The 57,671-nt window shown below is 69.1% G+C and carries 47 protein-coding genes and 1 pseudogene; 28 read left to right on the forward strand and 20 right to left on the reverse strand.

The genetic code is table 11. The annotated features are described in order from the left end of the window. Positions 1-817 precede the first annotated feature (817 nt). Positions 818-2,248, forward strand: a complete 1,431-nt coding sequence (locus tag ACF08B_RS37560; protein WP_392321518.1) for a selenium-binding protein SBP56-related protein — start codon at positions 818-820, stop codon at positions 2,246-2,248. 57 nt (positions 2,249-2,305) lie between these two features. Next, on the forward strand, positions 2,306-3,073 hold the full coding sequence (locus tag ACF08B_RS37565; RefSeq protein WP_392321519.1) for a hypothetical protein: 768 nt from the start codon (positions 2,306-2,308) through the stop codon (positions 3,071-3,073). A gap of 291 nt (positions 3,074-3,364) precedes the next feature. Here ACF08B_RS37565 and ACF08B_RS37570 read toward each other — a convergent pair whose 3' ends face one another. Continuing rightward, entirely contained in the window at positions 3,365-4,129 is a 765-nt protein-coding gene (locus ACF08B_RS37570; protein WP_392321572.1) for an SDR family oxidoreductase, read from the reverse strand. Positions 4,130-4,292: 163 nt separating this feature from the next. Next, a complete protein-coding gene (locus ACF08B_RS37575; protein ID WP_392321520.1) occupies positions 4,293-4,769 on the reverse strand; it encodes a MarR family winged helix-turn-helix transcriptional regulator in 477 nt (158 codons plus the stop codon). 478 nt (positions 4,770-5,247) lie between these two features. Here ACF08B_RS37575 and ACF08B_RS37580 point away from each other — a divergent pair, with 478 nt between their 5' ends. The 3 genes from ACF08B_RS37580 (at position 5,248) to ACF08B_RS37590 (ending at position 7,809) form a co-directional block, all read left to right on the forward strand. Beyond that, positions 5,248-6,153 carry an NmrA family NAD(P)-binding protein gene (locus ACF08B_RS37580; RefSeq protein WP_392321521.1) on the forward strand — a complete coding sequence of 302 codons (906 nt, stop codon included), beginning with the start codon at positions 5,248-5,250 and terminating at the stop codon, positions 6,151-6,153. A gap of 182 nt (positions 6,154-6,335) precedes the next feature. Then, positions 6,336-6,809: a VOC family protein gene (locus tag ACF08B_RS37585; protein WP_392321522.1), complete on the forward strand. Its 474-nt coding sequence runs from the start codon at positions 6,336-6,338 to the stop codon at positions 6,807-6,809. 529 nt (positions 6,810-7,338) lie between these two features. Continuing rightward, complete coding sequence (locus tag ACF08B_RS37590; RefSeq protein WP_392321523.1) at positions 7,339-7,809, forward strand: DIP1984 family protein; 471 nt, start codon at positions 7,339-7,341, stop codon at positions 7,807-7,809. 611 nt (positions 7,810-8,420) lie between these two features. On the opposite strand, the gene ACF08B_RS37595 is transcribed toward ACF08B_RS37590, so the two are convergent. After that, positions 8,421-9,629, reverse strand: a complete 1,209-nt coding sequence (locus ACF08B_RS37595) for an MFS transporter (RefSeq protein ID WP_392321524.1) — start codon at positions 9,627-9,629, stop codon at positions 8,421-8,423. A gap of 91 nt (positions 9,630-9,720) precedes the next feature. On the opposite strand from ACF08B_RS37595, the gene ACF08B_RS37600 reads away from it, so the two are divergent. The 3 genes and pseudogenes from ACF08B_RS37600 to ACF08B_RS37610 all read left to right on the forward strand — a co-directional run bounded on the left by ACF08B_RS37600 (position 9,721) and on the right by ACF08B_RS37610 (position 12,431). Beyond that, positions 9,721-10,482 carry a DeoR/GlpR family DNA-binding transcription regulator gene (locus tag ACF08B_RS37600; protein WP_392321525.1) on the forward strand — a complete coding sequence of 254 codons (762 nt, stop codon included), beginning with the start codon at positions 9,721-9,723 and terminating at the stop codon, positions 10,480-10,482. Positions 10,483-10,841: 359 nt separating this feature from the next. Beyond that, complete coding sequence (gene denD / locus ACF08B_RS37605) at positions 10,842-11,846, forward strand: D-erythronate dehydrogenase (protein WP_392321526.1); 1,005 nt, start codon at positions 10,842-10,844, stop codon at positions 11,844-11,846. Positions 11,847-12,027: 181 nt separating this feature from the next. Further along, positions 12,028-12,431, forward strand: a pseudogene (locus ACF08B_RS37610) (TraR/DksA family transcriptional regulator). A gap of 43 nt (positions 12,432-12,474) precedes the next feature. Here ACF08B_RS37610 and ACF08B_RS37615 read toward each other — a convergent pair. After that, positions 12,475-12,795 (reverse strand): hypothetical protein, encoded by a 321-nt coding sequence (locus tag ACF08B_RS37615; RefSeq protein ID WP_392321527.1) that lies wholly within the window; start codon positions 12,793-12,795, stop codon positions 12,475-12,477. Between the two features lie 72 nt (positions 12,796-12,867). After that, a complete protein-coding gene (locus ACF08B_RS37620; protein WP_392321528.1) occupies positions 12,868-14,523 on the reverse strand; it encodes a hypothetical protein in 1,656 nt (551 codons plus the stop codon). A 170-nt stretch (positions 14,524-14,693) separates the two neighbouring features. On the opposite strand from ACF08B_RS37620, the gene ACF08B_RS37625 reads away from it, so the two are divergent. The 3 genes from ACF08B_RS37625 to ACF08B_RS37635 all read left to right on the forward strand — a co-directional run bounded on the left by ACF08B_RS37625 (position 14,694) and on the right by ACF08B_RS37635 (position 16,972). Beyond that, the gene (locus ACF08B_RS37625; RefSeq protein WP_392321529.1) at positions 14,694-14,978 is read left to right on the forward strand and encodes a cupin domain-containing protein; all 285 of its coding nucleotides are present in this window, start codon (positions 14,694-14,696) and stop codon (positions 14,976-14,978) included. 702 nt (positions 14,979-15,680) lie between these two features. After that, the gene (locus ACF08B_RS37630) at positions 15,681-15,977 is read left to right on the forward strand and encodes a hypothetical protein (RefSeq protein WP_392321530.1); all 297 of its coding nucleotides are present in this window, start codon (positions 15,681-15,683) and stop codon (positions 15,975-15,977) included. A 350-nt stretch (positions 15,978-16,327) separates the two neighbouring features. After that, a complete protein-coding gene (locus tag ACF08B_RS37635; RefSeq protein WP_392321573.1) occupies positions 16,328-16,972 on the forward strand; it encodes a dihydrofolate reductase family protein in 645 nt (214 codons plus the stop codon). Positions 16,973-16,998: 26 nt separating this feature from the next. On the opposite strand, the gene ACF08B_RS37640 is transcribed toward ACF08B_RS37635, so the two are convergent. Further along, a complete protein-coding gene (locus tag ACF08B_RS37640; protein WP_392321531.1) occupies positions 16,999-17,850 on the reverse strand; it encodes a class I SAM-dependent methyltransferase in 852 nt (283 codons plus the stop codon). A 248-nt stretch (positions 17,851-18,098) separates the two neighbouring features. Between ACF08B_RS37640 and ACF08B_RS37645 the strand changes: the two genes are divergently transcribed. After that, positions 18,099-18,572 (forward strand): VOC family protein, encoded by a 474-nt coding sequence (locus ACF08B_RS37645; protein WP_392321532.1) that lies wholly within the window; start codon positions 18,099-18,101, stop codon positions 18,570-18,572. Positions 18,573-19,360: 788 nt separating this feature from the next. Here ACF08B_RS37645 and infA read toward each other — a convergent pair. Together infA and ACF08B_RS37655 are read right to left on the reverse strand one after the other, a co-directional pair. Beyond that, positions 19,361-19,585, reverse strand: coding sequence for a translation initiation factor IF-1 (infA, locus tag ACF08B_RS37650; RefSeq protein WP_392321533.1), 225 nt, complete (start codon positions 19,583-19,585; stop codon positions 19,361-19,363). After that, positions 19,582-20,373 carry a GNAT family N-acetyltransferase gene (locus ACF08B_RS37655; RefSeq protein ID WP_392321534.1) on the reverse strand — a complete coding sequence of 264 codons (792 nt, stop codon included), beginning with the start codon at positions 20,371-20,373 and terminating at the stop codon, positions 19,582-19,584. Before ACF08B_RS37655 ends, infA begins: the two co-directional genes overlap by 4 nt. A 231-nt stretch (positions 20,374-20,604) precedes the next feature. Here ACF08B_RS37655 and ACF08B_RS37660 point away from each other — a divergent pair, with 231 nt between their 5' ends. Then, the gene (locus ACF08B_RS37660; protein WP_392321535.1) at positions 20,605-21,045 is read left to right on the forward strand and encodes a PfkB family carbohydrate kinase; all 441 of its coding nucleotides are present in this window, start codon (positions 20,605-20,607) and stop codon (positions 21,043-21,045) included. Between the two features lie 118 nt (positions 21,046-21,163). Here the strand turns inward: ACF08B_RS37660 and ACF08B_RS37665 are convergent, their stop codons facing one another. Continuing rightward, positions 21,164-24,091 carry a SpoIIE family protein phosphatase gene (locus ACF08B_RS37665; protein ID WP_392321536.1) on the reverse strand — a complete coding sequence of 976 codons (2,928 nt, stop codon included), beginning with the start codon at positions 24,089-24,091 and terminating at the stop codon, positions 21,164-21,166. A gap of 922 nt (positions 24,092-25,013) precedes the next feature. Here ACF08B_RS37665 and ACF08B_RS37670 point away from each other — a divergent pair. The 4 genes from ACF08B_RS37670 (at position 25,014) to ACF08B_RS37685 (ending at position 37,658) form a co-directional block, all read left to right on the forward strand. Beyond that, on the forward strand, positions 25,014-26,498 hold the full coding sequence (locus ACF08B_RS37670; protein ID WP_392321537.1) for an integrin alpha: 1,485 nt from the start codon (positions 25,014-25,016) through the stop codon (positions 26,496-26,498). A 41-nt stretch (positions 26,499-26,539) separates the two neighbouring features. Next, positions 26,540-30,148 carry a LamG-like jellyroll fold domain-containing protein gene (locus ACF08B_RS37675; protein ID WP_392321538.1) on the forward strand — a complete coding sequence of 1,203 codons (3,609 nt, stop codon included), beginning with the start codon at positions 26,540-26,542 and terminating at the stop codon, positions 30,146-30,148. 95 nt (positions 30,149-30,243) lie between these two features. After that, complete coding sequence (locus tag ACF08B_RS37680; RefSeq protein ID WP_392321539.1) at positions 30,244-37,152, forward strand: RHS repeat-associated core domain-containing protein; 6,909 nt, start codon at positions 30,244-30,246, stop codon at positions 37,150-37,152. A 14-nt stretch (positions 37,153-37,166) separates the two neighbouring features. Then, positions 37,167-37,658 carry an SUKH-3 domain-containing protein gene (locus tag ACF08B_RS37685; protein ID WP_392321540.1) on the forward strand — a complete coding sequence of 164 codons (492 nt, stop codon included), beginning with the start codon at positions 37,167-37,169 and terminating at the stop codon, positions 37,656-37,658. Between the two features lie 63 nt (positions 37,659-37,721). Here ACF08B_RS37685 and katG read toward each other — a convergent pair whose 3' ends face one another. Beyond that, positions 37,722-39,920 carry a catalase/peroxidase HPI gene (katG, locus tag ACF08B_RS37690; RefSeq protein ID WP_392321541.1) on the reverse strand — a complete coding sequence of 733 codons (2,199 nt, stop codon included), beginning with the start codon at positions 39,918-39,920 and terminating at the stop codon, positions 37,722-37,724. A gap of 475 nt (positions 39,921-40,395) precedes the next feature. Between katG and ACF08B_RS37695 the strand changes: the two genes are divergently transcribed. The 4 genes from ACF08B_RS37695 (at position 40,396) to ACF08B_RS37710 (ending at position 43,722) form a co-directional block, all read left to right on the forward strand. After that, positions 40,396-41,085, forward strand: a complete 690-nt coding sequence (locus ACF08B_RS37695; RefSeq protein ID WP_392321574.1) for an HAD family hydrolase — start codon at positions 40,396-40,398, stop codon at positions 41,083-41,085. A gap of 794 nt (positions 41,086-41,879) precedes the next feature. Next, positions 41,880-42,050, forward strand: a complete 171-nt coding sequence (locus ACF08B_RS37700) for a DUF5670 family protein (protein WP_086727732.1) — start codon at positions 41,880-41,882, stop codon at positions 42,048-42,050. Positions 42,051-42,788: 738 nt separating this feature from the next. Further along, a complete protein-coding gene (locus tag ACF08B_RS37705; RefSeq protein WP_392321542.1) occupies positions 42,789-43,151 on the forward strand; it encodes a hypothetical protein in 363 nt (120 codons plus the stop codon). Further along, the gene (locus ACF08B_RS37710; protein ID WP_392321543.1) at positions 43,120-43,722 is read left to right on the forward strand and encodes a hypothetical protein; all 603 of its coding nucleotides are present in this window, start codon (positions 43,120-43,122) and stop codon (positions 43,720-43,722) included. The genes ACF08B_RS37705 and ACF08B_RS37710 overlap by 32 nt, the downstream gene beginning before the upstream one ends. A gap of 593 nt (positions 43,723-44,315) precedes the next feature. Here the strand turns inward: ACF08B_RS37710 and ACF08B_RS37715 are convergent. Further along, the gene (locus tag ACF08B_RS37715) at positions 44,316-44,894 is read right to left on the reverse strand and encodes a TetR/AcrR family transcriptional regulator (protein WP_392321544.1); all 579 of its coding nucleotides are present in this window, start codon (positions 44,892-44,894) and stop codon (positions 44,316-44,318) included. Between the two features lie 90 nt (positions 44,895-44,984). Here ACF08B_RS37715 and ACF08B_RS37720 point away from each other — a divergent pair, with 90 nt between their 5' ends. The 3 genes from ACF08B_RS37720 to ACF08B_RS37730 all read left to right on the forward strand — a co-directional run bounded on the left by ACF08B_RS37720 (position 44,985) and on the right by ACF08B_RS37730 (position 47,521). Next, positions 44,985-45,431 (forward strand): anthrone oxygenase family protein, encoded by a 447-nt coding sequence (locus ACF08B_RS37720; protein ID WP_392321545.1) that lies wholly within the window; start codon positions 44,985-44,987, stop codon positions 45,429-45,431. A gap of 267 nt (positions 45,432-45,698) precedes the next feature. Continuing rightward, complete coding sequence (locus ACF08B_RS37725; RefSeq protein WP_392321575.1) at positions 45,699-46,238, forward strand: ArsR/SmtB family transcription factor; 540 nt, start codon at positions 45,699-45,701, stop codon at positions 46,236-46,238. Beyond that, on the forward strand, positions 46,235-47,521 hold the full coding sequence (locus ACF08B_RS37730; RefSeq protein WP_392321546.1) for an MFS transporter: 1,287 nt from the start codon (positions 46,235-46,237) through the stop codon (positions 47,519-47,521). Before ACF08B_RS37725 ends, ACF08B_RS37730 begins: the two co-directional genes overlap by 4 nt. Positions 47,522-47,940: 419 nt before the next feature. Here ACF08B_RS37730 and ACF08B_RS37735 read toward each other — a convergent pair whose 3' ends face one another. The 8 genes from ACF08B_RS37735 to ACF08B_RS37770 all read right to left on the reverse strand — a co-directional run bounded on the left by ACF08B_RS37735 (position 47,941) and on the right by ACF08B_RS37770 (position 52,755). Further along, the gene (locus ACF08B_RS37735; RefSeq protein ID WP_392321547.1) at positions 47,941-48,870 is read right to left on the reverse strand and encodes an ADP-ribosylglycohydrolase family protein; all 930 of its coding nucleotides are present in this window, start codon (positions 48,868-48,870) and stop codon (positions 47,941-47,943) included. 426 nt (positions 48,871-49,296) lie between these two features. Further along, the gene (locus ACF08B_RS37740; RefSeq protein ID WP_392321548.1) at positions 49,297-49,602 is read right to left on the reverse strand and encodes a hypothetical protein; all 306 of its coding nucleotides are present in this window, start codon (positions 49,600-49,602) and stop codon (positions 49,297-49,299) included. After that, a complete protein-coding gene (locus ACF08B_RS37745; protein WP_392321549.1) occupies positions 49,599-49,811 on the reverse strand; it encodes a hypothetical protein in 213 nt (70 codons plus the stop codon). The genes ACF08B_RS37740 and ACF08B_RS37745 overlap by 4 nt, the downstream gene beginning before the upstream one ends. A 294-nt stretch (positions 49,812-50,105) precedes the next feature. Continuing rightward, positions 50,106-50,402, reverse strand: a complete 297-nt coding sequence (locus tag ACF08B_RS37750; protein WP_392321550.1) for a hypothetical protein — start codon at positions 50,400-50,402, stop codon at positions 50,106-50,108. Positions 50,403-50,670: 268 nt separating this feature from the next. Further along, positions 50,671-51,177 (reverse strand): GNAT family N-acetyltransferase, encoded by a 507-nt coding sequence (locus tag ACF08B_RS37755; RefSeq protein WP_392321551.1) that lies wholly within the window; start codon positions 51,175-51,177, stop codon positions 50,671-50,673. Further along, positions 51,174-51,593 carry an arsenate reductase ArsC gene (locus tag ACF08B_RS37760; RefSeq protein WP_392321552.1) on the reverse strand — a complete coding sequence of 140 codons (420 nt, stop codon included), beginning with the start codon at positions 51,591-51,593 and terminating at the stop codon, positions 51,174-51,176. Before ACF08B_RS37760 ends, ACF08B_RS37755 begins: the two co-directional genes overlap by 4 nt. Further along, positions 51,593-52,366: an aquaporin gene (locus ACF08B_RS37765; protein ID WP_392321553.1), complete on the reverse strand. Its 774-nt coding sequence runs from the start codon at positions 52,364-52,366 to the stop codon at positions 51,593-51,595. The genes ACF08B_RS37760 and ACF08B_RS37765 overlap by 1 nt, the downstream gene beginning before the upstream one ends. Then, positions 52,363-52,755 carry an ArsR/SmtB family transcription factor gene (locus ACF08B_RS37770; RefSeq protein ID WP_392321554.1) on the reverse strand — a complete coding sequence of 131 codons (393 nt, stop codon included), beginning with the start codon at positions 52,753-52,755 and terminating at the stop codon, positions 52,363-52,365. Before ACF08B_RS37770 ends, ACF08B_RS37765 begins: the two co-directional genes overlap by 4 nt. Positions 52,756-52,844: 89 nt before the next feature. Here ACF08B_RS37770 and ACF08B_RS37775 point away from each other — a divergent pair, with 89 nt between their 5' ends. Further along, positions 52,845-53,345, forward strand: coding sequence for an ArsI/CadI family heavy metal resistance metalloenzyme (locus ACF08B_RS37775; protein WP_392321555.1), 501 nt, complete (start codon positions 52,845-52,847; stop codon positions 53,343-53,345). A gap of 639 nt (positions 53,346-53,984) precedes the next feature. On the opposite strand, the gene ACF08B_RS37780 is transcribed toward ACF08B_RS37775, so the two are convergent. Further along, on the reverse strand, positions 53,985-55,157 hold the full coding sequence (locus tag ACF08B_RS37780) for a calcium-binding protein (RefSeq protein WP_392321556.1): 1,173 nt from the start codon (positions 55,155-55,157) through the stop codon (positions 53,985-53,987). A gap of 438 nt (positions 55,158-55,595) precedes the next feature. On the opposite strand from ACF08B_RS37780, the gene ACF08B_RS37785 reads away from it, so the two are divergent. From ACF08B_RS37785 to ACF08B_RS37795, 3 genes are all read left to right on the forward strand, one after another. After that, positions 55,596-55,826, forward strand: a complete 231-nt coding sequence (locus tag ACF08B_RS37785) for a hypothetical protein (RefSeq protein WP_392321557.1) — start codon at positions 55,596-55,598, stop codon at positions 55,824-55,826. 324 nt (positions 55,827-56,150) lie between these two features. After that, complete coding sequence (locus ACF08B_RS37790) at positions 56,151-56,390, forward strand: hypothetical protein (protein WP_392321558.1); 240 nt, start codon at positions 56,151-56,153, stop codon at positions 56,388-56,390. Continuing rightward, positions 56,390-56,767 (forward strand): fic family toxin-antitoxin system, toxin component, encoded by a 378-nt coding sequence (locus tag ACF08B_RS37795; RefSeq protein WP_392321559.1) that lies wholly within the window; start codon positions 56,390-56,392, stop codon positions 56,765-56,767. Before ACF08B_RS37790 ends, ACF08B_RS37795 begins: the two co-directional genes overlap by 1 nt. Positions 56,768-57,671 lie beyond the last annotated feature (904 nt).

The raw sequence follows: 57,671 nt of genomic DNA on the forward strand, positions 1-57,671 counted from the left end.
CCAGCAGGGCCAGTCGCCGCTTACGGGAGGTGCCGGGGGTGGTGGGGGCGGTGAGGGACATGAGGGGGACTCCTTCGTGGGGGAGCCGCTCTGTCGTGCGGCCCCGGTGCATCCAGTAGGCATGCCGCGTGCCTGCCCCGTCACGGCACTGCATCTCGGGACTGGACGGATGCAAGGATTCCGGCTATGGCGGTATGCGAAGGTCCCGCGGGCTCCGGTGCGTGCCTGCCGTCGGGCATGCCGCCCCCTTCCGACAGCCGAGGTGATGCGCCGGCCAGTATTCGACGCGGCTGACGCTGGGCACCCATGCCGGAACGGCACACCACCGGAACGACGGAAACGTATGGTCAGGGCACTGACCCGCGGTCACGTCCGGTTCGTCCGCCGGTGGTTGACGACCGAGGGGTGGTGGCCGGCGCGCGGGTGGCATGGCGTGTTGTGCGTGGGGCGACGATGCGCAGCGTCCAACCCGTCCGCGTTCCGGTTCAGCGTGCGGCTCCGCCGGTGGCGCGCGGTCCTCGCAACGCCTGCACACGTATGTACGCCCCCCGCCGTACCCAACAGCAGCGACGATGCCCTGGTGACAGCCCGAGCACGGCCGCGCCCTCCTGGGCGCCCGCACGCGGGCGAAACCGTCGGACATGGCTCATACAGGATGGCCGTCATGCTGCCGCCTTGGCAGAGTTCCCGGGGCTGTGAAACGCTCGATTCGGTGGCATATCCGGCCCTCGCCGCACGTCGATGCCGAACGAGGGAGCCGGCCTGTCTGCCGGGAGTTCACCCAATCCTGGCTTCCGTTCGGGAGTAAGGAACAGCGATGAGAACGACCGAGCACCTACATGACTCCGACGGCCACGGTGACCCGACCTTGTACCGCACCCCGGCCGATGCCGTCGCCGCGCCCCCCGAGGAGCTTGCCTATGTCGTCGGCTTCGATCCGACCGCACAGCGCGCGGACGCGTTGTTCACCGTCGACACCGCCCCCGCGTCCCCGACCTACGGCCGCGTGACGTCCCACGCCACGCTGCCCGACCTGGGCAATGAACTGCATCATTTCGGCTGGAACGCCTGCTCGAGCGCGCTGGCGCACGCCGGTCATCACCACGCCGCGCGTCGCTATCTCATCGTTCCGGGGCTGCGCTCCTCCCGGCTGCACGTCTTCGACACCGTCCCCGACGCGGCGAGCCCTCGCCTGGTCAAGGTGATCGAGGCCGAGGAACTGGCCGCCAAGGCCGGGTATTCGCGCCCACACACCCTGCACTGCGGGCCCGACGGAGTCTTTCTGTCCTGCCTGGGCGGCGCGGACGGTGCGGACGGGCCCGGCGGCGTGGCGCTCCTGGACCACGAAAGCTTCGACGTGCTGCGCAGCTGGGAGAGCGAGCGCGGGCCGCAGAAGCTCGCCTACGACGTCTGGTGGCATCTGCGCCAGAACATCGCCGTGACCAGTGAGTGGGGGAGCCCCTCCATGATCGAGGACGGCGTCGTCCCCGAACTGCTGCTGAACCGCCAGTACGGCCACTCACTGCACTTCTGGGACCTCGAAGCCGGTCGGCACCTGCAAGAGGTGGACCTGGGTGACGAACACCAGATGGTGCTGGAACTGCGCCCGGCGCACGACCCCGAGGCGACGTGGGGGTTCACCAACACCGTGATCAACGTGGAGGACCTGTCGGCCTCGGTATGGCTGTGGAACCGGGAGGGCGAGGACTTCAAGGTCCGGAAGGTGATCACCATTCCGGCCGAGCCCGCACAGCCGGAGGACCTGCCCCCGGCCCTGAAGCCGTTCGGAGCCGTCCCCCCGTTGATCACCGACATCGATCTGTCGGTGGACGACCAGTGGCTGTACATCTCCGCATGGGGAACCGGCGACCTGCTCCAGTACGACGTAAGCGACCCGTTCCATCCGAGACAAACCGCGGCCGTGCGGCTTGGCGGCATCGTCGGCGGGCAGCCGCACCCCGCCGAGCCCGACGTACCGCTCACGGGCGGAGCGCAGATGGTCGAGCTCAGCCGCGACGGGCGACGCGTCTACCTGACGAACTCCCTGTACGCCGCCTGGGACGAACAGTTCTATCCCGCGGGCATCGATCCGTGGATGATCAAGCTGGACGCCGACACCTCGAACGGGGGACTCTCGGTCGACAGCCGCTTCTTCCCGCACGGCGCGGACTTCCTCGGCCTGCGCGTGCACCAGACGCGCCTGCAAGGAGGCGATGCTTCCTCGGACTCCTACTGCTACCGCCGCTGACGAAGTCGGCGCACGCGGGCGCTGGGCGCGTAGCCCGCCGCTCCTGCAGGAGGGAACATGCTCCTCGTGGCTCAGGCAGTGGGCGCGCGCACCGCCGACGGAGCGGAATGGCAGCCGCCCTCCACCGAATCACTGGTAGCTGTGCTCCTGGTGGCCTTGGCCACTGTGGTGGGCGCCTGGTCGGCGCGGCGGGCGTCGGGCCGCTCGTCGCTCGTACTGGCGGCTGCGTCCGGGATATTGCTGGTCGTCGCGGTCCTCCATCTTCTGCCGGACGCGTGGGACGAGGCCCGTGAGGTCGGCGTGCCGCAGTGGGCGGTGCCGCTGGCCGCGCTCGCCTCGTTCTGGCTGGTGGGCGCCTTGACCCGCATCGGCTGCCCGTGCGCACTGGGGCGCGCGGGCGGCATAGGCGCGGCAGCGGGGCTCGCTCTGCACCGCTTTCTGGAAGGGGCGACCCTGGCCCTGACCGCCTCGGTCGCCGTGGTGGCGGCACTCCTCGTGCACGCGGCCGGCGAAGGCCTCGCCTTGGCCGCGCTGCTGGGAACGCAACCGAGGCGGCGTATGGCTCCATGGATCGGGCTCGCCTGCGTGAGTCCGATCGCGGGGGCCTTCGTGACGAGCGCCGCCCCCATTCCGGACGCTCTCATGCCGTGGCTCCTCGCCGTGGTCGCCGGTGTACTGGCCCAGGCGGCGTGGGTGGCGCTCGGGCTCGCCCACAAGCAGCGACCAGCGAACCGGCGAGTCCTCGGGGCGCCTGCCACGACAGCGATGACGATCGCGGTCGTCCTCACCGCGGTCGTCCTTATCGTCGGGGCAGCCCACCGCTGAACACGACAGCCGCACAACGCGATGAGCTTTCTGGGCCGACCGGACCCTCGCGCAGGCGGACGGCGGACGGCGGGCGGCCCGTGGCGCTGCACCGTCTTTCGCGATTCTGCGCCGGGGGACCGCTCAACGGACCTGATCACCGGCCAGTACAACGAAGCGGGCATCCATCCATCTCGCCCGGAGAGCGACGGCGCGGTCCCGGCACGCACCGGTTCCGGTCGCCCGCCATGCCCGCAGCAGCGCGGCCCGCGACCGCACGGCGCTGTTGACGAACCTCGACGCATGCAGCGACTAGATGGTGCCTCGGCCGCTTCGCCGATCGTTCGCGAGCCACTCCTCGAAGGTGGTCGGCGCGATACGGGCGTCCTCGCCGGGCAGGAGGACGTCGCCGGCCATCTCCGGCCCCAGAATGGATGACCAGGTCGGGACGAGTTTGACGCTGTGACCGCGGGCGTCGTTGGTACGCCGGGCCATGTCCACGAGGTCCTGCGGCTCCGGGCCGGCAACGTCGCGATACCGCCCCTGGGGCGTGCCCGCGGCGATCTCCGCGAGGACGTCGGCCACGTCCGAGGGCGCGATCGGCTGGACGAGCAGCGGGGGGATCGTGGCGACGCCTTCGTGCTCGGTCCAGGCCACCACCGTCGCGGCGAAGTCGTGGAACTGCGTGAAGGGAACGATCGACCACGGCACGGGGCCCTGGGACACCAGGCGCTCCTGCTCCCGCTTACCGGCGTAGTGCGCGTTCCCCTCGACACGGTCCACGCCGACGATCGTGAGCAGCACGTGGTGCCGGACGCCGGCCGGCGCCTCGGCGGCCAACAGGTTCCGGGTCGCGGTGCCGAAGTAGGCCACCGCCTCGTCCCGGTCGGCTGCCTCGTGGCTCGTCGCGTCCACGACGGCGTCGACGCCGGACAGGGCGGCGTCGAGACCGTCCCCGGTGATCAGGTCCATGCCGAGCGAGCGGCTGATACGCACCACCTCGTGCCCGGCCCGTTCCAGGGCGGCCGCGGTCCGTGCCCCGATGTTCCCTGTCGCTCCGGCGACGGCGACTCGCATCGCACCCACGGTGATCCCTCCTGCGCCACTCGGTGTGCCACCGGCCTTCATCGCTGTTCGGTGCCGGCAGGGGACAGTGGTTACGGCCGGCAGCCTCCCTCAGCGTCGTCCTCAGTGGTCGCGACCGCACCCCGGCAGCACGTGTCCCAGCGGCAGGTGTCCGTCACTCGGCCCAGGGGTGGAACCCGGTGTTGAGGATGTCTTCGAGAGCGGCGCGGAGCCGGGCCGCCTTGTCGGCGCCGAAGCTCTCCTCGAACTCGGACTGCACGGTGCGCCAGAACGGGAGGGCGGCTTGCATCCGGGCGAGGCCGTCGGGGGTGAGAGCGACCATGCGAGCGCGGCGGTCCGTCGGCGACGGTTCGACGGTGACGAGGCCTTCCCGAGCGAGCGGTTTGAGGTTGCTGGCCAGGGTGGTGCGGTCCATGGCGATCATCTCGGCGAGGCTCGTGATGGTGATCTGCTCCTGGGTGCTCAGCTTCTGGAGGATGCTGAACTGCGTCGCGCGCAGACCCGTCGGGGCGAGCGCCTTGTCGTAGGTGGCACCCAGGTAACGGGCTGCCTTGCGCAGAGCCAGGTTGTTGCAGGAGTCGACGGTGTCCCTCTCCATGTCGGCCATGCTCTCCTCCAGATCCGGGATCAATGTACGAGTATATGCACGTAACCTGGAGCTCCTATGCGGTAGTGCCGCACCGAGGCAGGGCCACGCCATCCCTTGCGGTTGGCCGCGACGGCCGAATTGCCGGAGCGTAGGGTCAAATGGCGGCGCATCCGGCGGGTGTGCCAGTCGGATCTGCCGGGGGTTGATCCGGCGGCCCGAATTGCGTAGCTGAGGCCTCCGCTCGTGGCGGCGCCGTGACCGGGTGGCGGCGACCGCCTTGCATCGCGAGAGAACAGAGGCCCTTGCACCCAAGCCATTAGGAGCATATGCTCCTAAATCCAGGGTGGGGCTGATCGAGTCCTTCCTTGCTCCCACCGCGAGACCCAGGGAAGCGCCGCCGGGACGGCCGCGCGAGAGTTCCGGGTGCGGCCGCGGACGCGATCTTGCCCAGTCACAGAGAACCCAGTCGCAGAGAACCCAGTCCCACAAGACTCAGTCACAACGAAAGGGGCGCCGATCTATGGCCGCCAGTAACCCCGTCCTCATCACAGGCGCGGGCGGCGTGGGCCGCACTGTCGTCGAGGGGCTGCGCGCGCGGGACGTACCGGTGCGCGTCATGGTCCGCCGGAACGACGACCGTGCCGCGCGGATGCGCGCCCTCGGCGCGGAGGTCGTCCTCGGTGACCTCACGCGCCCCGAGACCGTCTCGGCCGCGCTTGAGGGGGCCCGGAGCATGTACTTCGCCATGCCTGTGTCACCGGACCACCTTCTCGCCGCGACCGTCGTGGCGAGCGTCGCGCGGGAGTACGGCAAGCTGGACGCACTCCTCGACATGTCTCAGATGACCGTGTCGCAGATGACCGCCACCAGCACCGCGGAATCCCGTCAGCAGCGGCTCCACTGGCTGGCGGAGCAGGTGTTCGACTGGTCAGGTCTGCCGGTGGTCCATGTCCGCCCCACATCGTTCCTGGACAACCCGCTGTTCACGACGCTTCCGGCGCAGACGATCCGCGCGAAGGGCACCATCGAGCTGCCTTTCGGAGCGGGGCGCACCTCACCGGTCGCCGTGGACGACGTCGCCAGGGTGATCGCGACCGTACTGCGTGATCCTGCTCCGCATGTGGGGCGTGTCTACGAACTGACAGGCCCGCGCACGGTCGACATGACCGAGATGGCCGAGGCGTTCTCCCAGGCGCTGGGCCGGCCCGTCTCGTACGTGGACGTCCCCCTCGAACAGTGGCGCACAGAGGTGCTGTCCACGATCGGCCTGCCGCCGCACATCGAGGAGCACATCGTCACCATGTGCCGCCTTCATCAGCAGAACCGATACGACCGGGCCTCGGACGACGTCGAGCGCCTGACAGGCACCCCAGCCCAGACGATCGAGGAATTCGTCGCGGCACGCCAGGACTTCTACCTGGGCTGAAATTCCCCCACGGCTCGCCGCTCGCGGGCCGGAGGATCAGGCGCCTTCGCCCTGTTACAGGCTCCCGTGCCACCGCACCCGCTCATCGGGGGATGAGGTGTGCCGGACCTCTTCCCCCCCACACACATACACCGCGGTTCCGCACACGTGCTGGAACGCGGACAACGAAAGCGATCCGTGAAATGACCATGAAACTCGAGCTTTTCGTCCTGCCCGTCTCCGACGTCGACCGCGCCAGGGCCTTCTACGAGAAGGCCGGATTCCGGCTCGACCTCGCCAAGGACATCACCGACGACTACTCGGCCGTCCACCTCACCCCGCCCGGGTCCGAGGCCTCGATCCTCTTCGGCAAGGGCCTCACCACGGCCGCGCCCGGTTCGGCTCAGGGGCTGTATCTCGTCGTCACGGACATCGAAGAGGCCCGTGCGGACCTCGTCGGCCGCGGAATCGAGGTGAGCGAAGTGTTCCACGACGACAAGGGCGTCTTCTTCCACGGCCACGACGCCGGAGAAGTCGTGCACAACAGTCGCGGCCAGGAGCGCATCACCGGACCGCACCCCGAGCGCGCAAGCTACGGCTCCTACGCCACCTTCAGCGACCCGGACGGCAACGGCTGGGTGCTCCAGGAGATCACGCAGCGCTTCCCCGGCCGCTGACCGCGCCCTGGCCAGGCAGGCGGACCGAGGGTGCGTCCTTCCGGTCGGCCGACGCCTCGACTCGGCCGGCACCGTCGGCGGTCGCGCGCTGCCACCGTCGGCCGTACGGGCGTCCCATAGGTGGTCGTCCTCCCCGACCCGGGGCGACCCCCGCCTGCCGGGTCGCTCACCCCCTGATGTGAACGGAACCAGTGCTCCGGGACACGGAACTCGTCAGCATCGATGTCGAGAGCGTCCTGTTCACCTGAGCACCGCGGCCGAGTCCGCGACTTCCCATAGGGCATGCGACGACCACACACTCACGAATACCTCCAGGAGGCGAACCATGCGCAAGATCCACCTACGCGCTCCCACAGGCTCTGCTCCACTTGCCCGCACCTACCGCGGTCGATGTCGCACGAGGCTGGCCGTGCTGACCATCGAGTCCTGCCACGTAGAAGCAGGGCCCCGGCGAAGCAAAATCCAGGTGCGGGGGAGCCGCTTAGCACTCGTATACTCGTGCGATCTCATGGAGGGGAGGCGGGAGACAGTGAAGCTTGCTGAGGCACTGGCGGAACGTGCGGAAGCGACGCGCCGCGTAGAACAACTGCGAGCGCGTGTGGTCAGCAGTGCGCGGTACCAGGAAGGTGAGACCCCCGCCGAGGATGCGGCACAGCTGTTGGCCGAGACCGGCGAGGTGCTGGACGCTCTGGAAACGTTGATCCGGCGGATCAACCGCACCAATGCCACCGTGGAGATGGGTCCGGACGGCACGCTCACCGATGCCCTCGCCCGCCGGGATGTCCTGCGGCTGCGTCACTCGGTGGTCACCGCGGCAGCGGACGCGGCGGCGGGCAAGGGCGAGCGGGGATACGGCCGGCAGCTTCGGTCCGAGTTGATGATGCTTTCCGCGCTTCCGGTCGCAGAACTCCGCGGTCACGCGGATGCGCTCGCCCAAGAGATCCGCGAAGTCGATGTACGGATCCAGCGTACGAACTGGGAGGTCGATCTGCTGGACTGAGTAGTCCAACAGACTGGGACGATGTGGAGCAGGTAGCTGCTTCGGAGGCGTGCACACACCGAGGGCCGGCGGTTTTCCAGCCCACTCCTGGCGCGTGAAGAGCAACGCGGGGGTTCGACTCCCCACAACACAGTGCAGCTCAGCACCGCGTACAGGTAACAGTGCACATCGCACAGCACATCACCACGTGCAGATCCGAGGCGGCGAGGGCGGGTTCGGGGATCTCCACATCGCACCACCATGGGGAAAGGCGGGGCAGTTTGAGAACGCTGGTCACCGCTTCATCCATTGCCCGTGGAGTCGGCAGCCGGCTTGGTCGGAGCGGTGTCGGCGAGGTCGGCCGAGACGGCAACCCGGTGCCGGTCAGAGAAACCGCCACGACGGCTGCCACGGTGAGAGGGGCTGAGCGACGTCGTCGGCGGCCCCGGCGCGCAAGGCGGGCTGGCCGAGGCACAAATCCCCCTCACAGCCGATGCCAGCTGCCCACGCCGCCGTAGGTCCCCACCGTTGGACGGGCCAGCGACCCACCAGCCTTCCGCACGGGCATGTCGTACGGGTACTGGAGTGGGGGCTTGTGCGGCACGGCGGTCAGGACCGTGCCGCACAAGCGGTCAGTGGCCGATGCGTACCGTCTCGCTCCGGCGCGTGCGTTCGCGTCCGGTGCGCAGGACCCCGGCAGCCACAGCGGTGGTCACGCACAGCAGGGTCAGCAGGACGAAGGCCTGGTTCAGGGCGACGAGGTGGGTCAACCAGCCGATGACGGCAGGACCGGCGAGCATGCCGACGTAGCCGAGACCGGCGACGCGGGAGACGTTGGCGCCGGCGGCTGCGGGGTCGGCGTGCCCGGCCGCGCTGAACAACTGCGGGACGCACCCGGACAGGCCCAGTCCGAACAGCGCCCAGCCCGCGAACGCGGCCCACATCCAGGGACCGAGAGCCACGAGCGTGATGCCGACAGCGGCCATGGCCGAGCCGTGGCGCAGGATCGCCGTGGAACCGAACCGGGCGACGAGGCGGTCGGTGACCAGCCGGCCGATGGTCATGGCCGCAGCGAAGGTGCCGTACGCGAAGGCGGCAGTGCCGGCGGGCGCACCGAGGACGTCCTTCAGGTGCAGAGCGCTCCAGTCGTTGGCCGCGCCCTCGCACAGCATGACCATCAGCGCCAGGCCAGCGAGGAGCCAGACCCGCCCCCCGGTGCTGTGGCGCGCGCCGACCGGTGATGCCTCGGCCTCGTCCGCGGAGTGGGCGCCGGTGCCGGCGGGGTCGGCCGGCAACAGGGCGCTTGCCGACGCCAGGGCGATCACGATGCCAACGGCTCCCGTGGCGGCCATGCTTGCGACGAGGTCGAGGCCGGCGCTCGCCGCGCCCGCCGCCACGAGGGAGGCGAGGACACCGCCGACGGAGAACGTGGCGTGGAAGCCCGACATGACGGGCCGGCCGTACGCCTTCTCCACGTGCACGGCGTGGGCGTTCATGCTGACGTCCAGGCAGCCGTTGCAGAACCCGAAGACGAACAGCGCTCCTGCCAGCGTCCACGGATCATGGGCGAGTCCGGGCAGCACCAGGGTCGCGCCGCACAGCGTGCCGCCGGCCGGCACCACGACGCGTGAGCCGAGGCGGTCCGTCAAAGGGCCGGCCATCTGCATTCCTGCGAAGGCTCCGAGCCCGAGGAGTACCAGCAAGCCGCCGAGCGTGGCGTGGCTGATGCCCACCCGCTCCTCGACGGCCGGGATGTGCACGACCCATGCGCCCATGAGGGTGCCGCACAGGACGAAGTAGACATAGGTCGCCACACGCGCGGCTCGAAGCGAACGTTCCATGCCGACCACCGTAAACGAACACTACTCGTGTTCGGAAGGCACTCTTATGAACGCCTTGCATGTTTGTTTTCGGGTGGTGTTCAATCCCGGTATGAGCAACGCAGACCGGCACGGGCTGATCGCGAAGACCGTCAGGGACTCCGGCGGCGCCACGGTCCAGGAACTCGCCGAGCTGACCGGCGCCTCGGAGATGACCATCCGGCGCGACCTCGACACCCTGGCCGCGCAGGGCGTCCTCGAACGCGTCCGAGGAGGGGCACGCACGCTGCTGCTCAGGGGCGCGGAGCCCCCTTTCGCGCTACGCGCCCACGAGGCGGTGGACGCCAAGCGCCGGATCGCAGCCGAGGTCTGTGCCCTCATCGCCGACGGTGAGAGCGTCCTGCTGGACAGCGGGACCACCTGCCTCGAGGTCGCCCGTCTCCTGCGCGAGCGGCCCGTCACCGTCATGGCACTGTCCCTGCAGGCCATCCACCTGCTCGGCGAGACACCTGGCCCGGCCACGCTGGTGGTGCCCGGCGGGCAGCCCCGTGCCGCCGAGGGAGCCCTCACCGGCCCCCTCACCCTCGCCTCCCTGGCAGCCCTGCGCTTCGACACCGCCGTCCTCGGCTGCTGCGGACTGAGCGCGGCCGACGGCCTGACCGCCTACGACCTGGACGAAGCCGCGGTGAAGAAGGCGAGCATCGCCTCCGCCCGACGCACCATCGTCGCCACGGACGGCGGCAAGCTCGGCCGCACCGCCTACGCCTACGTCGGCCCCTCCGCGCTCCTGCACACCCTCGTCACCGACGCCACCGCGCCCCCCGACGAGGTGACCGCACTGGAAGGCGCCGGCACCGTCGTCAAGACCGTCTGACCACGGCTGGTCAGGTCCAGCCCACTCGCCGGTGTAGCCGCCCGGTCATCGGACCTCTCGGCCCGCCCGGTGAATGGCGTGAAGTGGGCTTGTCCGGTGCGGCGGCGCTGGGACGGAGAGGACTGCGCTGTTTGACGGATGGGTGGGGCTGGGTAGTGCGACCGCCGCCGCCGGATGGGCGGTGTCCTCGGGGGAGAGGCGGGACGACGCATGAGCGTGGTCCGCGGGCCGGCGCGCGGGGATAGCGGCATGGCGTCGATCAGCCTGGTCTTGCCCACCCTCGCTGCGGCAAGCAGCCTGGCCGTACCTCCCTCGGGCGCAGCCCGCGCAGGCGATCACCCCGCCCGGAAGGAGCTCGCATGAGGATCGTCATCACCGGTGCCTCCGGCTTCCTGGGGGAGCGACTCGCCACGGCCCTCCTTCGCGAACGCGCCTTCAACGGTGTGCGGTTCACCGGGCTGGTCCTCGCCGACCGCGTCAGGGCACCTCACTCCACGATCGCAGCCGATCCGCTCGTGAACCTGGTCCACGGCGATCTGAACGACCGGCTCGACGAGATCTTCGCCGAACCGGTCGACGTCCTGTTCCACCTCGCCGCCGCCGTGTCCGCGGAATGCGAGGCCGACTTCGACCTCGGTATGCGCGCCAACATCGACACCACCCGTGCGCTGCTGGATGCCGCACGCGCCCAGGCCGCCGCACAGGGACAGGTGGCACGGGTGGTGTTCACCAGCAGCCTCGCCGTCTACGGCCACGACGCCGCCCTGCCGCTCCCGCCCGTGGTCGGCGAGGCGACCCCGGCGATGCCCCGCTCGAGCTACGGAACGCAGAAGCTGATCTGCGAGCACCTGATCGCCGACTACACCCGCCGCGGATTCCTGGACGGGCGCGTAGCCCGGCTGATGACCGTCAGCGTGCGGCCGGGCCGCCCGAACGCGGCCGCCTCCGGTTTCCTGTCCTCGATCATCCGCGAACCCCTCGCCGGACTCCCGGCCACCTGTCCTGTGCGGCCCGACCTGAGAGTGGCGCTGGCGTCACCCCGGACGACCCTCCAAGGCCTCCTGCGCATCGCGCAGGTCGACCGCGGCGCCGGGCCCGGGCGGCTCCAAGGCCAAGCACCGGTCAACCTCCCCGCCCTCACGGTGACGGTCGCCGAGATGCTCGCCGTGCTGCGGCAGTTGGCCGGCGACGCCGTGGCCGACCTGGTCACCGTCGCACCAGACCCGGCCGTCGAAGCCATCGTGGCCTCCTGGCCCGCCGTCTTCGACAACCGCCGCGCCGCCGCCCTCGGCCTGCGGCCCGACCCCGGCTTCCCGTCCCTCGTCCGGAGCTACCTCGCCGAACGGACCGGGCGGCAGTCCTGACTCGGCCGCCGTCCAGTCTGCGCCCGTGGCAGGTCCTCGCATGCCGGCGCTGCTTCCTGCGGCCACCTACGTGGCCGGCAATCCAGCTCCCTGCCGGCGCAGGTACCGCACCTTGGCCGCCCGGCGGCGGCACACGGACGGCGAGGGGGAATCGAGGACCACGGATCAGCGTTGTCGGAGCATGGGTGATGAAGTCCGCTACGGCCATGACGAGCCCGGCCCGTCCACCGTCTCGACCGTGCGCGCACGCCTCGCCGCCGACCGTGCGGACACCCTCGCCCGGGCGGCCGCGCTGAGCCGTGACTTCGACGGGATCGTCGCGGCGAACGCCCTGGTCGCGGTGGACGACGAGCACGATCCCGAAGGGGGCACCACCGCCTTCGAGCGGGCGCACGTTGCCGCGCTGATGGCGCAGACGCGTGAGCACCTTCAAGAGAACTGGACCGGGCACTGGAACGACTCGAACAGGGCCAGTACGGGCAGTGTGAGGGCTGCGGCGGGACGATCCCGCCCGAACGCCTGGAGATCCGTCCAGCGGCGACGACCTGTGTCCGTTGCGCCGGGTCCGGCCCACCGCGCGGTTGACGCCGGCGAGTGTCGGGCGATCGACGGCGATCCCGATGCCCCATCAATCCGTTGCAGGGAGGGCGAGCACCGCCTCCATGGCGGATCGGAGTTCCTGGTCGTCGAGGATGGCCCGGTAGTCCCTGTAGTGGGACAGGCGGCGATCGCGGGCTCTGATGATGTCGAGCGCTGTCCGTGCGGCCGGCGTGGTGGCGCCGATGCGGAGGAAGCCGCGGAGTGCCTCGAGGAGGTACCCGTATCGGTCGTCGTCCTCGGTGAAGCTCAGGACGGTGTTCTCCAGTACCGACAGGGTCGGCTGCGGATTGCCGGTGATCGCCCACAGTGCGACCGCCGCCTCTACCTGCCCGTGCTTGGCGTCCTCCACGATCTGACGTACTCGCCCGGCGTGCTCGGCGGCGGCGGAGCCGAAGTCGGACAGGAGGGCGACCGGCCCGTATCACGGGCCCTGATCGTGTTCCACCGCCTCGCCCAAGAGGCGCAGCGCGGTGCCGTCGTCGCCTGCGATGCGCCACGCGGCCCAGGCGATCTTGTGGTGATTGGCCGGGTGGTCGAGGACCACCGCGTCGCGCACGGCGGGCGCCGTGAACGAGGCGGCCGGACCCATCGCGACCAGCACGTCGACCACGCTGAGCGAGTACTGCGCATCGTCCAGGAGCGGCAGGATGTCCGGTAGCGCGGGCAGCGCGTCCGGCCCCCACTCTTCGGCGATCTTCAAAAGGTCGCCGGTGAGCGGGCCGTGTTCGTCGCGGTGTGCGTACTGCTGCCGTACCTCCTCAAGGAGTGCGGGCAGCACGACATCCGCGTGCTCCCGCAGAGGGGCGAGGATCTCGTGGATCTCCGGAAGGCGCGGGTCGCCCCTCACATGGCTGCGTCCGTAGTGCTCCCGATAGGGCGCGCAGAGGTACTCGACGAGGCCGGGGAGGGCACGGGGGTCGCCCAGACGGACGAGGGCCCAGCGTGCGTACGCGCCGACTGTCCCTTCGATCCAGGAGATGTCGTCGGTTCCCGGGTCGTCGAGCAGTGTCGTCAGACGGTCGGCGTACGGTGCGGAGTGAGGGGCGAGCATCGCGAGGAGATGAGTGGCCTTCAGCCGCGCACAGCTGTCGGTGCAATCCAGCAGACGTGCCGCGAGCGGCAGGACCGACGGGGCCGCGGAGGGCAGCAGCACCAAGAGCCGCCATGCCTCGTCGAGGACGACCCGACGGAGCCCGGTGTCCGCGGTGCGTTCCGCCGCTTCGGCCAACCGGATCACGAACGACAGGGCGATCCGGGGAACGTGGTCGAAGAGACCGGTCACCCACGGGACGACGTCGTCACGGGTCAGGGAGCCTTCGACGTCCGGCAGCAACCAGATCTGCTCGAAGCGGGGCCGTACGGCGGGATCGGTGAGGACGTCCAGCAGCAGGTCGATGTGGCGGAGGGGAACGTCACGGTCGAGGGACGCCCAGGCGAACACGGCCGCGACCTTCATCACCGGCTCGTCGTCCCGCAATACCTGGTGCAGCACCGCTCCTACGGCGGAGGCGAGTTGATCCCGGCCGTCAGGAGCCCGAGTGTCCGGCTCGCTGGTGGTAGCGGCGGCGGAGGTGGACAACGCCAGCAGCAGAGCCACGCGCACGGCCGGGTCGGGCTCGGTGCGCCACCGTTCCAGCAACGTGCTGCCGTCCGCGAGGGGGATGGCAGCACGGCGGATCTCCTGGTCCGGGTCCGCGAGCAGGGCCAGGATGGCGTTGCCCTGACGTCGCCACTCCTGTTGCCACTGCTCACGCGGGCCCTGTTCACCGCCCCCACGCGCCGCGCCGTTCAGAGCGTCGAGGAGCTCGACAAGGGCGAGCCGCGCCCCGTTGGCGGGGTCGGAGGCGAGTGCCGCGAGGAACGGCAGGGCCGCGATCGCGGCTGACGGCAGCGCACCCTTCGGCCCGAACAAGCAGTCGTGCAGCGGGTAGCAGTCCTCCTCCGTCGCCTCAGGACCTTTTCTGACCAGGCGTCGCAGTGCTCGTGGCACCTCCTCGATCGGATGGTGGTCCGGGTTACCTGTGTGGAACCGGCTCCAGTCCACCGCGTCCACCGCCTCGACCGATGTTCTCGCCACTGCCACCCCGTGTGTCCGCCGTCCGTCGACCGATCGTCATCCTCACATTCGCCGACGCGTTCGCCCGGCGAGGAGCGGACACCTCCCCGCCGTCGCGGCACGCGGCGGATAGCCTGCCACCTGGGACATCAGCCGTACCGGTACGGCAACCGACGATGAGGAGATCGCCCGTGACGACCACCGCCCGCGCCACCGTGCAGCACGAAGACGAGCGGGTCCGGGTCACCCGCTGGGACTTCGAACCCCAGGAGAGCACCGGCCGTCACGTGCACGAGTACGACTACGTCGTCGTACCCGTCACCGACGGGCAAACCGGTGTGGTCACTCCCGACGGCACGGTCACCTCCTCGCAACTGCGGGCCGGCCAGTCCTACGCGCGCCCTGCCGGCGCCGAACACGAAGTCGTCAACACCGGTGCCGCCCCGCTGACCTTCATCGAGATCGAACTGAAGTGACGGCACCTGAAGTCGACGAAACACGTTGAACCAACGGCGGTCCCGCGCACTCGCCGTACAGCAATGTCCAGTACGTGCCGCCCTGCCCACGGCCGCAGCCGGGACCGGGGAGTGCTCAACACCGGCCGGGCCACCGCAGCGTCGCTTCGGCCCCGACGGGTTCGCTGCGCTTGAACCGCGGATAGGGTCGAGGGCGTGAGTCGACCACGGAAGCGCGTACAGCCGGTGCCGGATCCTGAACGGGCAGCGGCCGCCGCCGCGTTCCTTGCCGGCCAGGAGATCACCCGGACGCAGTGCGGCAGGTGCGGTTCCGAGGTCGCCGGGGTCAATGGCCGGTACGCATGCGGCGTTTGTGGGTGGATCAATCACTGGTCGGAGGGCCATAAGGCGTTGCCGACCGCGGCGGACGACGAGAGCGCGATGGAGATGCCGGAAACCCTTTAGGCTGACGACCCGGGGGACCACCCCGCTCTTCCCGCTGCTGGTGCACGGGTCCTGAGGGTGCTTTGCTGAGAAGCCCGGGACATGACCACAGCATCACCCGAGGCCGCGCCCACGATCCCCTGGGCTCCACGCCTTGGCCTACTCGCCGGAGGGCGATTGGGCGCAGGGTTGCCGGCGGCCTCGCTGATCCGGCCGTCCCGCACGGCGAACGACCCAACGCCTGCCCGGGTTGTCGGTGGTGGCTGGGAGGCTGGTCGTATGAACGGCGATGAGCAGTTGCTGCGTGGCCGGGTCTACGGCTGCGACCACGACGACCCCAATCCCGGCCCCCTGCCCCAACGGACGTACGCCACGCTCGTCGGCGGCCCCTTGGACGGTCTGTTGCTTGACATCACCGGGTGGACGGCGGAAGAAGTCGACGGTGGCGTCGCGCTGTCCACCGAGCTGTCGCGGTGGCCCGGCGGCCGCGCACTGTACGACCCGAGCGCCGACGAACCGCGCATACCGGGCCCGGGAGTGGCCTGCCGCTTCCACTATTCCGGCGACACACCCTGACCGCATGGTCGTCGCTGCGGTAGCGCTGGAGGTCCAGCGGTCGGCTCGCGGCAGCCGATTGCCGGCGGCGGCGGCCTGCCTGGCGCAGGCCCGAAACGAGGCCCGACGAGACCTACCGGACGCTCTGCACGCGCCAAGCTCCTGACCGCCGGTCCCGCATCGCTCTTCCCTTCGTTTCACCGCACCCGGCTACCAGGACCGCAACGGGGCAACGCTCCTACGCACGGGTCGGCTCCTGCCACGCCGCGAAGAAGTTTATGCGCAGCTGTCGATCCGGCCACGTCCCGTTCGACGTCAAGATGTGCGGCGCTTTCCCGCACACCGGCGCGACAGAACTGACGAGGACGCACGTGGAGCAACTGCTGAAAGTCATGAATTTCAACGTCTCGAGTGACGGAATCGGTGCCGGTGAGCACCAGAGTCTCGAGCGGCCGTTCGGCTTCGATGATCCCGAGAGGTTGTTCTCCTGGGCCGGAGCCACGGCGAGCTGGCCCATGCGCGGGGATTCCGGGGGCAGCCGGGGCCTCGACGACTACTTCACGCGGGACTTCGCGCGCAACATCGGCGCCGAGATCATGGGGCGCAACAAGTTCGGGCCCCAGCGCGGGCCCTGGCATGACCATGACTGGCGCGGCTGGTGGGGCCAGGAGCCTCCGTTCCGCACCCCGGTGTTCGTCATGACGCACCACACGCGTCCGTCGTTCGTGCTGTCCGACACCACGTTCCACTTCGTCGACGGCAGCCCGGCCGCGGTCCTCGCACAGGCACGGGAAGCGGCGCAGGGCAAGGACGTCCGGCTCGGCGGCGGGGTCACCACCGTCCGGCAGTTCCTTGATGCCGACCTCGTCGACACCATGCACGTGGCGGTCTCGCCGGTGAAGCTCGGGTCCGGCCTACGGCTCTGGGAGTCCCCCGATGAGCTGCTCGACCGGTTCCACCTGGAGAACGTGCCCAGTCCGAGCGGCGTGACGCACCACCTCTTCTGGCGAAGGTGACGCCAGGCCCCACTCGAGGAAGCCCTCTACCGGCGGACTGCCGAGATCAGTCCGCCGGGTCCCTCCTCGCGCTGCGGCGGGGTGCTGAGCGGGCGGCCGTAGGCGGCAGCGCGTTCGTGCAGGGTGTGGCTCTCGGCCTCCCAGCCGTGCCCGGCCAGCCAACCCACCGGGTCGTCGGGCATCTCCGAGACCCACATGGACGCCGCTGATCCCGGCACGGCATCGGCGCCGAAGCGCTCCAGTACGCCACGCGAGCCCAACGTCAGCCCCATCCGACTGCCCGCCGCCGACCGCGCGCTGATCCGGGCCAGCAGCACCTCCACCGCGTCCTCGGGCAGATAGATCAGCAGTCCTTCGGCGATCCACACAGTCGGCAACGTCGGGTCGTGCCCCGCGGTGGCCAGCGCGCCGGGCCAGTCCTCACGCAGATCCACCGCGACGGTGATCCGCTCGCAGCGTGCGACGGCCCGCTCCTGGCGCAGCACGGAAGCCTTGAAGTCCAGTGGCGCGGCGGTGTCGACTTCGAACAGCCGGGTGCCCTCGGGCCAGTCCATCCGGAACGCCCGGCTGTCCATGCCGGCGCCGAGCAGCACGACTTGCCGGACCCCGGAGGCGGAGGCCTGCTGCAACAGCTCGTCCAGGAACTTCGTCCTGATCACGATGGAGAACGACACGGCCAGCCGGCGCCGTCGCGCGGCCTCGTCATCGGGTAGCGGCGGCGAGGAGGGCCACAGGCCGCCTGCGGTGGCGAAGGCCTGTGCGAGTGGGTCGCGGAACAGCGCGTTCTCCCGCTCGGTCTCCAGCGCCCGTACCCTGGCCACTCCCACCGCTGTGGCCCACACTCCCGACGGCTGCACCCGCTCCTGCTCATCAGTCACCGCGCCAGCCTAGACGGTCGTATCCAGGTGGCCTGATGAGTGGAGTCATCTTCATGCGCGGCCTGCCAGTCGTGCGCGCACCGACTGCCCACGACTACAAAAAGGGCACTATCAGGTGAAGATCAACAGTCACCCTGAGTAGCGCATCGTCGAGGTCCTTGTTTCTGCACCAACCTGAGGCACTTCCCAGGTGAAGAGGCGCGCCGGCTGCGAATGCCGCACTGCCATGCGCGCCATACGCTCGACATATGTCCGACTTCACGTCTGCCGGCGCTACAGCCGACGACCTTCCCGCACCGGCTGAAGGCCTGGTGCTCACGCACTTCATCACGGTCAGCGACGTCCCTCGCTCGCGGGCGTTCTACGCCGACGTACTCGGTGGAACGGTGGTGCTGGACGAGAACCCCTGCATCGTCAAGGTCGCCAACAGCTGGATCATCATGAACCCGGGCGGCGGGCCCACCGACGACAAGCCCGATGTCGTCCTGCGCACGCCTGATGACCTCAACACCGTCTCCAGCTTCCTGAACGTACGGGTGGCGGACATCGACCACTTCTACGCCACGGCGAGCGCCAAAGGGGCGGAGTTCCTCACCCCGCCCATCGACCGCCGTGCCGAGCTGCGCTGCTACATGCGTGATCCGGACGGTTACCTCATCGAGGTGGGTCAGGCCACGGGGCTGCTCAAAGGCATCTTGGCGCGTGTCGACAACGAAACCTGACGAAGGCGCCCCGTCAGGGGTACGTCTCTCATGCCGCGGGACCAGACAACACGCCTCGAACCGAGCGCCGTACCCGGCGGAGCCGGCTGCCGCTCAAGCAGCCGAGACGGGGAAATCGCACGACCGCGCTCTCGCGCGGCCTCCAGAGTCTTCTCGCGCGGCCCCTCGCCGCTCCTGCTGCGCCGGTCCGGGCGGGCGTAAGGGGTCTCACCGACTGCACGCCCGGGCGCCCACACCGGCGCCGGCATGTGGCACACCTGCGCCCTCCCGCACGAAGGCGCAGGCAGTCCCGGCTGCGGCGGCGACCTCACCCTGGCTGCCGTACGGGTCACCCGCCCGTCCCACTCCGCCCGATCCGGTGTGGACCTCCACGTCGCCTTCTGGGGCCACCACCCGCTACAGCACCGACCACCGCCGCTGATCCTCGCGCGGCCACCGATAGAGGACGCGCTGTCTTGCCCGGTGGCGGCCGTGCCACCGGCGCGACTGTCCCGCCCCGCCACCACCGCCGGACCCCTCTGCCCCAGGGCCGCGTATGCCGCCGTAGCGGAGCCGGCCGGAATGCGGTGGTGTCCGGGCCTGGCTTCGAAGCCGTGGATCGGGCAGTTGCCGCACACTGTCGCGTGTACGCGTCGAGGGCGCCCCACCGAGCCGATGCAACGCGTGTGCGCCTTCGGTGGGATGGGCCGGTGACATCGCCGCCCTGTAGGCCATTCGGAGCCCCGGTCACGCAAGAGTCGTGACCGGGGCGCCTCAGGAACGGCCTGCGCGGAAGGTGCCGACCGCCGCTAGTTCCGGTACCGGAACACGATCCGGCCACGCGTCAGGTCGTACGGCGGGAGTTCCACCAGCACCCGGTCTTCCAGCATGATCTTGATGTAGTGCTTGCGGATCTTCCCGCTGATGTGCGCGAGCACGTGGTGGCCGTTCTCGAGCTCCACGGTGAACATGGCGCTGCGCAGGCACTCGACGACCTTGCCCTCGACCTCGATGACGTTCTTGTGCTTCGTCATCGCACCAGCTCCAGGTTGCTGCTCATCGGCCGGGCGCCGATGCCGTCGAACAGCGCCGAGGCTGCTTGGTTGGACTCGTGGACTTCGGTCCAGGCGGCGGCGGTCCCGGAGCCGTACAGCGTTCCGAGCGCGTGGGCCAACAGCGCCCGCGCGATGCCGCGGCGCTGCTCGCCGGCCCGGACCGCGATCAACCCGATGCGGGGCCGTTTCACCGTGACCACCCGGATCAGCCCCAGGTAGCGGTGCGGCGTCGCCGCCACCGCGTACTTCGACGGGTGGACGATGGTGTCGCCTGCGGGGCGGGGAATCACCTCCGCGGGCATCGACTGCCATCCGACGGTCTCTTCGACTTCGTCACGGATCGCACGGTCCAACGCCCGCAGCAGACTCTCGTCCGCCTGACCGGCGGGCACGATCGTCACGCCCGCAGGCGGCAGGACTGCTTCGAGCCCTGTGACCCGCGGGTCGGTCGGCACGACGTACTCCCACTCGCGGCGCCGGATCGTGAAACCGGCGCGCCGCCAGCCGGCCGTCAGCTCGACGTCGGCTTCGTCGACCACCGTGTAGAGAGGCGCCGGCAGTTCCGCGACCATCGCCTCGGCGAGCCGGTCGAAGGCGGCGTCGTTCCAGGCGTCGATGCTGACGAACAGGCGTCCGTCGGGCCGGTGCTGGGCATGCCCGCGCCCGACCACCAGGTCGTCTTCCAGCGCATGCCATTGCCTGTCCGCGACGCGCGTGACGATCACCGCGTTGTCGCTCAGGCCAGAAGTGAAAGGTCTTGTGCTCATCGGAGTCTCCTCAGGAGTGCCTCGATCTCAGGCGCTCCTGGCGACACCGAATGTCAGCCGCCGGACCGTGACGGATTGAGGGAGCACCCATGGGTGATTGTGTTCACGGGGCTCACCTCCACACGACGACTTCACGGTCCACCACGAAGGTAGGGGAGCGGTGCCGTCTCGCTCAAACCATTTTCTGTGAGCAGGCCCTCGGTGCCGGTACCGACCGCGCCGCGACACCGGGTGGGGGACAGCGCTCGGGTCCCACCTCCGTGTCGGAGCGCTGTTCTGACGCGATCGCACCTCGACGAGACCACCACCCGCGGACTGCTCGCCGAGGCGGTGCGGCGAGGGGTCGGAACGGCGTTGGCCACCCGGGGTCTCGACGGGGCGATCGCCCACGACGGCCGGACCACGACCGCCACACCGGCGAGTGCCGAGGACCCCGATGCGATGCACGACACGATGGGCTGCGGGGACGCGTTCCTCGCCGGGTTCGTCGTGTCACTGCTGCGCGACGGATGGTCCCGGCGCACGGCACTGCCCGCCCGAGCCCTGGACCGCGCCCTGAGGCAGGGCGCTCAGGCGGCGTACCACCAGTGCTTCGTGGAGGCCGCCTTCGGCTGCGGCCGGCCGACACCGAGTGCCCACAGTCCGCGGCAGAGTGCGACGGTCTCGCCGTAGGGCGAGCTGATCCGGCGTCAGGGGCACAGGACTGCCGGTGACTTCGCCGGACGACACGAAGGCGGTCACAGGTCGCGCCTGATGTGCCGTCGGCCCGGCCACCCGCCACGCTCGGAGATCATTGGGACCGTGGAAGGGGCTGCTCCGTCCAGATGGACTTGCCGGTTCGGGTGTGCCGGGTGCCCCAGCGTTGGCACAGTGCGGAGATGAGCTGCAGGCCGCGCCCTCCCTCGTCCATGGCGGAGGCGTGGCGGATGTGCGGTGTGGTCAGGCTGGCGTCGGAGACCTCACAGGTCAGTGTGCGGCTGCGCAGCATGCGCAGCCGGATGGGGCCGTAGGCATGCCGGACGACGTTCCCGACCAGCTCACTGACCAGCAACTCGGTGGTCATGATCAGGTCCTCATCGGTCAGGCCCCACTCGGTGAGCTGTGAACGGACCAGCTCGCGGGCCTGACCTGCCGCCATCGGGTCCTCGGGCAACGGCCACTCGGACACATTCTCCGCGGCCAGCGGGTGGGTGGCGGCCAGCAGCAGGGCGGCGTCATCGCTCAGTGCGCCGTGGGCCGGGAGAAGGGCGGAGGCGAGGGCGGAGCAGAGGGCGTCCAGCTCCGACGCGTCCGCCGGCGAGGTCGCCCGGGCGTTCACGGACTGCGAGAGGAGCTCGGCGAGGTGGCGCATGCCGGTGGTGATGTCCCTGTCCTTGCTCTCGACGAGACCGTCGCTGTAGAGGGCGAGGAGGCTGTCGGCGGGCAGCAGGGTCTCCAGGGCTTCGAACGGGGGAGCGGCCACCCCCAACGGCGGGTCCGGAGTGACAGGCAGGAAGGTGACGGTGCCGTCGGGGTGAGCCACGGCCGGGGGCGGGTGACCGGCGCTGGCGTAGGACAGACGCCGGGTCACCGGGTCGTATATGCCGTACAGACAGGTGGCGAAAGCGTCGCTTCCCAGGCTGCCGACGATGTCGTTGAGGTGACTGAGGATTTCGTCGGGCGGTAGATCCAGTTCCGAGAGGGTGCGCACGGCCGTGCGGAGGCCGCCCATGATGGCGGCCTCGGCCATGCCGTGGCCCATTACGTCGCCGATCACGAGTGCCACCCTTGCCGCGGAAAGCGGGATCACGTCGTACCAGTCACCACCGACGTCGGCTCCCTGTTTCGCCGGCTGGTAGCGGGCCGCCGTCGTCACCTGAGGCAGCTCGGGCAGTGCCTTGGGCAGCAGGCTGCGCTGGAGGGTACGGGCTCGCGTCGTCGCCTCGTCGTAGAGCCCGGCCCGCTCCAGGGCCTGCGCTATCAGTCCGCTGAGAGCCGCCAGCAGTGTCTTCTCCTCTTCGCCCAGTGCCCGTGGCCGGCCGAAGGAGATCACTGCCGCACCGATCTCGCGCCCCGACACGGCCAGCGGGAGGAAGGCCCACGTCGCTTTGCCTCCCTCCCGGACCAGCTTCTCGGTTGCCGGGTAACTCTCCAGCATCTCCTCGGGCGAGGAGATGCAGAGGGGAGCGCGGGTGTGCAGGGCGTACCCCACCGGGTTCGCCGTGTCCCCCAGTTCCCAGGTGCCGTCCAGAAGTCGGAGGAAGCGTTCCGGATATCCACGGGAGCCGATGACGGTGAGCCGGTCGCCCGCCACGCCGAGCATGACCAGTCCCGTGGCCCCAAGGGGTGTCATCACGCCGTCGGCCACTGCCGCCATCACATCCTGGGCGGTGGCCGCCTCGGCCAGCTCCCGCGTGATCCGCTGGACCAGGGCCGCCCGTTCCGCGGCTGCCCGTTCCGCCTCGGCTCGCTCGACTTCGCGCAGATGCCGCTCGGTGGTGTCGGTGATGTAGAGCGTGAGTCCTTCCGGGACCGGTACCAGTCGCAGGTGGTACCAGGACCTCCCGTCCGGCCCCGGTACGTCGAATCCGGCCGGTTCGTCCTCGGCCGCTGTCGCCCGACACCGTTGCTCGAGCCCCGGCACGGCATGCAGTGCGGGAATGTCCCAGAGCAGAGATCCGGCCACGTCCCCCGCGGGACCGAACAGCTCCTCGGCCGCCTCGTTGAGGAACCCGATGCGCCAGTCCGTGTCCACGGAGACGAAGCCGTCGCTCATGTGTCGCAGCGCCCGTCCCACCGACTCGGCGGCGGTGTGCGTTTCGCTGCTGTCACGAAGGGTGCCGATCACCTTCACCGGTGCCCCGGCTTCGTCCGTGATCGTCCGGGCGCGAGCCTCGATCCACAGGTACGTGCCGTCCTGGCGCCGGATCCGGTACTCGTCCTGGAAGCCGCCGCGGAGCTGGATGCCCATGTCGAAGCCGGTGACCGCCCCCGGGAGGTCATCGGGGTGGATCAGCGCCGCCCATGCCTCGATGCCGCCGGCCATCACCTCCGGATCGATGCCGGTCAGCACCTTCTCCACGGGCCGGTCGGAGGTCAGCTCACCGGTACGCAGGTCCCATGTGTAGGTGACGGAGGGCGCCCCTTCCGCATCCCAGGGATCCACTTCCCCAGATCCGGGCCCGTTCTCCAGGGCCCGCAGCAGGGCGGGGGACGGGTTGAGGATCCCCGAAGCCCTGAGCCTCCCGGACACCCAGGCGGCCACCTCGTTCAGGAACGCGCACTCCGCCGCGCCGGGCTGGTCATCCGCTGAGAAGAGGACCGAGAGCGCGCCCCGTCGCTTGCCGCCGCCCGGAATGGGGACGGCCAGGTGCGCGATGCCGGCGGGGAGCCGGGAAGGCCACAGCGCGGCAGGGTCCCGGCCCGGCACCGGGTCGGGCGGGGCCAGGTGCGGTTGCCACGTGATGGCGTCGTGACGGGCGGCCCGGCTGGGCGGTGCCGTGCCCTGTGCGGGGATGATCAACCAGGGCCGGGTCATCGACTCCGGCAGGCCGCTGTCGGCGACCAGGTAGAGGATGCCGCTCATCCCGCCGCCCGGGAGATGGATCATTCCGCCCAAGCCGCGCACCTCGGCCACGGCCTGCTGGAGCGCCGTCAGCAGCACGTCGACGTCGCGCCGGTCCTCGTCCACGGCGTCGAGCAGCCGCATGCGCACGCTGTGGCGTTCGAGGGGCCCCATGGTCTGCCGGGTTCGCGGGCCTTGTGCCTGGTGCGGTGGACGGTGAGCGCGGGACTTGGGGGAGTCGATGCCGTTCGCATCGCTGCTTCTGGTATTCACCACGCCGACTGTCGCCTCCGCTCACCGCTCGGGTGCTGGCTGGGCTCTGTGTGATCGGTTGCGGACCGCAGTGATCTACATCCGCCGGACCCATCCTAATCTGGATGAATTCAGGCGATCTAATCCTGTCCATTGGCTTTTGGCAATAGGTCTACGTTATGTGGCGTTTGGTCGCTTTCCGTTACGGCGAGGGCCGTCTCGTCGGAAGCCGGAAACCTCGCGCGAGCAGCGCGTGGCGGCGCTCGGCGAGCGGTGCGATGCCGGGGCTGGGTCACTTTCATTGGCCGCGCAGTCCTGAACTGCAGCAAATGCCTAAACGCTCAGCGATTCCCCGCCGATATTTCTCGCGCAGGTAGCTGGTACACGCATCTTGTTTCTGGAGCCCGAAGTTTTTCAGGCGCTATCCGACCGGGTCTTTCGGTGGAGTTTGATTTCCGACAAACAGGCTATGGGCCCATTGGCAGGGTCATGGCACTCTAGCATCCGCTTGGTGAACGGTTGGCAAAGAGGCCTCTGGCCAGGTGGGATGCCCTTGCGAGCCATGATCGTTTTGTCCATGTTGGATGTGGAAGAATCCCGGCCGGTTCGTTGGTGTACATCAAGCTGAGTTGGCCACTTTCTGCGTGCTTTGAGGAGCGCTCGGGGCCCTGAGGCCGACTTGACGACCCTTATTCAGCTCGTATTTAGTCTGCCTTTACATGCTTCATGGGAACGCGTAGTCCGCGTTCCCGCAAAACAACTAGGGGTGGGTGTGCGTACGCGTACACGTCTGACAGGAACGCTGGCCACAGTCGCCGGCGTCCTTCTGGCAGCATCGGGGATCGTGACGCTGGGATCGCCACGCGCGGCAGCGGCCACGTGCACGGCGGGAGCGTCGAGCGATTTCAACGGCGACGGGGTGACCGACACGGCCATCGCCGATCCGGACGCCACGGTGAACGGAGTCAAGAACGCCGGACTCGTCCGGATCGTGCTCGGCGGCGGCAAGGGTGTCTCCGAGATCTCGCAGGCGACACCCGGCATGAACGCCACGCCGGAAACCGGCGATCACTTCGGCTTCTCGCGCACGTCGTACGACGTCGATGGGGACGGATGCACGGACCTCGTGGTCGGTACCCCCTTCGAGGACGTCGCGGAGTCCGGCAAGCAACTGGTCGACGCCGGTGCGGTCTACGTCATCCACGGCACGCCGACCGGTGTCGGCGCCGGGTCGAAGATCGAGGGGTACACCCAGACGCAACTCGACCCGACGACCTCCACGGAGGCCTACGACTGGTTCGGCTACTCGGTGCGGGCGGGCACGACCGCGACCGACAAGCCGTATCTGGTGGTCGGCGTGCCCGGCGAGGACGTGACGGAGGACGGCAAGACCTTCTGGGACGCCGGCTGCATCGAGTACATGCAGGGCACGACCGTCGTGCCGCTGAACGAGGACGACCCGGGCGTGCCCGGCACCGTCGAGTCGAACGACCGCTTCGGTTACTCCCTGGGCGGCACGAACCGCTTCTTCGCGGTCGGTTCGCCCGGCGAGGCGATCGGCGACCAGGAGTTCGCCGGCGGCGTCGCCATCTTCAGCCACACCCTGTCCGGCGGACTTCCCACTCCACTGGTGGGCATCGACCAGGACGGCGCCGGGATCGGCGGCGTACCCGAGTCGGGTGACGGCTTCGGCACGTCGATCTCCATGGCGAGCTACCGGCCGAGCAACCAGACGTACAACTCCGATGCCGTCCTCGCCATCGGCATCCCGGGCGAGGACATCGGTACCGCGGCCGACGCCGGCAGCGTCGAAGTGGTGCGCGTGCAGCCGTCCGGCGCGTTCAGCCAGGTGGCGACGTTCGACGCCGGCACCACGGACGTCGAAGGGGACCCGGTTCCCGGGGACTTCATGGGACAGCGCGTGACGATCAACAACACCGACACCACCGTCGTCACCACCACCGCCAACATCCGCCTCGCCGTGGGCGTCCCCGGCAAGGACACCGCAACCGTCAAGGACGCGGGAGCCATCCAGGTCTTCCGCCCGCTGGACACCGCGATCGGCACGAACGACAGGCTCCTCACCCGCGGTTCGGGACTGCCGGGCACCGCCACGGCACGCGACTACGTCGGCATGGCCCTGGCCTCCGGCACCACGAACCTCTACGTCGGCGTGCCCAACAGCAAGGCATCCGACTCCCCGAAGGGCGCGCTGTACGTCCTGCCCTGGTCGGACGCGGACGGCACGACCAGCACCGGCACGAAGACGTATCTGCCCGGTCAGGACGGGCTGCCCGATGCGGGCGAGGCGTTCGGAACGGTCGGATGAGCGACGGTCAGAAGACTTCGGCGAGAAGGAACCACCGCACCATGAAGCTCCGCAGAAGCGGCAGAGGCCGTAGCGCCGCAGCCGTCACCGTACTCGCCGCGCTGCTGGCGACCGGGCTCGGTGCCGCACCGGCCGAGGGCCGGCCCGTCGCGGCACCCGCCAAGGGCACCCACGCGCCCAAGGGCACTCCGGCGATGACCGCGTCCGCCGCACAGTCCGCCGCCGCGAAGACCGGCGACCGGGTGGAGATCCTCAGCCTGCGCGACGAGCGCAGCACCACCTACGCCAACCCCGACGGCACGTTCACCACCAGTCAGTACGTCCAGCCCGTGCGCACCCGCGTCGACGGCGAGTGGACGGACATCGACACCACCCTGGTCCGCCGTAAGAACGGCTCGTACACGCCGAAGGCCGCGCTGTCCGCGATGTCGTTCTCCGGTGGCGGCGACATGACGTTCGCCGAGATCCAGAAGGACGGCCGCTCGCTCTCCCTCGACTGGCCCGACAAGCTGCCCAAGCCGAAGGTCGTCGGTTCGACCGCCACCTATGTCGACGTCCTGCCCGACGTGGACCTCAAGGTCACCGCCAGCGCCGAGGGCTTCTCGCACGTGCTGGTCGTCAAGAACGCCAAAGCGGCCGGCAACCCCGAGCTGGACAGGCTCAGCCTCCCCGTCGACACGTCCTCGGTGGAGTTGAAGGAGACCGGTGACGGCGGACTGACCGCAACCGACGCCGGCGCCGGCGGCACCGTCTTCGAGGCACCGCAGCCGGTGATGTGGGACTCCAGCCACGCCCCCGTGGACGAACCCGCGACCGGCGACGAAAGCACCCAGACGCCTCCCGAGGGCGCCCAGGTCGCCGACGTCGACGTGGACGTCACGTCGGACACCATGACCCTCACCCCCGACAGCGGCCTGCTCACCGACAAGGACACGGTCTACCCGGTCTACATCGACCCCGTGGTCAAGACCGCCAACCGCAGCTCCTGGACCATGGTGTCCTCGCACTACTCCGGCACCTCCTTCTGGAAGTTCGACGACGACGAGGGCGTGGGCCTCTGCCCGTCCGACGTGTCGTACCGCTGCTCCAGCTCCTCCGACGTCAAGCGGCAGTTCTTCGCGATCCCGACCAGCACGTTCGAGGGCAAGGACATCGTCAGCGCCGAGTTCGCGGTGACCCAGGTGTTCACCTACAGCTCCAGCGCCCGCGAGGTGCAGCTGGCCCGGGTCAACAGCACGGGCGCGAGCGCGATCAGTTCGTCCACCACCTGGTCGAACCAGCCCTCGTCCAAGGAGACGATCGCCACCAAGTCGCCCACGGAGACGGCGGGCTCCTGCACGTCGACCAACCAGAACGTGCGATTCGGTGTGACCGGGGCCATCCAGAAGGCGGCTGACAACGGCTGGGGCACCACCACCTTCCGGCTCAAGGCGGGCAGTGAGTCCGACACCTCCTACTGGAAGCGGTTCTGCGGCAACGCGCACCTCGAGGTGACCTACAACCGGCCGCCGCTGGAGCCCGCTCAGAGCGACCTGAACATGGTCCCCGGCGACACGTGCGAGTACGGCCACGCCTCGGACCACTACGTCACCGAGGCGCCGACGCTGTACGCGGTCATCAAGGACTACGACCACAACGACACCGGCTCCAACAGCGAGAGCCTCCAGGCGCACTTCAAGATCTGGTGGACCAGCGGGTCCACCGAGGTCGTCCACTACGCGACCACAACGAAGAAGACGACCACCGGCACCGGCCAGACCGGACAGGCCACCTTCAAGTACACCGTCGGCGAGGACATCTCGGGAGACGATCAGCCGGGCTTCTCCATCCCGCAGAACACCACCATCGCCTGGCAGGTTCAGGGCTACGACCAGAAGGCCTACGGCGCCTGGTCCACCGACGGCGACCAGACCCGCTGCGAGTTCATCTACGACAACACCAAGCCCAAGTCGGCCACCATCGCCTCGACCCAGTACCCGGCGGACGACGCCTGGCACGCGGGCGTCGGTGACTACGGCTCCTTCACCATGGACTCGCCGTCCGCCGACGTGACGGCGTACTCGTACTACTTCACCGGCCCGCAGGCGAACAACACCAAGCAGAAGGCGTACCCCGCCACCACCGGCGGTCCGGCGACGGTGCGCTGGATGCCACCCAGCGAGGGCTCCTACATCCTGCACGTCACCGCCATCGACGGCGCCGGCAATCCGCAGAAGACCCCGACGTCCTACGTCTTCCTGGTCAGCGACGGCCGCGCACCGGTCGCCGGGTGGACCCTCGGCGACGCCAAGGGCGCGACGAGGGCGGCCGGCAGCAGCGGCGCACCCGATGCCACGGCCGGTTCCGGAGTGACCTTCGGCGAGGGCGGGCCGCTCGGCGCGACCGACACCGCGGCCTCCTTCGACGGCACCGCGAACGCCTACCTCGACGCCGGCAAGGCCGCCGTCGACACCGGCAAGACCTTCTCGGTGAGCGCCTGGGTGATGCTGCCCTCGCTGCCCACCGAGAACATGACCGTCGTCAGCCAGGACGGCACCGCACAGCCGGGCTTCGAACTCGGATACGACGTCGACACCGCGTCCTGGACGTTCCGCATCCCCATCAGCGACATGGAGTCGCTGGGCTCCTGGAAGGTGTCCGGCGCCGCGGCCGTCGCCGACAGCTGGACCCACCTCATCGGCGTGTACGACGCCGAACTCGGCAAGATGATGCTGTACGTCAACGGGCACCTCGTGGCCGACGACGTCCAGGCTCGCCACACCCTCTGGAACGCGACCGGCGGCGTGCAGATCGGACGCAAGCTCTCACCGGCCGGCTACATCAACCAGCTCAAGGGCAGCGTCGCCGACGTCAAGCTCCACGACCGCGTCATCCCGCCCACCGAGGGCCAGGAACTCGGCGGCATCCAGCCCCACCAGCTGGCCTACTGGCAGCTGGACCAGGCGGCTTCCGGTATCTCGCCGGAGGCGAACGGCGGCACCGGTCTCACCCTGGGCGGCGGCGCCTCGGTCTACGTACCGGACGACTCCTGCGACCCCGAGGCCGACCCGGACTGCACGGCCCCGGCAGCCCCCCTGTGGGGCGATGGAAACCTGGTTCTCAACGGCACGGACGCCTACGCCACCCGCGTCGGGTCCGCACCGCTCTCCGCGCAGGACAGCTTCACCCTGACGGCCCGCGCCCGACTCGCCTCGGCGAACCCGACCGCCGACGAGACGGTCCTGTCCCTGGCGGGCGTGAACGGCACTGCCATCAAGGTCAGGTACCAGGCGTCCAGCGACCGCTGGCAGCTGCTGGCGACCAGTGCCGACACCGCGTCGCCGGTGACCACCACCCTGCTCGACAACGCCGACCCGCCCGCCTCGGACGGCGACGGCGACCACCTCGCGCTGGTCTACAACGCGGTCTTCGGTGACGTGCTCCTGTACGTCAACGGCACCGCGGTGGCCGACGCGTCCTGGGACAACACCTGGGACTTCCACACGACGAGCCTCCAGGTCGGCCGCGCGCTGACCGGGAAGACGGCCGGTGAGTACTTCTCTGGCGCCGTCGACGAGGTGCGCATGTACCAGGGTCCGCTGGACGCCTCCCTGGTGACGACCGTCGCGGTCCTGCCCGGCGGCTCCAGCATCGACGAGACCTCCGCGTAACCGCCCCGAGGAACGGGCGGGCGGCCACAGTGCCGCCCGCCCATCTCGGCGTGCGCACCCATTTCCTCCACCCTCCCTGATCCAATGGAGAGTTCATGTCCTCGCCTCCCTGGTTCCGGTCGCTCAGACCGGCCCGGCGAAGCGGCCGCAAGCGGACGGCGCTGGTCCTCGGACTGGCCCTGTCCATAGGGCTGCTGCCGAGCTACGCACCCGAGGCCGCGGCCCACGACGGCCTGACGAAGCCGAAGACCCAGACGAGTCTCGACAAGCCCGTACGCGGCCGGAACGCCACCGCGAAAGCCTTCAAGAAGACCGACGAGGCCAAGAAGGCCGCGGTCAGGACGACGCACAAGGCACATTGGCCCAAGGCCGGCAGCGCCGAGATGAAGCTGTCCGGCAAGGCCGCCAAGGCAGAGGGCCTGCCGCTGTCGGCGAAGACCGCCGGCGGGAAGAAGGGCGCCCACGCCGTCCGGCTCCGCGTGCTGAGCCGCAAGGCCGCGCAGGCGGCAGGCGTGGACGGTGTCCTGTTCACCGTCGCCCGCGCCGACGGGGACGCCGCCAAGGGGGCCGCCCGGGTCACCGTGGACTACGCGGACTTCGCCGGCGCCTACGGCGGCGACTACGCCTCCCGGCTCCGGCTCGCCCAGTACCCGGCATGCGTCCTGACCACCCCGCACAAGAAGTCCTGCGCCACGCCCACGTACCTCAAGAGCAGCAACGACGCGGCGAAGCAGACGGTCACCGCCACCGTGCAGGCGGCCGGGGACACCTCCGGGCCGTCCACGCAGCTGGTCGAGGCGGGCACCACCGCCTCCTCGGCGACCGTCCTGGCGGCCACCGCGAGCAGCGGCGGCGACGGCGGCGACTACAAGGCCACCAGCCTCTCGGCCTCCTCGCAGTGGGGCGTCGACACCAGCTCGGGCGCGTTCACCTGGTCCTACCCGATGACCGTCCCGCCGGTACCCGGCGGCCTGCAGCCGACGGTCGGTCTGAGCTACAACTCGCAGTCCATCGACGGCCAGACGGCGACCACCAACAACCAGGGATCGTGGATCGGCCAGGGCTTCTCCTACGACCCCGGTTACATCGAGCGCAGCTACAAGCCGTGCGCCGACGACGGCCACGACGACACCAACGGTGACGAGTGCTGGGCGTTCGACAACGCCACCCTCTCCCTCACCGGCGGCACCTCCGGGCAGCTCGTCAAGGACGACAAGACCGGCGAGTGGCGGATCGGGTCCGACGACAACTCCAAGGTCGAGCACCTCACTTCCGCCACGAACGGTGACAACAACGGCGAGTACTGGAAGATCACGACCTCGGACGGCACCCAGTACTACTTCGGACTCAACCGGCTTCCGGGCTACGCGAGCGGCAACGAGGAGACCAACTCCACCTGGACCGTCCCCGTCTACGGCGACGACTCCGGTGAGCCCTGCTACAACGCCACCTTCGCCGACGCCTACTGCACCCAGGCCTGGCGGTGGAACCTCGACTACGTCGTCGATCCGCACGGCAACGCCGAGTCGTACTTCTACGGCACCGAGACGAACTACTACACCCAGGGTCTGAAGACCGCGGAGAACGGCAAGGCCTACCTCCGCGGCGGCTACCTCAAGCGCGTCGACTACGGTCAGCGCGACGGCAAGGCGTACTCCACCAAGCCTGCCGCCCAGGTCGTCTTCAGCACCGCCGAACGCTGCGTCGGCTCCCTGACGGACTGCTCCACCGGCGCCCTCACGGACGCGACCGCCGCCGACTGGCCGGACGTCCCGTGGGACCAGAACTGCAAGTCCGGCACCAAGTGCTCCGGCCAGAACTCGCCGACCTTCTGGACCCGCAAGAAGCTCACGAAGGTCACCACGCAGATCCGCACCGGTGACGCGACGTACACGCCGGTCGACGAGTGGAGCCTCACCCACGTCTTCACCGACAACGGCGACGGGTCCAAGTCGCTGTGGCTCAGCAAGATCGACCACACCGGAAAGACCGGCACCGACGTCTCGGTGCCGTCCGTCGAGCTGTACGGCTCCCAGTTGCCGAACCGAGTCGACCAGACCGGCGACAACCTCCAGCCCTTCTACCGCTTCCGCCTGTCGGGTGTGAAGAACGAGTCGGGCGGCGCGCTCAGCGTCAACTACGCCGACAACCAGTGCACCACCAGCAACGTCCCGGCGGAGGACTCCTCCACCAAGCGTTGCTTCCCGGTGAAGTGGAGCCCGCCGGGTGTCACCGACCCGATCACGGACTGGTTCCACAAGTACGTGGTCGGCTCGGTCGTGCAGACCGACCTGACCGGCCAGAACCCGGACCAGGTCACCTCCTACACCTACCTCGGGGACGCGGGCTGGCGAAAGACGCCGGCCGACGGCATCACCAAGGCCGAGGACCGCACCTGGAGCGACTGGCGCGGCTACGGCAAGGTCCAGGTCGTCACCTCCGCCGGCACCAACGACCCGTCCAACACCAAGACCGAACACGTCTTCTTCCGTGGTCTGGACGGGGACGTCGACAAGGACGGCCACGCCCGCGCGGCAACGGTCACCGACTCCAACGGTGTCTCCTACGAGGACACCGAATGGAAGGCCGGCCAGGAACTGGAGACGCTCACCTACAACGGCTCGGCCGTCACCCAGAAGTCGGTGACCGTGCCGTGGACCGCGGTGACCGCCACCGAGACCCACGACTGGGGCACGCACAAGGCCCGCTACATCTCCACCGGCTCGACCGACTCCTACACCGCGCTCGCCGTCGGTGGCTGGCGGCACACCGCCTCGACGACGACCTTCGACGACGCGACCGGCCGTGAGGTCAAGGTCGACGACGCCGGTGAGGTCGGAGTCGCGGACAACCAGTGCACCCGCACCGAGTACGCGGACAGCGCGAGCGCGCACATCTACTCCCTCGTCTCGCGCGTGGAGAAGGTCGGCGTCGACTGCGCCACCACCCCTGACCGCGCCAAGGACGTCATCTCGGACAGCCTGTCCTACTACGACGGTTCGACGACACTGGGCGCCGCCCCCACCAAGGGCGACCTCACCCAGACCAAGCGGCTGTCGGCCCACGACGGCACGACGGCCACGTACCAGACCACCGCTTCGACCACCTACGACGACTACGGCCGCCCGCTGATCGTCAAGGACGCCGACACCGTCTCGTCCTCGACGAAGTACACGACCTCGACGGCCTACACCGACACCTACGGTCTGGCGACCAAGTCGACAGTCACCAACATCGACGGCTGGACGACGACGACGGAGTACGCCCCCCAGTGGGGCCAGCCGACGTCGAAGACCGACGAGAACGGCAAGCGGGCCGACCTCGCCTACGACGGCCTCGGCCGTCTGGTCTCGGTCTGGCTGCCGGACCGCCCCAAGGCGTCCAACTTCACCCCCTCCCTCAAGTACGAGTACCTGATCCGCGGGGACGCCGGCCCGACCGCGGTCCACACGCAGAAGATCCAGGCCGACGGCACGACGTACGGCAGTGAATGGGCCCTGTACGACGGCTACCTGAGGCCCCGCCAGGACCAGACGGAGGGTCCCGACGGCGGCCGTATGGTCGCCGACACCCTGTACGACGGTTCCGGCCGGGTCGTGAAGGTCAACGACACCTACTACGCCTCCGGTGCACCGTCCGCGACCCTCTTCCAGCCGGTCAACTCCGACCTGAACGCCCAGACCGTCACCGAGTACGACGGGGCGGGCCGGACCACCGCGACGATCACCAAGGTCCAGGGCACGGAGAAGTACCGCACGACGTACACCTACGGCGGCGATCGCGTCACGGCCACCCCGCCCAAGGGCGGCGTCAAGACGACTGCCGTGACGGACGGCCGGGACCGTACGACGACCCAGGTCCAGTACCCCATCGGCGGCGACCCGGTCACCACGTCGTACGGGTACAACGCGGCCGGCCAACTGGCCAGGGTCACGGACGACAAGGGCAACAACTGGTCGTACACCTATGACCAGATGGGCCGCAAGAAGACCGCGACCGACCCCGACACCGGCTCGGCCTCCTACACCTACGACGGCATGGACCGGCAGACCTCGGTCACGGTCAACAACGACAAGACGTCCACGGTCTACGACGAACTGGGCCGCGCGGTCTCGACCTGGCAGGGCGAGGCGAACACCGGCACCAAACTCTCGGTGACCAAGTACGACACGGTCGCCAAGGGCAAGCTGTACGGCGTCTACACATACAAGGACGGCGCGGTCTACTCGTCGGTGACCTACCCGCTCCTCGACTCGGACAACGACTACAAGCCGACCTCGACCAAGTACTACCTGTCCAAGACGGCCGAGCCGCAGCTGGGCGGCACCTACGAGTACACCAACCAGTACAACCGCGACGGCACCGTCCAGGGCCAGGGCCTGCCGGCGGCAGCCGACCTGTCCGCCGAAGCGCTGTCGTACGTCTACGACAAGCTGCAGCGTCCTACCGGCCTGAACACCTCCCTCACGGGCGGCAGTTACGTCAGCGACGCGTCGTACTCGCCCACCTCCGACCTGGAGCAGCTGGAGCTGTCCACGGGTGTCTCGGGTGCGCCGAAGACGTGGATCACCAACTCCTTCGAGGCGGGCACCGACCGGCTGACCAACTCGCGGGTCGACGTCGAAGGTGCGTCGAGCGTCGCCTACGACGCGAACTACACCTACGACGACGCAGGCGACATCCTCTCCATCGCGGACACGCCGACCGGCGGCACGAAGGACGTTCAGTGCTTCGCGTACGACGGCCTCGGGCGCCTGTCGACGTCCTGGACGTCCTCCGTCGCTTCCAACGATGCCAAGGGCACGGGCAGCACGGACGCCTCCTGCACTTCGGGGGCCTCGTCCGCCACGGTGGGCGGTGTCTCCTCGTACTGGACCGACTACGGCTACGACTCGATCGGGAACCGCACGAGCGAGGTCCGGCACGGGCTGAACGGCAAGGCGACCTCCAGCCGGACGTACGCCTACGGCAAGGGGTCCGGTCCCGGCGGCAAGGATTCCGGCCCGCACACGGTGTCGTCGATCGTGCAGAAGACCGACGCGACGGGCACCACACCGGAGGTCACCTCCCAGGACAGCTACCAGTACGACGCCTCGGGCCGCACCACCAAGCGCATCCTCGACGGCGACACCCAGTCGCTGGGCTGGGACAAGCAGGGTGAGCTGACCACGGTCACCAACGCCGACAACTCGGTCACGAACTACAAGTACGACGCGCAGGGCGCACGCATTCTCCGGGACACCCCCGACGAGAAGACGTTCTACCTGCCGGGCATGGAACTGCACCTGGACAAGTCCTCGTCCAAGGTGACAGCGACCCGCTACTACACCTTCGGCGACACCACGGTGGCGATGCGGGAGGCGGACGGCGTCCACTTCCTGGCCTCCGACCACCAGGGCACGGCGGAGCTGGCCGTCGACGCCAAAACCGGTGCGACGACCCGCCGCCGCTCGGACCCGTTCGGCAACACCCGCGACGAGTCCTCGTCCTCCGGCTCGGGCTGGGTCAACGACAAGGGCTTCGTCGGCGGCACCATCCAGGCGTCCACGGGCCTGATCACCCTCGGCGCCCGCGAGTACGACGCCGACACCGGCCGCTTCATCTCGGCCGACCCGATCGTCGACTACACCGACCCGCAGCAGATCAACGGCTACGCCTACGCCAACAACAGCCCCGTGTCGAACAACGACGCCTCGGGCCTGCGACTGGCGAACTGCGTGGGCGGCTGGAACGAGTGCGGGCCCGGACCGTCGAAGCACCGGGGCGCCTACACGGACGACCCCGACGGACACCCCATGAGCCGCTCGGGCGGCAACACGACGTACACGCCGGCGCAGGCCAAAGCCGACGTCGCGAAGATCGAGGAGGACTCCGCCAAGCAGAAGGCGATCGCGATCGCCAAGGAGCTCGGCAAGATCGCCGCCGACGAGCTGGGCATCACGGACGCCCTGGACTGCTTCACCACCGGCGCCCTCGGTGCCTGCGGCAACACCGCGCTCAACGTCGTGTCCTCCTTCATGGGAGGCGGACCACTCGCCAAGCTGGCGAAGAAATACCTGTTCCGCTGGGACAAGGCCGCGGCTCTGGCGAAGCGTGTCTGGGGTCTGGGCAACAAGCTGCTCGACACCTTCAAGGACTGGCGCAAGAGCCGCAAGGAAGCCAGACGGCTGTCCGACATAGCAGCGACGTGCGCCAGGAAGTCGAACAGCTTCACACCGACCACCCCGGTGCTGATGGCCGACGGCTCCACGAAGGAGATCGCGGACGTCAAGATCGGCGACAAGGTCCTGGCCACCGACCCCAGGACAGGAAAGACCAAGGCCGAAACCGTCAACGCCGAGATCAAGGGCACCGGACTCAAGCACCTGGCCAAGGTCACCGTCGACGTCGACGGGAAGAAGGGCTCCAGGACGGCGTCGGTCACCGCGACCGACGGCCACCCGTTCTGGGTCCCCGCACTGCATGCCTGGCTGCGCGCGACCGACCTGGACGCGGGGGAGTGGCTGAGCACCAGCACGGGCCAGCGGGTACGGATCACCGCCGTCGACCGCTGGACGGTCCTGACGGCCACGGTGCACAACCTCACGGTCAGTGAGCTGCACACGTACTATGTGCTGGCAGGGACCACGCCGGTCCTGGTCCACAACTGTGGTGAGGCGTCCCTCGAAGCGCAGGCCGACGCGGGCGAGATCCGCGGAAGCGACTTCGCCGCCGAATACGAATCTCGGAGCGGCCATGTCTACCGATCGGACAACAAGGAACCCGTCACCGCTCCGGACGACATGGCGGAGATCTTCGATCAGCAGAACCACCCGATGAACGGTGGATGTGCCGAGATGCAGTGCCTGAGCAAGGCGTACGCAAGAGAGGGCGAGCCGGGAATCCGAGGCGGGAACATGTCCACGGTCCACGTGAGCGACACGCCCAAGGGTGACCATGGTGCCCCCGCCACTCCGTGCAAGGCATGCCAGCGGGTCATGGACAGTCTGGGGGTGAACTACTAGTGAGCGGCGGACAAATGGACTTCACCGGCGGATTGAATCCGGCGACGCTGGCCGCCCTGCGGCTGGCCGGCTGGTTTCCCGGGCGATGTGTCGACGTGTCCTCCGACATCCAGTCCCTGGAGGAGCAGGGGTACGTCCCCAGTCCGGTGACGACCGACTTCCTCGCATCGTTCCGGGGACTGAAGATCGGACCGGCCCGTGAGGACGGCCCCAACTTCATCAACGGTGAACCGTTCTTCGTCGACGCAGTGGGGGTCGGCGGGAGGCATCAGGACGAAGCGTCTGTCCTTGGTTCCCTCATCGGCGGCTCGTGGTTTCCCGTCGGCTGGTGGCTCAGCTATTCGCACGTCTTCATGCGGCAGGACGGTGCGGTAGCCGCTTACGCGAACGGCCTGATCTGGAGCCTTGGAAGCACCCCTGGCGAGGGGTTGGACCTCATGGTCAGCGCGGATCGCCCGTTGATCTGCGTTCATGCACCGAACGGGATGAAGCCGTGGCCTAAGTAGGGCGCGCTTCCCGAATGCGTCAGCGGCCCCGCCGGAGTGCTCTCCGGCGGGGCCGCTGGTGTGTCAGGCTCGGGCGAGGTCGAACCGGTCGAGATTCATCACCTTGTTCCACGCTGCCACGAAGTCACGTACGAACTTGTCCTTCGCATCCTGGGCCGCGTAGACCTCCGAGAGGGCGCGGAGCTGGGAGTGCGCACCGAAGATCAGGTCAACGGCGGTGGCGGTCCATTTGACCTGGCCGGTGGCGCGATCCCGGCCCTCGAACACGTTCTCGTCCGCAGCCGACGCCTTCCACTCCGTGCCCATGTCGAGCAGGTTGACGAAGAAGTCGTTGGTCAGGATTTCCGGCCGGTGGGTCAGGACCCCGTGGGGAGACCCGTTGAAGCCGGTGTTCATGGCCCGCATGCCACCGATCAGCACCGTCATCTCGGGAGCGGTGAGCGTCAGCAGGTTGGCGCGGTCCAGCATGAGTGTCTCCGGCGACAGCTTCTCACCGGCGGGAAGGTAGTTGCGGAAGGCATCCGCCTTGGGCTCCAGCACGGCGAACGACGCCGCATCGGTCTGCTCCTGCGAGGCGTCCGTACGCCCCGGTGCGAACGGGACCGTGATGTCATACCCGGCGTTCCTCGCGGCCTCCTCGACGGCCGCGCACCCGCCGAGGACGATCAGGTCTGCGAGAGAGACCCGCGTTCCCCCGGTCTGGGAGAGGTTGAAGTCCTGCTGGATCTGCTCGAGCGTGCGCAGTACCTCGGCGATCTCGGGGAGGTCGTTGAGCTCCCAGTCCTTCTGCGGAGCGAGCCGGATCCGTGCTCCGTTCGCCCCGCCGCGCTTGTCGGTGCCGCGGAAGCTTGCCGCCGACGCCCAGGCGGTGGTGACCAGCCGGGGGATGGAAAGGCCTGAGGCGAGGATCCTGCCCTTGAGGGCGGCGATGTCCTCGTCCCCGACCAGCTCGTGATCGACGCCGGGAACCGGGTCCTGCCACAGTTGCGGCTCGGCAATCCACGGACCGAGGTAGCGCGAGAGGGGTCCCATGTCGCGGTGCAGCAGTTTGTACCACGCCTTGGCGAACGCGACCGCGAGTTCGTCCGGGTTCTCGTGGAACCTCTTGGTGATCTGCGCGTAGACCGGGTCCACCTTCAGCGCGAGGTCCGTCGTCAGCATCATGGGAGCGTGCCCCTTCGACGGATCATGGGCGTCGCGTACGGTGTTCACGGCCGCGGGATCCGAGGGAGTCCACTGATGGGCGCCGGCGGGGCTGCTCGTCAGCTCCCACTCGTACCCGTAGAGATTGTCCAGATACCCGTTGTCCCACTTGGTGGGTTCAGTGGTCCATGCGCCCTCGAGACCACTGGTGAGCGCGTGGGGGCCCGAGCCGGTGCCGTATGTGTTCCGCCAGCCGAGTCCCTGCTGCTCGATGGAGGCTGCCTCGGGTTCCGGGCCGATGTAGCTGGCTTCGACCGCACCGTGACACTTGCCGAAGGTGTGGCCGCCGACGATGAGTGCGACCGTCTCCTCGTCGTTCATCGCCATGCGCCCGAACGTCTCCCGAATGTCCACGGCGGCGGCCACCGGGTCCGGGTTTCCGTTGGGCCCCTCCGGATTGACGTAGATCAGTCCCATCTGTACGGCGGCGAAGGGACCGGTGAGTTCCCTGTCCCCGCTGTAGCGCTCATCTCCGAGCCATGTGTCCTCGGGCCCCCAGAAAATCTCCTCGGGTTCCCAGATGTCCTGTCGCCCGAATCCGAACCCGAACGTCTTGAATCCCATGGATTCCATGGCGCAATTTCCGGCGAAGACCAGAAGATCGGCCCAGGAGATTTTCCGGCCGTACTTCTGTTTGACCGGCCACAGCAGGCGGCGGGCCTTGTCCAGGCTCGCGTTGTCCGGCCAGCTGTTGAGGGGGGCGAAGCGCTGTGCGCCGCTGCCGCCACCGCCGCGCCCGTCCTCGATACGGTACGTTCCCGCGGCATGCCAGCTCATACGGATGAAAAGCGGCCCGTAGTGACCGTAGTCCGCGGGCCACCAGTCGTGGGACGTGGTCATCACCTCGAAGACGTCACGCTTGAGCGCGTCCACGTCGAGGGTCGCGAACTCTGCCGCGTAGTCGTAGTCCTCGTCCATCGGGTTGGATCGGGGCGAGTGCTGGTGGAGAACCTGGAGGTCCAGCTGATTCGGCCACCAGTCCCGGTTCGTCCTGGGCCGCCGACTCGGTGTGGGCGTCGGCGAAGGGATTGCTGGATTCTCACTTTCACTGCCGGACATGCCCGTCCTTCTTCCTGTGTCGGTGTTCCTCCTGCCGGCTGCCGCCCTTTACGTCGTTGCTTGCTGGTGTCGAGTACGTCGACCCACACAATCAGCGCGCCACGGCGCTCACCGGTTGGAAATGGTGCTGTACCGCATCCATATGGTCGCGCACCGCAGGCCACACCTCTATGAAACACGCGGAGCACCCCGCATGACAGATGTGAGGGAGAAGGCGGCTTATCTGCTCCGTGCCAGATTTCTGAGGCACACCGAGCCGCATACGCCGGCCCGGACGCGCCGGGGGGACTTGGGATGCCTGCCATGTCCCCGACGTACAGTGCGTCGGCTGGCGGTGCCTAGGGCGTGTAGCGAAAGGGTCTGGTAGCGGGTGCGGGTGCTGCCTGAGAATCCGGGCGTCTGGATCGTCAGGGTTGGAGAATTTGATCGATCTGAGGCTTGCCGCTGCCTCGTCGGCACGGTCAAGATCGGCGGCATGATCAAAGGTGTGATGTTCGACTTCTCCGGAACCCTCTTCCGGATCGAATCGGCCGCGCAGTGGCTGAACGCGGTGACCGCGAGTGCCGGTCTGGTGGTGCCCGACGAAGAACTTGATGCGTGCGCCGGCCGGCTGGAAGAGTTAGGGGCTCAGCCAGGAGGGGTGCCTCCGCGCCGAGTGCCGTCCCATCTGGAGGCACTGTGGCGGGAGCGTGATCTGACCGCCGAACGACACCGGGCCGCTTTCACCGCCCTCACCCGGGAAGCCAAGCTGCCGTTGCCTGAGCTGGCTGAGGCTCTGTATGACCGGTCTCAAGTGTCCGGGGCATGGCAGCCGTATCCCGACACCGAGGAAACCCTTCACGCCCTGCGTGGGCGAGGCATCCCGGTCGCCGTCGTGAGCAATATCGGCTGGGACATGCGCCCCGTCTTCCGCGACCACGGTTTCGATGACCTCGTGGACGCCTACTTCCTCTCCTTTGAGTGCGGGGTGGAAAAGCCCGATCCCCGGATCTTCCAGATGGCATGCGACCAGCTCAAAGTCGCGCCCGGCGATGTGCTCATGGTGGGAGACGACCGCGTTACGGATGCCGGCGCCGGCGCGTTGGGGTGCCGGGTCCACCTGGTTGCTCCTCTGCCAGTGGACCAGCGTCCCCGCGCACTGGCCGAAGTACTCCGACTCCTTTGACGTTGCGACGGTGCTGATCACAACCGCTCGTCGATGGCCGCGATGAGGACGGTCGCCTCGCAGCGCACCGCCGACTTGGCGTAGCGCATGGCGACAGCGTGATGTCTCCTGAGACGGTTGCTCCCCCACTCGACCGCGTGCCGCTCCCGGTAGTCAGCCGAGTCGATATGCGGCGGCCGGTCGCCGCGGGAGCCGAGCTTTGAGCGGGTGCGCGCCCGGGTGGCCCTGTCCGGGATGGTGCAGCGGATCCCGCGGCGGCGCAGGTTTACGCGGTTTCTTGGGGCGGCGTACGTCTTGTCAGCATGCGCCCGGTCGGGGCGGACACGTGGTCGGCCCGGACCGATGCGAGGCGCCGGCAGCGGAACGGCACCTGGCAGCGGATCCTCACGCAGCTACAGTCGCCGGCGGCCCTGCTGCGCAGCGACATCGGCCTTTACCAGGCCAGGTCCAGCCTGCCGCCGCGCCAGTTCGACGTCATCGTGCTCCGCCAGGCCCGGTCGTACGACACCTCCGCAATGCGCCACCCGCTACCAGCGTCCCAGCCTCAACGTCTAACCAGTGCGCCGGAGCGGGAATGTTCAGCAGCAAGGCCCACACCACCCCGACCACGGGCCCGCCCGCCGCAGTCGACGTCTCGGCGCCGCGGCGCAGCGGTGCGTGAGGGGTGGGGCTGGGGGAACCATGCGCGGTTTGCGGCGCTCGCGCATATGCCCCGTTCCCCGCGGAAGTAACTCCCACCTTGTGGGCTTGTCAGCCAGAGGTGAGGGCACCTGGTGGCCAGGAGGTTGATAGCTATGGTTCCCCTGCTTCTGGTTCTTCTGCTGGCTCTGATTCTCTTCGGTGCGGGGTTCGCGCTGAAGGCGCTGTGGTGGATCGCGGTGATCGTGCTGGTCGTGTGGCTGCTGGGCTTCGTCGTCCGATCCGCGGACAGTGGCGGCCGTAGGGGCCGCTGGTACCGCTGGTAGGCGGCGGACATACCCGGCGCCAGGAACGCGCCACGCGCGAGAGGTGATGGGGCTCGGCCGGATACGGCCGGGCCCCACTCCTATATGTGCCCATAGCAGGCGAGCGATCCCGAAGGCCGGCGAGTCACTCATCCCGTGGGCACAGTCGAGCAGCGCCAGCGAGGCCGGGGCTGCCCTAGGCGGCCACCGTGAGACGTCGAGGACTTCCCACGGTTCGGTGGGGGCTACTGATCGGTAACTAATGAGCCAACAGAACTTCCCCTCCAGGTCTTGAGTAGGCAAAGCCATTGCGGTCGAACCTCAGATCAGGCTCAGCAGGCGGCGTCCTCATACCGGACAAGCGGATTCCAAACTCGGACATCCCGCCACGGGAGCGGATCTATACCTTCCGATTGTGCCGATGAGCTGGTCTTTCTGTCATGGTTCGATGTGCGGCGACGCGAGTAACGACCATGACTCGCCTGCGCATTGGGGGGAACCAATGTCTTCAGTCGCACAACGGCGCGGTACCACCGTGGCCGTTCAGGTGCTGAGCACGATCGTGCTCACCGCCGGTCTGGCAACTGCCCCGCAAGCCCTGACCCCGGGCCACGCGGCTGCCGCAGCCGACGCCACCTGTACCACGTTCTCGGTACCGACCTACGTCTTCGAGCCCGCCGGCAGCAGCACGGATGCCGGCAAGCGGGTCCTGCACAAGTACATGGACACCGCAAGTACAAGAAGCAGTACATCTGCACCATGGGTGTGAAGAGCACCTGGTACACGGTGGAGCCCAAGCGCTACAAACTGCCTGCAGGCGGGTCTGTCGGCAAGATCGGCAAGGACGTCTCCGCCAAGGACAGCTCCCGCAACTACAACCGCGCCCCCAAGAGGAACCGGGGCAGGGTCGAACGCGGCACCTTCTTCGAACTGACCCGCAAGAAAAGCACCAAGTTCGGCAACGCCGTCAGCCTCGTCGGCATCGGCCTGAGCGCCACCACCAGCTACGACAACAGCCACAGGCAGAAGATCACGGCAGGCACGCGCAGGAACGCCACGCACCTGATCTGGGGCAAGAACGGGCCGCTTGATGAGAACCCTGGCGTCTTCTACTCGAACTAGCCGCACGCGCAACGCCGCTCTGACCGCGGCCGTCCTGCTCGTCCTGGCGGCCCTCTACGCACTCACCGGCAGCGATACGGGCGGTACCACCCGCGCCGTCCGGGAGGGGAACGCCCTCGACGGGGGCATGCAGTCCGCCGGCAACGTGGGCTACGAACACGCGCAAGTCGGTCACGAGTACTGGGCGGGACTGCCGCTTCCCTGGAACACATCCCGCAGCGACATCCGGCTCACCGCTGCCGAGTTCACCCACGTGCCCAAGGGCCTGAAGGTCGTGGAGTACCGCGCGTTCGACGCCGGAGAGACGGACGGCAACGTCATCTTCGCCAGCACCGACGCCGACGAGAGCAGCATGGGCGACTTGTTCAAGATGCGGAACTATGCCGGGCGTGCCATGACGGTCAAGGCCAAATCCAGCTCCCGCGTCTACTACGTGGCCCGCGTCAAGGTCACCGGCCCGGTGCACGACAGCCTCTCCGGCTGCCGCTACTCGTACCGGCAGGGCGCGACCCAGTACCAACAACACATCGACTGCTCCACCATCGTCCGTCTCGGACCACCCCTGAAGTAGCCGCCTGAGCCCGACGGCACCTCGCACCGACAACGGTGTGAGGCGCACGAGGCTCCAAGGCCTGGTGGGCGTGCGCCCCTCGCCTCCCTGAGGGGCGCCGCCGCCGGACCGGCCACGAGCCGGTCCAACGAAATGAACCCGCCGCGAGCGAGACCGTCACCTGAAGTGAGAGAACCGTGCCCGCCGACTGTCTGCGCACGCGCCGGCTTCCTTGCAACCAAGTTCCTGGCGGCGCCGCGGCCTGGTAACCCGCGGACGGGATCCGCCCTGCTGCATTCCTTCGTTGCAGTTCGGTAGAAAGCGCCGTCAGAGCCCGCCCTCAACCCCCGTGAGGGCGGGCCATCTTCGTCACCTGATACGGCCGGGTCTGCGGCGGCGACCACCCCCCCGACCCGCCCGCTCCCCGCCGCGCCGGCGAGCCGCGCGCACCGGGCCAAGGGGTGACCTGCCGATTCTCCTACTCCCGAAGCACACCAAGACCACAGGCGTCCGGGGTGCACGCAGCGTCGTGGGGGACCCGAACTCCAAGAGCGGCGGCAGAGTCAGTGGCGGCCAGCAGGCCGGCCGGCTGACTGTGCCCGTGGGACGGTGCGTCAGACCATGGCGAGCCGGTCCACCAGCAGTTCCACCCTGGACTCGGCGTATTCGGGTAGCAGGCGGCCCGCGCGAGTCAGGGTCGCCAGGCCGTGCAGGGACGCCCAGAACACCTCGGTGAACAACCCCGGATCGACGCCGTCCCCGGCGACCTCGCCCAGGCTCTCCATCAGCGCGGCGAAGGCGTCCTTCAAAGGCTCCGGGGTGTCCTCCTGGGCGTACGCGAGGCCGCCGTCGAGCTGGAACAAGGCGTCGTAGACCGCCGGGTTGCGTGCGGCGAAGTCGAGGTAGGCGCGGGCCAGGGCGACGACCCGGGCGCGGGGGTCGTTTTGGGCGGAGGTCGCGGCCCGCACCGCCGCGGCCATTTCGGCGGCGCCCGCCAGGGCGACGGCTCCGATGATCTCCCGTTTGCCGCGGAAGTGGCTGTAGAGGACGGGCTGACTGTATTCGATGCGCTCGGCGAGCCGGCGGGTGGTAACTGCGTCCCAGCCCTGCTGCTCGGCGAGTTCGCGGGCTGTCGCCACGATGAGGCGTTCGCGCTCCGCCCGCTCGCGCTCCTTGCGTTCCTTTACCGACATGAATCGATCCTAGCACTGCTAGACAATCGAGCGGCAGCAGTACTAGCGTTGCCATGTCGGCTAGCAACGCTAGCAATCGGAGGGATCGTCATGCTCAACACACTTGAAGTCGTCACCACCGTGATCGTCGGCCTGATGGTGGGGGTGGAGTTCTGCGTCGCCTTCATCACGAACCGGATCCTGGACGCGCTTCCCGAGGACAGCGGCCAGCTCGGCCACGCCCACGGCGGCCGGATGCTCGGTGCCCTGATGCCGTTCTGGTACACGGGCTCGGTCGTCCTCAGCGCGATCTGGGCCGTCGCCGGATGGCACCATCACGGCGCCGTACTCGTCGTCATCGCCGTCGGACTGCTGATCCTCGGCGTGGTCATGTCGATCCTGCTGCTTGTCCCGATCAACAACCGAAACAAGACCTGGACCCCAGGCAACCGGCCCGCCGACTGGAAGCAGCAGCTGCACCGCTGGAACCGCTACCACTACGTCCGCGTCGCCGTCATCATCGCCGCCTTCACCCTGCTGGTCGCCGCTCGCACCTGATGCCACCGCTGCACTGACGGCGCCGGCCACGGCTGATCATCAAGGGAATTTGAGGTCCTCTTCTTCCTGGAGGAGGTGCCGCCGAAGTGGAGAAAGCTTCGCCCTAGGGGGCGGCCGCGAATGAAGGCGAACACGACGCCGCAGCAGCAAGGCGAGGCCGAGAAGGAGAGGGCATGAGCGAAAGCCTCACCTGCTGAACGGCTGATTCCGGAAGCCGGGACTGAAACCCCCTTGCTCAATGGTCAAGAATCGTTGACCATTGAGTCCATGCCTACCGATGATCTTCCCGAGGCGCTGCACGTCACCACGGACGAACAGCTACGCGCCGTTTCCAATCTCACGCGTCACCGGATCATGGCCGTGCTCCGCTTCGAGCCCTCGACGATCACGCAGATCGCCGAGCGGGTGGGCCTTGCGAAGGGGAGTTCCAGCTACCACGTACGGCTGCTCGAGCGAGCCGGCCTGGTGAAGGTGGTGCGAACGCGGAAGGTCCGGGGGGTCACCGAGCGGTACTACGCCATGGCCGCGCGGGCGATCGTGCTCCCGGATCCGGGGGAGGGTGGGCCGGATGTGTTGATGCGGCATGCGGTGGCGGACCTGGAGGCGGCACCGACGGATGGTGCACGGCACGTGCGGATGGCGCATCTGCGGCTGACCGAGGAGCAGTTCGCGGAGCTGGGGGCGCGGCTGCAGGCGCTGGCGGACGAGTACCGGGAGCTGTCGGATCCGTCGTTGCCGGACGCGTCACTCGTCTTCGCACTGTTCCACCCGGCATCGCGCGAGCAGGCCGAGGGGCATGCCAAGTGACCACAGACGTCCGGAAGTTGCCGACCGAGTTCGGGCGGCTGTGGACTGCGCAGACGGTGTCCTCACTCGGTGACGGGGTGACACACGCCGCGCTGCCGCTGCTGGCGTTGACGTTGACGCGGGATCCGATGGCGCTCGCCGTCGTCACGGCCGCGGGGACCCTGCCGTGGCTGCTCTTCGGGGTGCTCGGCGGTGCGCTGGTGGACCGCTGGGACCGCCGGCGCACGATGTGGGTCACGGATGCGGCGCGTGCGTTACTGCTCGCGATACCAGCGGCAGCGGCCGCACTCAACGTGCTGAGCGTTCCACTGCTCGCGGCCGTCGCCTTCGGCCTCGGTCTCGGCGGGCTCTTCTTCGACACGGCCGCTACGGCCTATCTGCCGGATCTGCTCGGCCGCGACCCCGCGCTCCTGGAGCGCGCCAACTCCCGCCTGCGCGGCACCCAGACCGCCGCGTCCGGCTTCGCCGGGCCGCCCGCGGGCAGCGCCCTGCTCGCGCTCGGGCGGGCGGTTCCGCTACTCGCAGATGCGGTGTCGTTCGCGCTCTCCGCACTGCTCGTACGGTCGCTGCCTGCTGCACCCCGGCCTGTACCGCACGCCCGTGAGTCGCTGCTGCGGCAAGCGCGGGCCGGCGCCTCGTACGTGTTCCGGGATCGGTTGCTGCTCGGGCTCGCGCTGCGCCCGGCGGTCGGGAACATCGCCTTCCTCGCCGTGGAGACCGTACTCGCCCTCTTCGCGCACGATCGTCTCGGCGTCGAGACCTTCGGCTTCGGCCTGCTCCTCACGGCGGAGGCCACCGGCGGACTGCTCGGCGCGGGCATCGCCTCGTTCCTCGGCCGACGACTCGGCACCGGCACTGCGTTGACCTGCACGGCCGCAGTCGAGGGACTCGCCGTCCTGGGCCTCGCGGCCGCCCCGAACCCGTACGTCGCCGGCCTCGCGCTCGCCGTCTGCGGCGCGGGGATGGGCGCCACGATGGTGCTCGGCCCCTCCCTGCGACAGGCGATCGTCCCCGCCGATCTGATGGGCAGGGTCGCCTCCACCTCCCGCATGCTCGCCATGTGCGCCGCTCCGTTCGGCGCCTTCCTCGGCGGCTGGCTGGCCACCACCTACGACGTACGCACCCCGCTCTTCACCGCCGCCGGCCTCCTCCTCACCATGACCGCGGTCACGTCGACCATGACCAGCAACCGCCGGGTCGAGGCGGCGCTGCGTGCCGCCGCCCCGGCTGATGATCCAGTGCGCCCGCAATCCTGCGATCCCGTGCAGGAGGGTGCCATGTAGGACTCCGCGAGGTCGTTGAACCAGCGCTGAGCCCGGTTCGGCGTTCCGCGCCCCGTGCCAGGAGCGTCGGACGCCGGGCCTTCATGGGATGCAAAGAGTGGTCCACCAGGCAGGGTTCGCCGCGTCTATCCTTGTCGTCCTCGACAGCCTCTAGGTGGCGGAAGGGGCACAGGCGCTGCCCGGGTCCGCCGGCCTTGATGGTGAAAAGGTGGCGGCCCGGGAAGTCGATGTGCGGTCCATGAGCGAGGAGAGGCGGGCCACTTCCTTGCCCTTGATGTCGTGGTCCTCGGCGCGGAGTGGCGCTTCCACTGCCTCTTGCGGATGCTGCGTTGTCTCGACCGGTCCTCCTTGCGGAGCCACCTGCCAGGGAACTGTGGGGGAGGGCCGTAGTCGGTGGAGAGTGCGGAGCAGCGCCCGGTTCAGTCTCCGAGGCGGTGTGCAAGGTGGAGGAGATCCGCCAGGTGCAGCACCCGTCCGTCGAATCCTGGGAGGGGGACATGGAGCGGCTGGGTCCAGCGGGTGGGGATTGCGTCCAGCCCGTAGTAGGCGCCTGCGAGGCCTCCGGCCACCGCAGCGACGGTGTCCGTGTCACCACCGAGGTCGATCGCCGCGCGTATCGCGTCTTCGAAGCCGGCGGTGGTGCGCAGGGCCCAGACGGCGGAGCCCAGGCAGGGCCAGACGGCACCGTTGAACTCGGTGGCCTGATCGGGGTGCCAGTCGGGCGCGAGGACGGTGGCGTAGCGGCCGCGGTGGTCGGGGTGGACATGAGCCAGGAGGTCCGGGAGCGCGGCGAGGGGATCGGTGTCCTCCAACGTGACGCGGATAAGTTCGTGGAAGATCGCGGTGCCTTCCCAGGCCGCGCGATCACCGTGCGTGAGGGCAGCGATCCGGCGGGCCGCGTCCATGGTGGATTCCCGACCGGTGGCGGCGAAATGGACCGCGGAGGTCGATGCCCGCATCAAGGAGCCGTTTCCCGCTGCTCGGTGGTTGACCTGGAAATGGACAGCTGCGGCGAGGTCCCAGGGCATGCCGTTGGTCAGGACGTCTTCGGTCTGCAGGCCGATGTCCTTCGGTTCCGACGATGCCCATCGCTGGAAGCGGGCGAAGATGTCCGGCAGGTCCAGTCCGCCCCGCTCCAGTAGCGATTCTGCGACCAGGATGGCCATCTGCGTGTCGTCGGTCGCCTCGCCGGGGTTCCAACCACCGCCTCCGCACATCTCGTTGCCGGCACCAGGCGCGGGAAACCGTGCGGAGAACGCTCCCTGGGGACCGAACTCGAAGGGGCCACCCAGAGCGTCACCCACCGCTGAGCCGACGATCACCCCGGCGGCCCGCTGAATCCGCTTCATTGGCGCAGGCTATCTGTGCCGCGCAGACAACCCCCGCCCCGCAGCCACCCGACCGCGCCCGCCACAGGCATCTGCGCTTGATCCAGGGCGGCCGGCACAAACCTGCACGCCTCCGCGAGCCGGCCGGCAGGACGCTGACGCAGCCTGACTGACGCGGGCCGCGGCATCGGAGCCAGGTCCCAATCTTCATGGTGAGCGCGAGCATTAGGGCCACTTCACTACGCGTGCATCGGTGTGAACCCGGAGGTCTGAGGGCAGGCCGGGTTTACCCGTGACAGGGCCTGGCCTGCCCCTGCGCGTATCACTGCGCACCGCCCAGGGAGGCGTTGTTCTCCTAGGCCGTCTCAGGCTTCTGGAGCCCTACGGGGCGTTCGGTGAGCCTTGCGGTGGCTGCCTGGGGAGGGTAACTCAGGTACGTGAGCGCGGTTATGGCCTGGAAGGTGAGGGGTCCGTGTCGCTGGCAGGGGTGCCGTCCTGGCGGAGGACGTTGATGGTGTGGGTCTCGGTGTACATGGCCTCGCAACACCCGGCTGCGGCGACGATGGGCTCCGTGTAGGTGGTCTGTGACATCTCCGTGACCGAGTCGGAGGTCGAGTAGCCCAGGTTGTACGCGAGTGACGCGGAGATCGTGGCCTCATTCCCGAAGATGTCCACGCCGGCCGTGAAGCCGACAGTGACTCCGACGGAGCTGCTGAAAGTCTGGGACTGGGTGTCACTGACGTCGTATGTCACGGTCTGACTCGCGGATTCCTGACGTTGCCGTCCTGATTGTCGATGAACCGTGCCAGGGTGTAGCAGCGCTGACGGAGGACCGTGTAGAAGGGCGAGTCGGCCAGCTGCCAGTCGAGGTCCATCCCGTCCTCGATGGCCATGCACGGGACGAGGACCTGCCGGTCGATCGACGGATCCGTGCTCTGGACGGGCTCGTCGAAGCTGTCCATGACCGGCTTGACGGGGTCGGGACCGTCTGCAACGGCTGGTGGGAGACACAGGAGATTCTGCACGGGGGCGTCTGTGGGCTCACCGTCGGGCGAATGGACCCCCTGACCGGTGGTGACAACCAGGACGCCGTCGACGTCGCCCGTGTACGGCGGCGCTGTGATCACCCACCATCCGGGAGCCGCCGTCCCTTGGACCGGTGCGTTGCCTTGGACGTGGGTGTGACCGTCAACGAACGGCCCTTCCTTCACGCACACGTACCCGCGCTCGGCACCGGGCGTGTTCGGATCGTTGCCTCAAGACAGATCGGAGAAGGCCGGATAGCCGTCCGGGGGGACGGGCCTCCACACCTGTTCGGTGAGTTGGTCGTAGTGATCGGGAGGACACAGCAGGGGATTGTCCGGGTCCGGGTTGGTCTCCTTCACCAGGAGGGTGATGTTCGTGAACCCCATACCTCCCCCGGGGTAGAGCGTGTACCAGGTGCCATCCGGCTGGGAGCCATCGCTGGAGTCCCAGAGACACACCGCGAGCGCGCAGAATTCCCGAGGCGTTGATATCGCCTTGAGTTCTTCTCCCTCGGTGAGGAAGTGCATGGCGGACACGGGACCCGTACGTTCGCCACCGCAGCGCACGCCCAGCCAAAGCTCTGGCATCGCCTCTGCCCTCTGAGCTGGAAGAACGCCTCAGCCCGACCTCCGAACGCCGCTCACGGATACGCCCGAATGGGTGAAGGTGCTTGCCGTAGCTCCATCCGTCCGCACTCCATTGCTGTGCCTGACGTCCGGCGGTCCAGGCCGTGGTCGGATCTGCGCAGCTGCGACACCGAGGGGGTCCGTCTGGGTACCACCTCTGCCGTCCTGCTCAGTTCACGGTGGGGCTGCGGCGTTCTACGAGGACGACGTCGCGCCAGGTGTTGTGGTGGCGGCCGATGCGTTCGCGGGTGCCGATGACACGGAAGCCGGCCCGTTGGTGCAGGGCGAGGCTGGCTGTGTTCTCCGGGAAGATGCCGGACTGCACGGTCCAGATCCCGGCGGTGTCGGTGGAGGCGAGCAGGGCGGTCAGCAGGGCCAGGCCCACTCCGCGGCCGCGGGCGTCGGGGTGGACGTAGACGGAGTGCTCGACGACGCCCGCGTACGCGCACCGGTCGGAGACCGGCACCACCGCGGCCCAGCCGAGAACCCGGCTGCCGTCGAGCGCGACCAGGCGGTGGTCCGGCAGTTTGGCGGCGTCGAATGCCTCCCAGGTCGGGGCGGTGGTCTCGAAGGTCGCGTTGCCCTCGTCGATGCCGAGCCGGTAGATCGCCAGGACCTGCGTGGCGTGCCCGGGGTGCATGGGTGCGATCCGCACGCCGTTCGCGGTGTCGCTCATGCCGCGGCCTCGATGCCGAGTTCGGCGAGCAGGCGACGGATGCGCCGCTCGATCTCGTCGCGGATCGGACGGACCGCGGCGACGCCCTGCCCGGCCGGGTCGTCCAGCTTCCAGTCGAGGTAGCGCTTGCCGGGGAAGTACGGGCAGGCGTCGCCGCAGCCCATGGTGATCACCACGTCGGAGGACTGCACCGCCTCCACGGTGAGGACCTTGGGCGTCTCGGCGGAGATGTCGATGCCAACCTCCCGCATGGCTTCCACCACGGCCGGGTTCACGGCGTCGGCCGGTGCGGATCCGGCGGAGCGGACCTGCACGCGGTCTCCGCCGAGGCGGGTGAGGAAGGCGGAGCCCATCTGGGAGCGGCCGGCGTTGTGCACGCAGACGAACAACACGGACGGGGCGGCGGAGGTGCTCATCAGATCAGGGCGCTTTCATTGGCGGGCCAGGCAGTTCCGGCGGGCTGCTGCCGGTCTTGGGGAACGACGTCGTCGTCCTCGTTCACGGTGTCCGGGCGGCCGAAGCAGAGCGCTGCCAGGCCCAGACCGGCGGCTGCGCCGACGAGTTGGGCGGCGAGGAACGGTGCCACGGACGTGGGCGCGATTCCGGCGAAGGTGTCCGTGAACGCCCGGCCGATCGTCACGGCCGGGTTGGCGAAGGAGGTGGAGGAGGTGAACCAGTACGCCGCCCCGATGTAGGAGGCGACCGCGACCGGCGCCAGGTGCGCGCGGCCGGCGCGGGCGAGGCCGAAGATGAGCCAGACCAACCCGGCGGTGGCCACCACCTCGCCGAGCCACAGGTGCCCTGCCCACCGGTCGTGGGTGGAGAAGTGCACCAGCGGCCTTCCGAACATCGCGTCGGCCAGCACCGCTCCCGCAACCGCCCCCGCGATCTGCGCGGGCACGTAGACCGCGACGTCGCGCAGGGCAGGCGCGTCGCCGGTGCGGCGGCCGGTGAACCAGGCCGCGAGGGTGACCACCGGGTTGAAGTGGGCCCCCGACACCGGGCCGAGCAGGGCGATGAGCACGCCGAGGCCGAAGACGGTGGCCAGGGAGTTGGCCAGCAGCTGCACCCCGACGTCGCGGGTCAGTTCCGTGGCCTGGATACCGGAGCCGACCACCACGGCGACCAGCGCGGCCGTGCCGATCGCTTCGACGGCCGCCCGCCTGGCCAGCGGCGCCGCCGCGCTCACGCCGACTCCTTCGCCGACACCGTCGCGGACACGGCGGGGGGCTGGAGCAGGGCGGACAGCTGCGCCAGCGCCTCGGGCAGTACCCAGTAGTACACCCAGGTCCCGCGCCGCTCCGAGCCCACCAGTCCGGCTTCTCTCAGCACCTTCAGGTGGTGGGAGATGGTCGGCTGGGAGACGTCGAACGGGCCGATGAGGTCGCACACGCACGCCTCGCCGCCCTCGTGCGAGGCGATCAGCGACAGCAGCCGCAGCCGGATCGGGTCCGACAGCGCCTTGAACATTCGCGACATCCCCACCGCGGCTTCCTCGCCCAGGGGCTTGCGGACCATCGGCGCACAGCACACGGTCGCGTCCCGGCCGAGCACCGGCAGACCAGCTTGTTTCGACATTCCTCAATATTGACAGCCGTCAATCCCGGTGGCAAGGTCGGCTGTATCGACAGGCGTCGATACAAGCCCTTCCCGGATGGGAGACCGCCATGTCCCGCGTTCAGCTCGCCCTGCGCGTCGCCGACCTCGAAGCCTCGATCACCTTCTACTCCAAACTGTTCGCCACCGAACCCGCCAAGCGCCGCGACGGATACGCCAACTTCGCCATCACCGAACCCCCGCTCAAGCTCGTCCTCATCGAGGGCGAGAGCGGCGAGGACACCCGCCTGGACCACCTGGGCGTCGAGGCCGCCTCCGCCGAGGACGTCATTGCAGCCGGCGGACGCCTCAAGGACGCGGGCCTGGCCACCTTCGAGGAGTACGACACCTCCTGCTGCTACGCCCTGCAGGACAAGGTGTGGGTCCACGGCCCCGGCAAGGAGCCCTGGGAGGTGTACGTCGTCAAGGCCGACGCCGACACCCTGGAGAAGGCCGGCACCAGCCCGGACGCCTGCTGCGGCACCACCACCTGCTGCACTCCTGACGAGCGGGCAGTCGACCAGGCCCGGACCCCGGCCGAGGCGAAGGCCGCCGCCGGGTGCGGCTGCTGACCCTGTGCAGCCTCGGCAGGCGGCGCCTCGTCCGCTCGATCCGTACATCGGGGGAGAGGATGGCACGCGCGGATGAACCGACGTCGACGCCGGCGCCCGTGAACGCCCGGCGCTGGCCCTGCTGACCCAGCACCGGATGGCATCACCGGGCAGATGCACGTGAAGTTCTGCCGACCGGACATCACCTTGGGCATCCTCGACCGGGCGCAGCATCGCCAAGGATCGGCTGAGCACCGGACGGACGCACTCGCCCGCCATGCTGCCCACGACGACCGCTGCACCAGCCCACCGAAAGGGCACCGCCGACCGCCGGTCGCAGCTGCGGCTGAACCGTGAGCGCACAAGCCTCCGCCGATGCGCCGGGCTCCGAAGTGCCAACTGGAGACCGGTGCATCCCCTACCCAGTGAGCGGCGCTTTCTACATGTGCCAGATCGGCGACCTTTCCCGGCCTTATTCGGGCGAAGAGGTCGTGGGTTCAAGTCCCGCCATCTTGAGGTTGGTCAGAGGCCGGTGGCTTACCCACCGGCCTCTGCCATCCCCATACCGCGTGCGGATTCAGCAGCCGGGGCCGGTGGCGAGATTGGTGCAGATGTTGTGGCCGGCTCCACCGTCGATCGTGTTAGTGCCGGCGTTGCCGTTCAGGATGGGTCGCCGTTGTTGCCCTGAAGGGTGTCGTTGCCGGCGCCGCCGTTGACGATGTCGTTACCGTCGCCGCCGATGAGGGTGTCGTCGTTGTCGTCACCGTAGATGATGTCGTTCCCGGTCCCGCCTTCGACGCGGTCGTTGCCGGCATTGCCGCTGAGCTTGTCGTCGCCCGCACCGCCGCAGATGAGGTCATTGCCGCCGGCCCCGTTGACGACGTCGTTGCCGCCGAGCGCGAAGATCACGTCGTTGCCCGGTGTGCCCGTGATGACGTCGCTGCCGTTCGTGCCCGTGATGGTGGCCGTGGCGGTCGCGCAGCTCGCGGGGGCCGGCTCGTAGGTGATGGTCAGCTGCGCCGGCCCCGAGGCGGGCCCGGAAGTACCGCCCGACGGGACGAAGTTCGACCCGCCACCGCCGCCACCGGGCCCGTAGCTTCCAGGTGGAGGCTGGAAGACGAGCAGGTCGCAACCTCCGCCGCCGCCCCCGCCGAACCAGCCTCCGCCGCCTCCTCCTCCGCCGAAGCCGCCGCCGCCCTTGCCGCCGGCACCACCTTGGCCCGCGGTGCCGGATGTGCCGCCGGCCGGGCAGACGACTCCGGCGCTTCCACCGGCCGTCTGGGTGCCGCCACCACCGCCACGGCCGCTGTTCAGCCTGTCGCCGCCCGGCCCTCCGGTGTCTCCGGCGTCTCCGCCGGTGGCCTCGGTATTGCCACCTGCGATGAGGCCGAATCCACCGCCTCCGCCACCACCCGCGACGATGAGGCGGGGGTCGGTGGCGGGGACGCCGGTCAGTACGCAGCCGGCGTTCGCCGAACTGCAGGTGCGGACGTCGCTGGCACCGCCGCCGGCACCACCCGGGCCGGCAGGGTCGCTGATGCCCCCGCCGGTGCCGACGTTGACGTAGAGGGTGCTGCCGGGCGTCACGTTGACGGTGCCGCTGACGGTGGCGCCCTTTCCGCCCGCGCCGCCGCCGGTCCCGTTCTGGCCCGCGGCGCCGGTGGCCATGACGGACAGCTGGGTGACGCCGGCCGGGACGGTGAACGGCTGGTCGGCGCCCGCGCCGAAGGTGGTGGTGATGGGTGCCGCCGCCGCGGGCGTCGCCGTGGGCAGCACCAGCGCCGCGGCCGGGAGTACGGCAGCGGCGATCAGCAGAGCTGCGTGGTGGGCCACGCGTCGCGGCCGCCCGCCTTCGCCAGCAGGTTGGTTGGATACCGCATGTCGCGGGGTCAGTCTCACGATCAGGGGCTCCTCGACAGGAGGCGCGGCACCAGAGGGCGCCACGGACGTCGGTCGATGCGCCGGCCCCATGCTCGGGACCGCCCGGCGATCTAGCCACGACCGTTCCGTGCGGCACTCAGGACACACCGTCGTGACGCGTTGTGATCATCCGACCAGCGCACAACACGCTGCCCATCGAAACTCCCGTACGCCACCGCGCGCGATCACGGCCATTCCGGTGATCTCCGAGAGGACTGCCGCCCGTGCGCTCCCGCACGGCCGCGCCCGGCGCTCTCCTCGTCCGGACAGCCGCCCACTCGCGCGGGCCGCCGCGCCGGCCCCACCGCCGCGCCCGGCGAGGCCGTGACCCTGCCCGTGCGGGACGCCCCCTTGCCAACTCGCACTCGCGCCGAGGTTTTCAGGGGCGAAGCCCTCATCCTGCCCGAGCAGGTGTCCCGCTGCTGTCTGATCGGGGACCTGTCACTCGTCCTGCACGACCGGTACGTCGACGGCCCGACCGGTCTCGACGTCGACCACCTGGTCCCGCTCGGCGAGGCCTGGAACTCCGGAGTCTCCGCTTGGCCGGCGGGGGAACGGGAGGCCTGTGCCCGACCTCGGTGACGGTCGCGCCCTGGTCGCCGTATCCGCCGGGTCGAACCGGTCGAAGGCGGACCAGGGCTCCTCCACGTGGCTGCCGTCGGCCGCCGGGCGCCTTCGCCAGTTCCCCACCGACTGGGGCACCGAAAAGGGATTCCTGGGGCCTGACCGGCGACACCGCCGAGCAGACCGCGCTCGCAGGCTGCCCCAGCGCGCCCGTCGCGGTCACAGCGGCCCACGGAAACGCCCTCGCGAAGCCCGCTGCCCCAGTGCCTCCCGGGGCGGACACCGCAAGGCTGGGCGCCGCTTTCGCCCACTCATCGTGGTAACAGCTGTTACCATGCTGGTATGGCGAAGACACAGTTGGGTGCGCGCGTGGACGAAGACGTCGCGGAACTCGCGAGGAAGCGGGCCGCCGACCTCGGACTGAGCATCGGCGACTACCTCGCCCGCCTGGTGCACGACGACACCAGCGGCCTGCGCGCCCGCGCGGTGGATGCCGCCGCCCGGTTCCTGGCCGACCACCAGTCGGTCTTCGACGAGGCCGAACAAGCTCAGCAGATGCCCTCGGGAGGGCGCGCTGCCTGATGGAACTGCACATCGACGTTCCCTGGATCCTGCAGGTCGCCGAGGCCGCCGGAGCGGACGACCCGGCCCCCGATGACTACGGCGTTCCCGTCTCCGCGGTCGCCCGCCACCGGGCCGAGCTGTTCGAACAGCCCGTATACGAGGGCCCCTACGCCAAAGCCGCCGCCCTGGTACACACGCTGGGCCGCTGCCGCTGGCTGGAGCGCTCCAACCTGGCCGTCGCCGCCGCCACCGGCGTCATGTACCTCGAGGCCGCCGGGATTCCCGTCAAGCCCGCCCGCGAGGACGCCATCGCCCTCAAGGACCTGCTCCTGGACCCCGCCTGCAGCGCCGGGAAGATCGCCACCCTGCTGCGGTCCTGGCCCACCGCCACCTGAATCGACTCGGTGGCCCGCCCCATGCACGAGGGCGGACCTCGCTGCGGCAGAACACCGACGACCGCCGAACATCGACCAGCGGGGGAGGAGGCTCAGGCGCAGAAGCTCGGACGACGCAGGGGGCGAACTCTCGGCGCGAAACGGCGAGTTCGACCTCGCCGTCGAGAAGGGCAGATCCGGTCCCACCTCCTGCGCTGACCGTCTCGCGCAGTTCCCCCACTCCAGATGGATGAACCTGGCCTACACCTGACGGGCAACCTCGATATCCGCCCCGGGCGCCCTCTCGGTCGCGGAGTGGCCAAGCTGTGGGGCGTCCCAACAGCACTGCACTGGGCGCGCCTCGACCTGATCATTTGGAGAGGCCGTGGCGTTGTTTCAGGGGATGCCGCAACTCCTGGCTCCGCCGGGGCAGGTGACGTTGTCGTTCGATGCCGCTCCCGCGATCCCCAGCACCAGGACGATGAGAGCCAGCATGATCAGAGGAACATGGTCTGCAGCCCAACCACCTTGCTCGCGCGGAGGCTTCGGAGTGCTGGGCTGTGGGCTCGCGTGGTCACGTGCGGGCTCGGGACCGGGCCCGTCGTGTGTCTCTGGCGCCATCGTGTCACCCGCCGTCCTTGTCGCTTCCACGATGGCATGGTGTCGGCCGTCACCGTCAACCCTTGTACCGCGAGGGCTCTCCAAGGAAGGGTGCGCATCGCGATGGTCTGCCGTCATGCACGCCCCTTCCTCTACATGTCGGGAGTGGCCGGCCGGGCGATCAGGGCTCCTTCTGGGGTCCACGTCCTCAGCGTGCGCGCCGACATACGGTTTCGAGGTGGCCACAGCGACACCTCGCCTGGGATCTCATCTGCCCGTCAGTGGTGATCGCCATTATGGGGATGTGGTCAACCCGCACCTGAGA

Source organism: Streptomyces sp. NPDC015139, from assembly GCF_043079785.1.
Lineage (GTDB): Bacteria > Actinomycetota > Actinomycetes > Streptomycetales > Streptomycetaceae > Streptomyces > Streptomyces albidocamelliae.

Coding starts and splice junctions, on each gene's coding strand:
- ACF08B_RS37560 (WP_392321518.1), top strand. CDS start 818: ATGAGAACGACCGAGCACCTACATGACTCCGACGGCCACGGTGACCCG.
- ACF08B_RS37565 (WP_392321519.1), top strand. CDS start 2,306: ATGCTCCTCGTGGCTCAGGCAGTGGGCGCGCGCACCGCCGACGGAGCG.
- ACF08B_RS37570 (WP_392321572.1), bottom strand. CDS start 4,129: ATGCGAGTCGCCGTCGCCGGAGCGACAGGGAACATCGGGGCACGGACC.
- ACF08B_RS37580 (WP_392321521.1), top strand. CDS start 5,248: ATGGCCGCCAGTAACCCCGTCCTCATCACAGGCGCGGGCGGCGTGGGC.
- ACF08B_RS37585 (WP_392321522.1), top strand. CDS start 6,336: ATGACCATGAAACTCGAGCTTTTCGTCCTGCCCGTCTCCGACGTCGAC.
- ACF08B_RS37595 (WP_392321524.1), bottom strand. CDS start 9,629: ATGGAACGTTCGCTTCGAGCCGCGCGTGTGGCGACCTATGTCTACTTC.
- ACF08B_RS37600 (WP_392321525.1), top strand. CDS start 9,721: ATGAGCAACGCAGACCGGCACGGGCTGATCGCGAAGACCGTCAGGGAC.
- denD (WP_392321526.1), top strand. CDS start 10,842: ATGAGGATCGTCATCACCGGTGCCTCCGGCTTCCTGGGGGAGCGACTC.
- ACF08B_RS37630 (WP_392321530.1), top strand. CDS start 15,681: ATGAACGGCGATGAGCAGTTGCTGCGTGGCCGGGTCTACGGCTGCGAC.
- ACF08B_RS37645 (WP_392321532.1), top strand. CDS start 18,099: ATGTCCGACTTCACGTCTGCCGGCGCTACAGCCGACGACCTTCCCGCA.
- infA (WP_392321533.1), bottom strand. CDS start 19,585: ATGACGAAGCACAAGAACGTCATCGAGGTCGAGGGCAAGGTCGTCGAG.
- ACF08B_RS37655 (WP_392321534.1), bottom strand. CDS start 20,373: ATGAGCACAAGACCTTTCACTTCTGGCCTGAGCGACAACGCGGTGATC.
- ACF08B_RS37665 (WP_392321536.1), bottom strand. CDS start 24,091: ATGGGGCCCCTCGAACGCCACAGCGTGCGCATGCGGCTGCTCGACGCC.
- ACF08B_RS37675 (WP_392321538.1), top strand. CDS start 26,540: ATGAAGCTCCGCAGAAGCGGCAGAGGCCGTAGCGCCGCAGCCGTCACC.
- ACF08B_RS37680 (WP_392321539.1), top strand. CDS start 30,244: ATGTCCTCGCCTCCCTGGTTCCGGTCGCTCAGACCGGCCCGGCGAAGC.
- ACF08B_RS37685 (WP_392321540.1), top strand. CDS start 37,167: ATGGACTTCACCGGCGGATTGAATCCGGCGACGCTGGCCGCCCTGCGG.
- katG (WP_392321541.1), bottom strand. CDS start 39,920: ATGTCCGGCAGTGAAAGTGAGAATCCAGCAATCCCTTCGCCGACGCCC.
- ACF08B_RS37695 (WP_392321574.1), top strand. CDS start 40,396: ATGATCAAAGGTGTGATGTTCGACTTCTCCGGAACCCTCTTCCGGATC.
- ACF08B_RS37700 (WP_086727732.1), top strand. CDS start 41,880: ATGGTTCCCCTGCTTCTGGTTCTTCTGCTGGCTCTGATTCTCTTCGGT.
- ACF08B_RS37705 (WP_392321542.1), top strand. CDS start 42,789: ATGGGTGTGAAGAGCACCTGGTACACGGTGGAGCCCAAGCGCTACAAA.
- ACF08B_RS37710 (WP_392321543.1), top strand. CDS start 43,120: ATGAGAACCCTGGCGTCTTCTACTCGAACTAGCCGCACGCGCAACGCC.
- ACF08B_RS37715 (WP_392321544.1), bottom strand. CDS start 44,894: ATGTCGGTAAAGGAACGCAAGGAGCGCGAGCGGGCGGAGCGCGAACGC.
- ACF08B_RS37720 (WP_392321545.1), top strand. CDS start 44,985: ATGCTCAACACACTTGAAGTCGTCACCACCGTGATCGTCGGCCTGATG.
- ACF08B_RS37725 (WP_392321575.1), top strand. CDS start 45,699: ATGCCTACCGATGATCTTCCCGAGGCGCTGCACGTCACCACGGACGAA.
- ACF08B_RS37735 (WP_392321547.1), bottom strand. CDS start 48,870: ATGAAGCGGATTCAGCGGGCCGCCGGGGTGATCGTCGGCTCAGCGGTG.
- ACF08B_RS37745 (WP_392321549.1), bottom strand. CDS start 49,811: ATGGACAGCTTCGACGAGCCCGTCCAGAGCACGGATCCGTCGATCGAC.
- ACF08B_RS37750 (WP_392321550.1), bottom strand. CDS start 50,402: ATGCACTTCCTCACCGAGGGAGAAGAACTCAAGGCGATATCAACGCCT.
- ACF08B_RS37755 (WP_392321551.1), bottom strand. CDS start 51,177: ATGAGCGACACCGCGAACGGCGTGCGGATCGCACCCATGCACCCCGGG.
- ACF08B_RS37760 (WP_392321552.1), bottom strand. CDS start 51,593: ATGAGCACCTCCGCCGCCCCGTCCGTGTTGTTCGTCTGCGTGCACAAC.
- ACF08B_RS37770 (WP_392321554.1), bottom strand. CDS start 52,755: ATGTCGAAACAAGCTGGTCTGCCGGTGCTCGGCCGGGACGCGACCGTG.
- ACF08B_RS37775 (WP_392321555.1), top strand. CDS start 52,845: ATGTCCCGCGTTCAGCTCGCCCTGCGCGTCGCCGACCTCGAAGCCTCG.
- ACF08B_RS37790 (WP_392321558.1), top strand. CDS start 56,151: ATGGCGAAGACACAGTTGGGTGCGCGCGTGGACGAAGACGTCGCGGAA.
- ACF08B_RS37795 (WP_392321559.1), top strand. CDS start 56,390: ATGGAACTGCACATCGACGTTCCCTGGATCCTGCAGGTCGCCGAGGCC.